33 protein-coding genes are annotated in these 42,925 nt (G+C 76.2%); 17 read left to right on the top strand and 16 right to left on the bottom strand.

The features are described from left to right. The first annotated feature begins 191 nt into the window (after positions 1-191). The 4 genes from ACFW6A_RS35670 to ACFW6A_RS35655 all read left to right on the top strand — a co-directional run bounded on the left by ACFW6A_RS35670 (position 192) and on the right by ACFW6A_RS35655 (position 7,286). A complete protein-coding gene (locus ACFW6A_RS35670) occupies positions 192-1,313 on the top strand; it encodes a glycosyltransferase family 4 protein (protein ID WP_386645784.1) in 1,122 nt (373 codons plus the stop codon). Positions 1,314-1,384: 71 nt separating this feature from the next. Then, positions 1,385-2,611 (top strand): glycosyltransferase, encoded by a 1,227-nt coding sequence (locus ACFW6A_RS35665; protein WP_386645790.1) that lies wholly within the window; start codon positions 1,385-1,387, stop codon positions 2,609-2,611. After that, positions 2,608-3,663, top strand: coding sequence for an SGNH/GDSL hydrolase family protein (locus ACFW6A_RS35660; protein ID WP_386645781.1), 1,056 nt, complete (start codon positions 2,608-2,610; stop codon positions 3,661-3,663). Before ACFW6A_RS35665 ends, ACFW6A_RS35660 begins: the two co-directional genes overlap by 4 nt. Next, entirely contained in the window at positions 3,660-7,286 is a 3,627-nt protein-coding gene (locus ACFW6A_RS35655; RefSeq protein WP_386645778.1) for a hydantoinase B/oxoprolinase family protein, read from the top strand. The genes ACFW6A_RS35660 and ACFW6A_RS35655 overlap by 4 nt, the downstream gene beginning before the upstream one ends. Here the strand turns inward: ACFW6A_RS35655 and ACFW6A_RS35650 are convergent. The 5 genes from ACFW6A_RS35650 to ACFW6A_RS35630 form a co-directional block, all read right to left on the bottom strand. Next, a complete protein-coding gene (locus tag ACFW6A_RS35650) occupies positions 7,273-8,136 on the bottom strand; it encodes a biotin-dependent carboxyltransferase family protein (RefSeq protein WP_351844363.1) in 864 nt (287 codons plus the stop codon). The two genes, ACFW6A_RS35655 and ACFW6A_RS35650, sit on opposite strands and share 14 nt — an antisense overlap. Next, positions 8,133-8,774: an allophanate hydrolase subunit 1 gene (locus ACFW6A_RS35645; RefSeq protein ID WP_386645774.1), complete on the bottom strand. Its 642-nt coding sequence runs from the start codon at positions 8,772-8,774 to the stop codon at positions 8,133-8,135. Before ACFW6A_RS35645 ends, ACFW6A_RS35650 begins: the two co-directional genes overlap by 4 nt. After that, entirely contained in the window at positions 8,771-9,535 is a 765-nt protein-coding gene (locus ACFW6A_RS35640; protein WP_351844367.1) for a 5-oxoprolinase subunit PxpA, read from the bottom strand. Before ACFW6A_RS35640 ends, ACFW6A_RS35645 begins: the two co-directional genes overlap by 4 nt. A gap of 116 nt (positions 9,536-9,651) precedes the next feature. Further along, positions 9,652-10,446, bottom strand: a complete 795-nt coding sequence (locus ACFW6A_RS35635) for a putative hydro-lyase (RefSeq protein WP_386645787.1) — start codon at positions 10,444-10,446, stop codon at positions 9,652-9,654. Positions 10,447-10,451: 5 nt separating this feature from the next. After that, a complete protein-coding gene (locus ACFW6A_RS35630; RefSeq protein WP_386645771.1) occupies positions 10,452-11,768 on the bottom strand; it encodes an MFS transporter in 1,317 nt (438 codons plus the stop codon). A gap of 238 nt (positions 11,769-12,006) precedes the next feature. Between ACFW6A_RS35630 and ACFW6A_RS35625 the strand changes: the two genes are divergently transcribed. The 5 genes from ACFW6A_RS35625 to ACFW6A_RS35605 all read left to right on the top strand — a co-directional run bounded on the left by ACFW6A_RS35625 (position 12,007) and on the right by ACFW6A_RS35605 (position 20,776). After that, the gene (locus ACFW6A_RS35625) at positions 12,007-12,720 is read left to right on the top strand and encodes a GntR family transcriptional regulator (protein WP_351844373.1); all 714 of its coding nucleotides are present in this window, start codon (positions 12,007-12,009) and stop codon (positions 12,718-12,720) included. Between the two features lie 138 nt (positions 12,721-12,858). After that, a complete protein-coding gene (locus ACFW6A_RS35620) occupies positions 12,859-14,388 on the top strand; it encodes a hypothetical protein (RefSeq protein ID WP_351844375.1) in 1,530 nt (509 codons plus the stop codon). Then, positions 14,385-15,137 (top strand): hypothetical protein, encoded by a 753-nt coding sequence (locus ACFW6A_RS35615; RefSeq protein WP_386645767.1) that lies wholly within the window; start codon positions 14,385-14,387, stop codon positions 15,135-15,137. Before ACFW6A_RS35620 ends, ACFW6A_RS35615 begins: the two co-directional genes overlap by 4 nt. Further along, on the top strand, positions 15,134-16,054 hold the full coding sequence (locus ACFW6A_RS35610) for a hypothetical protein (protein ID WP_351844379.1): 921 nt from the start codon (positions 15,134-15,136) through the stop codon (positions 16,052-16,054). The genes ACFW6A_RS35615 and ACFW6A_RS35610 overlap by 4 nt, the downstream gene beginning before the upstream one ends. A gap of 75 nt (positions 16,055-16,129) precedes the next feature. Then, positions 16,130-20,776: a hypothetical protein gene (locus ACFW6A_RS35605; protein WP_386645764.1), complete on the top strand. Its 4,647-nt coding sequence runs from the start codon at positions 16,130-16,132 to the stop codon at positions 20,774-20,776. A 206-nt stretch (positions 20,777-20,982) separates the two neighbouring features. On the opposite strand, the gene ACFW6A_RS35600 is transcribed toward ACFW6A_RS35605, so the two are convergent. Further along, the gene (locus ACFW6A_RS35600; RefSeq protein ID WP_351844383.1) at positions 20,983-21,327 is read right to left on the bottom strand and encodes a hypothetical protein; all 345 of its coding nucleotides are present in this window, start codon (positions 21,325-21,327) and stop codon (positions 20,983-20,985) included. A gap of 456 nt (positions 21,328-21,783) precedes the next feature. Here ACFW6A_RS35600 and ACFW6A_RS35595 point away from each other — a divergent pair, with 456 nt between their 5' ends. Genes ACFW6A_RS35595 through ACFW6A_RS35580 form a run of 4 tightly spaced genes read left to right on the top strand, consistent with a single transcriptional unit; the run spans position 21,784 to position 26,068 of the window. After that, the gene (locus ACFW6A_RS35595; protein ID WP_386645761.1) at positions 21,784-24,594 is read left to right on the top strand and encodes a nitrate- and nitrite sensing domain-containing protein; all 2,811 of its coding nucleotides are present in this window, start codon (positions 21,784-21,786) and stop codon (positions 24,592-24,594) included. Further along, the gene (locus tag ACFW6A_RS35590) at positions 24,591-25,034 is read left to right on the top strand and encodes a roadblock/LC7 domain-containing protein (protein WP_351844387.1); all 444 of its coding nucleotides are present in this window, start codon (positions 24,591-24,593) and stop codon (positions 25,032-25,034) included. Before ACFW6A_RS35595 ends, ACFW6A_RS35590 begins: the two co-directional genes overlap by 4 nt. Positions 25,035-25,044: 10 nt before the next feature. Further along, the gene (locus ACFW6A_RS35585) at positions 25,045-25,482 is read left to right on the top strand and encodes a DUF742 domain-containing protein (protein WP_386645758.1); all 438 of its coding nucleotides are present in this window, start codon (positions 25,045-25,047) and stop codon (positions 25,480-25,482) included. Continuing rightward, a complete protein-coding gene (locus ACFW6A_RS35580) occupies positions 25,463-26,068 on the top strand; it encodes an ATP/GTP-binding protein (protein WP_386645755.1) in 606 nt (201 codons plus the stop codon). The genes ACFW6A_RS35585 and ACFW6A_RS35580 overlap by 20 nt, the downstream gene beginning before the upstream one ends. Before the next feature lie 53 nt (positions 26,069-26,121). Here the strand turns inward: ACFW6A_RS35580 and ACFW6A_RS35575 are convergent, their stop codons facing one another. The 3 genes from ACFW6A_RS35575 to ACFW6A_RS35565 form a co-directional block, all read right to left on the bottom strand. Next, the gene (locus ACFW6A_RS35575) at positions 26,122-27,309 is read right to left on the bottom strand and encodes a lipid-transfer protein (protein WP_351844392.1); all 1,188 of its coding nucleotides are present in this window, start codon (positions 27,307-27,309) and stop codon (positions 26,122-26,124) included. Then, positions 27,306-27,770 (bottom strand): zinc ribbon domain-containing protein, encoded by a 465-nt coding sequence (locus ACFW6A_RS35570; protein ID WP_351844394.1) that lies wholly within the window; start codon positions 27,768-27,770, stop codon positions 27,306-27,308. Before ACFW6A_RS35570 ends, ACFW6A_RS35575 begins: the two co-directional genes overlap by 4 nt. An 82-nt stretch (positions 27,771-27,852) precedes the next feature. Further along, positions 27,853-28,665, bottom strand: a complete 813-nt coding sequence (locus ACFW6A_RS35565; protein ID WP_351844396.1) for a M15 family metallopeptidase — start codon at positions 28,663-28,665, stop codon at positions 27,853-27,855. A 60-nt stretch (positions 28,666-28,725) separates the two neighbouring features. Here ACFW6A_RS35565 and ACFW6A_RS35560 point away from each other — a divergent pair, with 60 nt between their 5' ends. Further along, positions 28,726-29,238, top strand: a complete 513-nt coding sequence (locus tag ACFW6A_RS35560; RefSeq protein WP_386481905.1) for an NUDIX domain-containing protein — start codon at positions 28,726-28,728, stop codon at positions 29,236-29,238. 3 nt (positions 29,239-29,241) lie between these two features. On the opposite strand, the gene ACFW6A_RS35555 is transcribed toward ACFW6A_RS35560, so the two are convergent. Together ACFW6A_RS35555 and ACFW6A_RS35550 are read right to left on the bottom strand one after the other, a co-directional pair. After that, entirely contained in the window at positions 29,242-30,048 is an 807-nt protein-coding gene (locus ACFW6A_RS35555) for a DUF4253 domain-containing protein (RefSeq protein WP_386481902.1), read from the bottom strand. A 10-nt stretch (positions 30,049-30,058) separates the two neighbouring features. Then, positions 30,059-32,467 carry a TIM-barrel domain-containing protein gene (locus ACFW6A_RS35550; RefSeq protein WP_386645751.1) on the bottom strand — a complete coding sequence of 803 codons (2,409 nt, stop codon included), beginning with the start codon at positions 32,465-32,467 and terminating at the stop codon, positions 30,059-30,061. Positions 32,468-32,680: 213 nt separating this feature from the next. Between ACFW6A_RS35550 and ACFW6A_RS35545 the strand changes: the two genes are divergently transcribed. Next, positions 32,681-34,669 (top strand): acetoacetate--CoA ligase, encoded by a 1,989-nt coding sequence (locus ACFW6A_RS35545; protein ID WP_386481899.1) that lies wholly within the window; start codon positions 32,681-32,683, stop codon positions 34,667-34,669. Between the two features lie 47 nt (positions 34,670-34,716). Here ACFW6A_RS35545 and ACFW6A_RS35540 read toward each other — a convergent pair whose 3' ends face one another. From ACFW6A_RS35540 to ACFW6A_RS35530, 3 genes are all read right to left on the bottom strand, one after another. Next, positions 34,717-35,745 carry a CU044_5270 family protein gene (locus tag ACFW6A_RS35540; protein ID WP_386645748.1) on the bottom strand — a complete coding sequence of 343 codons (1,029 nt, stop codon included), beginning with the start codon at positions 35,743-35,745 and terminating at the stop codon, positions 34,717-34,719. Next, complete coding sequence (locus tag ACFW6A_RS35535; protein ID WP_386645745.1) at positions 35,742-36,551, bottom strand: RNA polymerase sigma factor; 810 nt, start codon at positions 36,549-36,551, stop codon at positions 35,742-35,744. The genes ACFW6A_RS35540 and ACFW6A_RS35535 overlap by 4 nt, the downstream gene beginning before the upstream one ends. Before the next feature lie 82 nt (positions 36,552-36,633). Next, on the bottom strand, positions 36,634-37,953 hold the full coding sequence (locus ACFW6A_RS35530) for an aminotransferase class I/II-fold pyridoxal phosphate-dependent enzyme (protein WP_386645742.1): 1,320 nt from the start codon (positions 37,951-37,953) through the stop codon (positions 36,634-36,636). 47 nt (positions 37,954-38,000) lie between these two features. On the opposite strand from ACFW6A_RS35530, the gene ACFW6A_RS35525 reads away from it, so the two are divergent. Then, positions 38,001-39,284, top strand: a complete 1,284-nt coding sequence (locus ACFW6A_RS35525) for an MFS transporter (protein ID WP_386645739.1) — start codon at positions 38,001-38,003, stop codon at positions 39,282-39,284. Between the two features lie 36 nt (positions 39,285-39,320). Continuing rightward, positions 39,321-40,217, top strand: a complete 897-nt coding sequence (locus ACFW6A_RS35520; RefSeq protein ID WP_386485956.1) for a hypothetical protein — start codon at positions 39,321-39,323, stop codon at positions 40,215-40,217. Between the two features lie 76 nt (positions 40,218-40,293). On the opposite strand, the gene ptsP is transcribed toward ACFW6A_RS35520, so the two are convergent. Further along, complete coding sequence (gene ptsP / locus ACFW6A_RS35515; RefSeq protein WP_351844416.1) at positions 40,294-41,964, bottom strand: phosphoenolpyruvate--protein phosphotransferase; 1,671 nt, start codon at positions 41,962-41,964, stop codon at positions 40,294-40,296. 81 nt (positions 41,965-42,045) lie between these two features. Further along, on the bottom strand, positions 42,046-42,495 hold the full coding sequence (locus ACFW6A_RS35510) for a PTS glucose transporter subunit IIA (RefSeq protein WP_386485960.1): 450 nt from the start codon (positions 42,493-42,495) through the stop codon (positions 42,046-42,048). Between the last annotated feature and the right edge of the window lie 430 nt (positions 42,496-42,925).

Here is a 42,925-nt window from a genome sequence, read left to right as displayed (position 1 = left end):
GGGCCTGTTGGGTGGTCTGGGTGGGGGGCCGGCCCGCCTGGGGGGGGCGGGGGGGGGGCCCGGCCCCCCCCGCCCCGGCGCCCGGGGCCCCCCGGGCCGGGCGGGGCCGGGCGGGAAAAGCTCACGGGACGTTCCCCCGGCGTCCAGATCCCCGTCGGCGGGGACACGCCGGGCGCGACGAGAACACCCGTATGCGTGTCGTCATCGTCACCGAATCCTTCCCTCCCGACGTCAACGGTGTGGCGCACTGCGCCCTGCAGACCGCGCGCCACCTCGTCCGCCGGGGCCACCGGCCCCTCGTGATCGCCCCGGCCGTCCCCGACCCCGCCGCCGACGCCGACGCCCCCTGCCCCGTGGTCCGCGTCCCCTCCCTGCCGCTGCCCGGCTACGCCCAGGTGCGGGTCGCCCTCCCCAGCCGCCGCGTCGCCGCGGCCATCGCCGCCCACCGCGCCGACCTGGTCCACCTGGCCGGCCCCTTCGTCCTCGGCGTCCGGGCCATGGCCGCCGCCACCCGCCTCCGGGTGCCCGCCGTCGCCGTCTACCAGACCGACCTGGCCGGCTACGCCCGCACCTACGTCGGCACCGGCGAGAACACCGCCTGGCGCCGGCTCCGCGCCGTGCACGGCGCCGCCGACCGCACCCTCGCCCCCTCCAGGGCCGCCCGCCGCGACCTGGAGGCCCACGGCATCGAGCGGATACGCCTCTGGGGCCGGGGCGTCGACACCGCCCGCTTCCACCCCGCCCGCCGCGACCCCGGCCTGCGCCGGGAGCTGGCCCCCGACGGCGCGCTCCTCGTCGGGTACGTCGGCCGCCTCGCCCCCGAAAAGCGCGTGGACCTCCTCGCCGCCGTCGACGGGCTCCCCGGCGTCCGGCTCGTGGTCGTCGGCGACGGGCCCAGCGGCCCCGGCCTGCGCGCCCGCCTCCCGCACGCCCGCTTCCTCGGCCGCCGCACCGGCGACGACCTCGCCCGGATCTTCGCCTCGCTCGACGTCTTCGCCCACACCGGCCCCCACGAGACCTTCTGCCAGACCGTCCAGGAGGCCATGGCCAGCGGGCTCCCGGTGATCGCCCCGGCCGCCGGCGGCCCGCTCGACCTCGTCGCCCACCGGCGCACCGGCCTCCTGGTGCCCCCGGAGGACCCCGAGGCCCTCCGCGAGGCCGTCACCGCCCTCGCCGCCGCGCCCGCCCTGCGCGCCGCCTACGGCAGGGCGGGGCGGTCCGAGGTCGCGGGCCGCACCTGGGAGGCCCTCGGCGACGAACTCGTCGGCCACTACCTGGAGGTCCTGCGGGAGCGAACGGCGGTGGCGGCGTGAACGGAGGGAACCGCGCGACGGCCGGCGCCACGCGGGCGCGTGCGCAGGGCGAGCCCGCGCCCGGCGGAGTCCTGCGCGGCGGAGCCCCGTACCGCGCCTCCCACGGCCGCGACGGGCTGCGCATCGTGCGGCTCGCCAACTTCGTCACCCCCACCTCGGGCGGGCTGCGCACCGCCCTCGACCGGCTCGGCCGCGGCTACCGCGCGGCCGGGCACGACCCCGTCCTGGTCGTCCCCGGAGCCACGGCCTCCGACGAACCGGCCGGCCAGGGCCGGGTGATCACCCTCCGGGGGCCCGAACTACCCGGCACCGGCGGCTACCGCGTCCTCACCGACCGGCGCGGGCTCGCCGACCTCCTCGACCGGCTCGCCCCCGACCGGATCGAGGTCTCCGACCGCACCACCCTGCGCTGGACGGGGGAGTGGGCCCGGCGCGCCCGCGTCCCCTCCGTGATGGTCTCCCACGAGACCGCCGACGGCGTCCTGCGGACCTGGGGCGTCCCCGCCCCGCTCGCCGCCCGCGCGGCGGACCGGCTCAACCGCCGCACCGCCTGGGCCTACGGCCGGATCGTGTGCACCACGGCCTGGGCGGAGGACGAGTTCGTCCGCCTCGGCGCCCGCAACGTCGTACGCGCTCCGCTCGGCGTGGACCTGGAGCGCTGCCGGCCCGGCCGGCGCGACCCCGCCGTGCGGGCCCGGCACGCGCGGGGCGCCGCCGTCCTCCTGGTGCTCTGCTCCCGCCTCTCGGTGGAGAAACGTCCCGGCACGGCGCTGGAAGCGCTCGCCGCACTGCTCGACACGGGCGTGCCGGCCCGGCTGGTCGTCGCGGGCGACGGGCCGCTGCGGGCCGGCCTGGAGCGCCGGGCCCGGGAACGGGGCCTGCCGGTGACCTTCCTGGGCCACGTCGCCGACCGGGAGGAACTCGCCGACCTCCAGGCCGCCGCCGACCTCTGCCTGGCCCCCGGCCCCGCCGAGACCTTCGGGCTGTCCGCCCTGGAGGCGCTGGCCTGCGGCACGCCCGCCGTCGTCAGCGCCTCCTCCGCCCTCCCCGAGGTCGTCGGCGCGGCCGGCGCCGCGGCCGCCGACACCCCGGCCGCCTTCGCGGACGCCGCACGGGGGCTGCTCGCCCTGCCGGAGGCCGGGCGCAGGGCCGCCGCACGCGCGCGTGCGGAGCGCTTCTCCTGGGACCGCTCGGTGGCGGCCTTCCTCCGCGCCCACGGGGCGGCCGCGGCGCCGGCCGCCCCGCCGTCGCCCTCCGCCGCCGCCGACCCGCCCCGACGGCAGGAGGTCGGCGGATGAGACCCGTGGGGGAGAACCGCGTCACGGGGCTCGCTCCGGAAGTGCTCGTTCCCAAAGCGCTCGTCCCGGAAGCGCTCGCCCCGGAAGTGCTCGTCCCCGCCCGGGGCTCCGGCGGACCGGTCGAGGGCTCCCGTGAACCGGTCGGGGGCTCCGGCGGACCGCTCCAGGGCCCCGACGGTGCCCGCCCCGGTCACGGTCCCGGGCGCACGGAGGCCGCCCCGCTGCGGTTCGCCGTGCTCGGGGACTCCTTCAGCGAGGGGGTCGGGGACCGGGCCGCCGGGGAATGGCGCGGCTGGGCCGCGCTGCTCGCGGACGGGCTCGCCGGGCCCGGACAGCGCGTGGAGTACGTCAACCTCGCCGTCAGCGGCGCGCTCAGCGCGGACGTGGCCGCGCACCAGGCCCCGCGCGCGGTGGCCCTCCGGCCGCACCTCGCCTCCGTCGTCGTCGGCGTCAACGACACCCTGCGGCACGGCTTCGACATCGGGCGGTTCGCCCGCCGTCTGGACGGGGTCCTCGCCTCGCTCGACGCGGCCGGAGCCGTACTCCTGACGGCCTGCCTGCCCGACCCGGGGCGGATGCTCGGCCTCCCCGCCCCGCTGGCCCGGCCGCTCGCCCGCCGCCGGCGGTCCGTCAACGCCGTGGTGCACGCGCTGTCCGCCCGCCGCGGCGCCGTCCACCTCCACCTCGCGGACCCGGCCTGGACCGACGACCGGCGACTGTGGAGCGCCGACCGGCTGCACCCCGGCGAGCGGGGCCACCGCGCGGTGGCCGGGGCCTTCCACCGGCTCCTCGCCGAGCGGGGGCTCGCCCGGGGGCCCGCGCCCTCCCCCGAGGCGTCCGAACCACCGCCCACGCGCGCGGAGACCGCCCTCTGGCTCGCCACCGCGGGAACCGGCTGGGTGCTGCGCCGCAGCCGCGACCTGCTGCCGCAGCTGCTGCTGCTCGCCGGGGAGGAACTGCTCCACCGGGGCGACGGCACCGCACCGGGCCCGCTGGACGCGCGCGCGGAGACCGCCCTCGCCGCCGCCCTCGCGGCGACAATGGGGAAATGAGCGGGCGCTGGGAGTTCTGGATCGACCGGGGCGGCACCTTCACCGACGTCGTGGGGCGCCGCCCCGACGGGAGCCTCGTGACCCGCAAGGTCCTCTCCCACGACCCGGCCCGCCGGCAGGACGCCGCCGTGGCCGGGATCCGGCTCCTCATGGGCCTCGCCCCCGGCGAACCCGTCCCCGCCGACGAGATCGCCGTCGTCAAGATGGGCACCACGGTCGCCACCAACGCCCTCCTGGAGCGGCGCGGGGAGCCGACCCTGCTGCTCGTCACCGAGGGCTTCCGCGACGCCCTGCGGATCGCCTACCAGAACCGGCCCCGCCTCTTCGACCGGCACATCGTGCTGCCGGAGGCCGTGTACGCGCGCGTGGCCGAGGTCCCCGAGCGGGTGGACGCGCACGGCACGGTCGTCCGCCCCCTCGACGAGGCCGCCGTGGCCGCCGCCCTCGCCGCCGCCCACCGGGACGGCCTGCGCTCCGCCGCCGTGGTCCTCGTGCACGGCCACCTCCGGCCGGACCACGAACTGCGCGTCGCGGCCGCCGCCAGGGCCGCCGGATTCACCCAGGTCAGCTGCTCGCACGAGGTCAGCCCGCTGATCAGGCTGATCCCGCGCGGCGACACCACCGTCGTCGACGCCTACCTCTCGCCGGTGCTGCGCCGCTACGTCGACGAGGTCGCCACCGAACTCGCCGGGATCCGCCTGATGTTCATGCAGTCCAACGGCGGGCTGCGGGAGGCCGCCCACTTCCGGGGCAAGGACGCCGTCCTCTCCGGACCGGCGGGCGGCGTCGTCGGCATGGCCCGTACCTCCGCCCGGGCGGGACACGACCGCGTCATCGGCTTCGACATGGGCGGCACGTCCACGGACGTGTCGCACTACGCCGGCACTTTCGAGCGTGAACTCGGTTCACAGGTCGCCGGGGTGCGGATGCGGGCACCCATGATGAGCATCCACACCGTCGCCGCCGGCGGCGGCTCCGTCCTCCACTACGACGGGCGCCGCTACCGCGTCGGACCCGACTCGGCCGGCGCCGTCCCCGGCCCCGCCTGCTACCGGCGCGGCGGCCCGCTCACCGTCACCGACGCCCAGGTCATGCTCGGCCGGATCCAGCCCGGCCACTTCCCGGCCGTCTTCGGCCCGGACGGCGACCGGCCGCTCGACGCCGGGGTCGTGCGCGAGCGGTTCACGTCCCTCGCCGAGGAGGTCGGCGGCGGACGCACCCCCGAGGAGGTCGCGGCCGGCTTCCTGCGGATCGCCGTCCTCGACATGGCCAACGCCGTCAAGAAGATCTCCGTCCAGCGCGGCCACGACGTCACCCGCTACGCCCTCACCTGCTTCGGCGGCGCCGGCGGCCAGCACGCCTGCGCCGTCGCCGACGCCCTCGGCGTCGACACCGTCCTCGTCCCGCCGCTCGCCGGCGTCCTCTCCGCGTACGGCATCGGGCTCGCCGACGCGACCGCCCTGCGCGAACGGTCCGTCGAGGCCCCGCTCGACGAACCCGGCACCCCCGCGCGCGTGGAGGCCGTCGCCGCCGAACTCGCCGACCGCACCCGGGCCGAACTCCGCGCCGACGGCCTCCCCGACACGGCGATCACCACCCGCGCGCGCGTGCTGCTGCGCTACGCCGGCACCGACGCGAGCCTCCCCGTCGACCTCGGCCCCGCCGCCTCCATGGCCGCCGCCTTCACCGCCGAGCACCGCGCCCGCTACGCCTTCACCATGGACAAGCCGCTCGTCGCCGAGGCCGTGACCGTCGAGGCCGTCGGCGCCGCAGGACCCCACGGCCCCGTCCACGTCCCCGCCGGCGCCCGCACCGGCCCCCTCGTCCCCCGCGCCACCGTCCGCACCCACGACGGCGCCACCGCCACCGACACCCCGCTCCACCGCCGCGAGGACCTCCGCCCCGGCGACACCGTCGACGGGCCCGCGATCCTCGCCGAGGACGACGCCACCACCGTCGTCGACCCCGGCTGGCGCGCCACCGCCGCGCCCACCGGCCACCTGCTGCTCACCCGCGCCGTCCCGCGCCCCGCCCGCACCGCCGCCGGCACCGACGTCGACCCGGTCCTCCTGGAGGTCTTCCACAACCTCTTCATGGCCATCGCCGAGCAGATGGGCGTCCGCCTGGAGAACACCTCCCACTCCGTCAACATCAAGGAACGGCTCGACTTCTCCTGCGCCCTCTTCGACGCCGAGGGCAACCTCGTCGCCAACGCCCCCCACATCCCCGTCCACCTCGGCTCCATGGGCGAGACCGTCAAGGAGGTCCTGCGCCGCCGGGCCGGCGACCTGCGCCCCGGCGACGTCTACGCCGTCAACGACCCCTACCACGGCGGCACCCACCTGCCGGACGTCACCGTCGTCACTCCCGTCCTCGACGACGCGGGGGACGAACTCCTCTTCCTCGTCGCCTCCCGCGGCCACCACGCCGAGATCGGCGGCATCACCCCCGGCTCCATGCCCGCCTTCAGCCGCACGATCGACGAGGAGGGCGTCCGCTTCGACAACTGGCTCCTGGTCCGCGACGGCAGGCTCCGCGAGGCCGAGACCCGCGCCCTGCTCACCGGCGCCCCGTACCCCTCCCGCGACCCCGACACCAACCTCGCCGACCTGCGGGCCCAGATCGCCGCCAACGAGAAGGGCATCGAGGAACTCCGCAAGGCCGTCGCCGAGTTCGGACTCGACGCCGTCCAGGCGTACATGCGCCACGTGCGGGCCAACGCGGAGGAGTCCGTCCGCCGGATCGTCGCCCGCCTGCGGGACGGCACCCACCGGTACGAGACCGACTCGGGCGCCGTCATCCGGGTCGCCGTCCGCGTGGACCGCGAACGGCGCTCCGCCGTCCTCGACTTCACCGGCACCTCCCCCCAGCTCCCCGGCAACGCCAACGCCCCCACGGCGGTCGTCACGGCCGCCGTCCTGTACGTCTTCCGCACCCTCGTCGACGAGTCCATCCCGCTCAACAGCGGCTGCCTGGCTCCCCTGGAGATCCGCGTCCCGCCCGGCTCCATGCTCGCCCCCGCACCACCCGCCGCCACCGTCGCCGGGAACGTCGAGACCTCCCAGGCCGTCACCGGAGCCCTCTACGCGGCCCTCGGCGTCCAGGCCGAGGGCTCCGGCACCATGAACAACGTCACCTTCGGCGACGACCGCGTCCAGTACTACGAGACCGTCGCCAGCGGATCCGGCGCGGGCGACGGCTTCGACGGCGCCGACGCCGTCCAGACCCACATGACCAACTCCCGCCTCACCGACCCCGAGGTCCTGGAGTGGCGCCACCCCGTCCGCGTCGACGCCTTCGCCGTCCGCGAGGGCAGCGGCGGCCGGGGCCGCTGGCGCGGCGGCGACGGGGTGGAGCGGCGGCTGCGGTTCCTGGAGCCGATGACCGTCACCCTCCTCACCGGGCACCGCCGGGTGCCCCCGTACGGCATGGCGGGCGGCGCGCCCGGCGCGCTCGGCGAGAACCTCGTCGAACGCGCCGACGGCACCGTGGAGCGCCTCGACGGCACCGCGACCACCGAGGTCGGCCCCGGCGACGTCCTGGTGGTGCGCACCCCCGGCGGCGGGGGCTACGGCACCCCGCCGGAGGACGACGCCGGGCCCGGCGGTCCTACGGGGCCGTGACGAAGCGGACCGGCGTCCCCGGCACGGCCTGCGCCGCGGCCGCCAGGTCCGCCTCCCGCACCACCGCCACCACGGGGTAGCCGCCGGTCGTCGGATGGTCCGCCAGGAAGACCACGGGACGACCGTCCGGCGGCACCTGCACCGCGCCCAGGACCATGCCCTCGCTGGGCAGCTCCCCGGGCCTGGCCCGCTCCAGGGCGGGCCCGTCGAGCCGCAGCCCGATCCGGTTGCTCGCCGGCGACACCAGGTACGCGCGCGTGGTCAGGGTCCGGAGCGACCGGCCCGTGAACCAGTCGTCGCGCGGCCCGAGCCGGACCCGCAGGACGAGTTCGTCCGGCGGGCCCGGCCAGGGGGGAGCGTCGACCGGCCCCCGTACGGCCGCGGCCGCCCCCAGCGGCAGCACCGCCCCGTCCGCCAGCGGTGCCGGGCCGAGCCCGGACAGCAGGTCGGTGGAGCGGCTGCCGAGCACCGGATCGACGGCGATCCCGCCGCCGATCGCCACGTACGAGCGCAGCCCGCGCACCGCCGGGCCGACCTCCAGGAGCGCGCCCGCCGGGACCCGCACCGCGGTGCCCCAGGGCAACGGGCGCCCGTCGGCCCGCACCGCGCAGGGCGCGCCGCCCACCGCGACGGTGACCGCGCGCCGGGGGCGCAGGGCGCAGCCGGTGACGGTGGTCTCCAGGACCGCGGCCCCCTCGTCGTTGCCGACCAGCCGGTTCACCAGGCGGGCGGCGGCCGGGTCCAGGGCCCCGGAGCGGGGCACGCCCAGATGGGCGAACCCGGTCCGTCCCAGGTCCTGCACGGTGGTCAGGGCGCCGGCCCTGACCACGGCGACGGCACGCTCGTTCACCGGCCGGCCCCCGCCCCCGCCGGGACGTCCGCGGGGACGAACCGCACGCGGGTGCCGGGGGAGAGCAGCGCCGCCGGTTCGCGGCCGGTGTCCCACAGGACCGCGTCCGTCGTCCCGATCAGCTGCCAGCCGCCCGGCGAGGAGCGCGGGTACACCCCCGTGTACGGCCCCGCCAGCGCCACTGCCCCGGCCGGCACCGCGGTCCGGGGCGTCGCCCGGCGGGGCACCTCGTACCGCGCGCCCAGTCCCGTCAGATAGCCGAACCCGGGGGCGAAGCCGCAGAACGCGACCCGGAACTCGGCCGACGAGTGGATCCGCACCGCCTCGGCGGGCGACACCTCCCACCGGGCGGCCACCTCGGCCAGATCGGGCCCGTCGTACCGGACGGGCACCTCCACGACCTCGCCCACGCGCGCGTGCCCCGGCCGCGGCTCCCAGCCGGGCAGCTCGGCCGCGAGCGCCGCCGGCTCGGCCACCCCGTCGAGCAGCACCGTCCGCGCGGCCGGCACGACCTCCCGCACGGCGGGCAGCGCGCCCGCCGCCCGGCGCCGCAGCAGCTCCGCGTGGAACGCCTCGGCGCCGGGGCCGTCGGCCAGTTCGACCAGGAGGGCGTGCTCGCCCACGCGCAGCACCCTCACGCGAAGGCCCCCACCGTGACCCCGGCGGACTCCAGCCCCGCCCGGACGCGCCGGGCCAGCTCCACCGCGCCCGGGGTGTCCCCGTGCAGGCAGAGCGACCGTGCCCGCACGGCCACGGCCGTCCCGCAGTGCGCGGTCACCGCGCCCTCGCGGACCAGCGCCACCGACCGCTCGACCACCACGTCCGGGTCGTGCACGACGGCCCCCTCCCGCCCCCGTGGCAGCAGGGAGCCGTCGGCCCGGTACGCGCGGTCGCCGAAGGCCTCGGCGACCGCCGGGAGCCCCGCCCGCTCCGCCGCCTCGTGCAGCCGCGAACCGGGCAGTCCGAGCACCGGCAGCCCGCCGCCCGCGAGCAGCACCCCGTCGACGACCGCCGCCGCCTGCTCCGCGTCCCGCACCACCCGGTTGTAGAGCGCGCCGTGCGGCTTCACGTACGCCACCCGGGACCCCGCCGCGCGGGCGAAGACCTCCAGGGCGCCGATCTGGTACGCCACCTCCGCGGCCAGCTCCTCCGCCGGCACGTCCATCGCGCGCCGCCCGAAGCCGGCCAGGTCCCGGTAGGACACCTGGGCCCCGATCCGCACCCCCCGCTCGGCGGCGAGCGCGCACACCCGCCGCATGGTGACCGCGTCCCCCGCGTGGAAGCCGCAGGCCACGTTGGCGCTGGTGACGACGGAGAGCAGCCGCTCGTCGTCGGTCAGCGTCCAGCGGCCGAAGCCCTCGCCGAGATCGGCGTTCAGGTCGATCGAGACCCCGCTCATGATGGTGCTGTTCCCTTCACCGGTGCTGTGGTGCTGTGGTGCTGTGGTTCCCGTGGTGCCGTGTGTCGTCGTCCCGCGGTCGTGCCGGGGCGGCACGCGCGCGGGGGACGGCGGTCTCAGAGGGCGAGGCGGTACTCCTCGTCCCGGACGTCCGTGACGAGCATCCGCCCCGGCGCGTGGGTGATCGCGAACGGCGGGCGCGAGGCCATGACGGCCGCCTGCGGGGTGACCCCGCAGGCCCAGAAGACCGGTACGTCCCCCGGCTCCGCCACCACCGGGTCGCCGAAGTCCGGCCGGTCCAGGTCCCGGATCCCGAGCGCCGCCGGGTCGCCCGCGTGCACCGGCGCCCCGTGGACCGCCGGCAGCAGTCCGCTGATCCGCCGGGCCGTCGGCACGAGCCGCGCCGGGACCGGCCGCATCGACACCACCATCGGCCCGTGCAGCCGCCCGGCGGGCCGGCAGGCCCGGTCCGTGACGTACATCGACACGTTCCGGCCCTGCTCGACGTGGCGCAGCGGCACCCCCGCCGCGTCGAGCGCCCCCTCGAAGGTGAAGCTGCACCCGATCAGGAACGAGACCAGATCGGCCCGCCAGTACGGCGTGGCGTCCGCCGGCTCCGCCACCAGCCGCCCGTCCTCCCACACGCGGTAGCCCGGGATGTCGGTGCGCAGGTCCGCCCCCGGCGCGAGCGGGGTGGTCCAGGAACCCGCGTCGGTGACGTCAAGGACCGGACAGGGCTTGGGGTTGCGGGTGCAGAAGAGGAGGACGTCGTAGGCCCAGTCGGCGGGCACCGCGATCAGGTTGGCCTGGGCGTGGCCGGGTGCCCAGCCGGCCGTCGGTCCCGCGGTCCCGGCCCGCGCACGCGCGCGTGCCTCCCGCGGACCCGGTACGCCCGCCCCCGGCGGGTCGATGCCGTTCACCCCAGCTCCTTTCCGCGCGTCTCCGGAAGTCCCAGCAGCGCGAGGACCGCGATCCCGTACCCCACCGCGCCGAAGACCAGCGCGCCGCCGACGCCCCAGCTCTCGGAGAGGAAGCCGACCAGGGTGGGGAAGACCGCGCCGACCGCGCGGCCGGTGTTGTACGTGAGCCCCTGGCCGGTGCCGCGCACCGGCGTCGGGTACAGCTCGGCGAGGAAGGAGCCGAAGCCGCTGAAGATGGCCGACATGCAGAAGCCGAGAGGGAAGCCGAGCACCAGGAGGAGGGTGTTCGCGCCCGCCGGGATCTGGGTGTACGCGAGGACCGCCGCCGCCGACAGGACGGCGAAGAGCGCGATGTTCCGCTTGCGGCCGATCCGGTCCGTCAGGTGACCGCCCGTCAGGTAGCCGAGGAAGGCGCCCGAGATCAGCAGCGTCAGATAGCCGCCGGTGCCGACCACGGTCAGTCCGCGCTCGGTCTTCAGGAAGGTCGGCACCCAGGTGGCGAGCGTGTAGTAGCCGCCCTGCACGCCCGTGGAGAGCAGGATCGCGAAGAGCGTGGTGCGCAGCAGCCCGGGCCGGAACACCGCCCGCAGCGAGCCCCGCTCCGGGCTCGCCACGCGCGCGGCGGCGGCCTGCGGGGCGTCCTCCACGTGCCGCCGCACCCAGAACACGAGCAGCGCGGGCAGCGCGCCCGTCCAGAACAGGATCCGCCAGGCCAGGTCCGCGTCGAAGAACTGGAAGACCAGGGTGTAGACGATCACCGCGAGGGCCCAGCCGGCCGCCCACGCCGACTGCACGGCGCCGAGCGTACGGCCCCGGTGCCGGGCGGAGGCGTACTCGGCGACCAGGATCGCCCCGACCGCCCACTCGCCGCCGAAGCCGAGGCCCTGGAGCGCCCGGAAGACCAGCAGGGTCTCGTAGTTCGGCGCGAAGCCGCAGAGCACGGTGAAGAGCGCGTAGGTGATCACCGTGATCATCAGGGCCCTGACGCGGCCCACGCGGTCGGCGAGGACCCCCGCGAGCGCGCCGCCCACCGCCGAGACCACCAGGGTCACGGTGGTGAGCAGTCCGGTCTGGCCCTTGTCGAGGCCGAAGTAGGCGGCGATCGCCACCATGGACAGCGGCAGGGTGAAGAAGTCGTAGGAGTCCAGGGCGTATCCGCCGAAGGCGCCGCCGAAGGCGCGCCGTCCGCGCGGTCCCAGGGCGCGCAGCCAGCCGAAGGCGCCCGTCGCGCCCGAGCCGTCGGGGGCGACGGGACGGCCGGGGCCGTCGGGGTGGTCGTCCGGGGAGTGCTGCCGGGTCTGTGCCGTGCTCATCTGCACCTCGCAGGGGGGAGGCGTGCCGGAGACGTGCGGGAGGCCGTGCGGAAGCGTGCGGGTCGTCAGGAACGGTCCGGTACCGGCGCGTGCTCCGCCGGTGACCGTGTGCGGTGGCGCCAAGGTAGAGGATTGTTCAACGATTCGACAAGGGGGATGTTGTCCGCGATCCGTTTCTGCGGTTGACTCGGCGGCCGGACGACGCCGGGGCCGACCGCCCCGGGAGGAGAGGGGGACCGTGGACGCGAGCGGCACCGGGACGACCGGGGGACTGGCCGACGACCGCGCGCTGCTCGGGCGCACCAGCACGGCGGAACGGGTCGCGGACATCCTGCGCACCCGCATCGCCGAGGGCTTCTTCCCGCCCGGCACCCGGCTCTCCGAGGAGAGCATCGGCGGCGCCCTCGGGGTGTCCCGCAACACCCTGCGCGAGGCCTTCCGGCTCCTCACCCACGAGCGACTGCTCGTCCACGAGCTGAACCGCGGCGTCTTCGTCCGGGTCCTCGCCGTGGACGACGTCGAGGACATCTACCGCACCCGCCGGCTCGTCGAGTGCGCCGTCGTCCGGGGCCTCGGCGCCCCGCCCTTCCCGGTGGACGGCCTCGCCGCCGCCGTCGCCGAGGGCGAGGCCGCCGCGCGCGCCGGCGACTGGCGCACGGTCTCCACCGCCAACATCCACTTCCACCGCGAGCTCGTCGCCCTCGCCGGCAGCGCCCGCACCGACGAGCTCATGCGGAGCGTCCTCGCCGAACTCCGGCTCGCCTTCCACGTCGTGGACGACCCCCGGACCCTCCACGAGCCCTACCTCGCCCGCAACAAGGAGATCCTGGAAGCCCTGCGGGCCGGGGAGCGGGCCGCCGCCGAGGGCCTCCTCGCCCGCTACCTCGACGACTCCATCCGCCGCGTCGCGGCGGCCTACGCCCGGGCCGTGGACGAACCGGCCGAGGCGTAGCCGGACCACGCGCGGCCTTCGCCGGCCGCGCGGGAGACCGCCCCGGCGCGGGCGGAGGGTACCGCCCCGGGCGGGGGCGGGGCGGTGGTTTCTGCGCCGTTTCGACCCGTGTCAGTGCGAGGACCTACTCTGTGCACCGTGACTTCGCCTGCCTCGACGGACCTCGCTCCGCCCCAGCTCAGCGCGGGGCCGCGCCCCGCGCAGGGGCCGGCCGCCGACGAAGGGCTCGCGCGGCGCCTGCGCGCGCTCGCCTGCACCGCGCCGCTGCACGACCTCGACGCGCGCAAGGCCAACCTCGCCGGCGAGTACACGGTCTACGCGATGGCCGAGGTCGCCCTCGCCGCGATCGACCTCGTCACCCTCCACATGGACTTCGACACCGGCGCCGACCACGACCAGGTGGTCGCCCGGCTGCTGCCCCGCGTCGCCGCCCAGGCCCCGCAGCGCCCCGCCGCCGAGCACGAGCGCGTGGCCCGCTGGGTCCTGGAGAACCTGATCAACGTCGGCAGCGTCGACCGCGGCTTCCGCGCCGTCTACGGCACCTTCGGCACCGACGGCGTGTACGTCCGCCGGGACTACGACTTCAAGCTCGTCGAGGAGGTCCCCGGCTACGGCGGCACCGTCTGCCTGCGGACCACCGACGAGGCCGTCAACGTGCTGGTCGGCGCCCTCGACACCGACGTCACCAGCGCCCAGATCGCCGCCGAGGTGAAGCTGGAGGTCCTCATCAGCCGGGGCCGCCTCGCCGACGCCCAGCTCGCCGCCGAACAGGCCCGCTACCGCACCGTCCAGTACGCCGAGACCCTCCGCAGGACCCTGGAGGCCACCCGGCGCAACGTGCGCGCGGTGGACTGGCTCCACGGCGTCCCCGACATGATCGCCGAGGCGCTCGACCACGTCGCCGACCGCTACCGCCACGAGAACGCGATCCTCACCAACATCCGCAAGGCCCGCGACGAGGCCGAGGAGCCCGAGCACAAGCGCCGCGCGGCCGAACTGGTCGACATCGTCAAGGACTGCATCCGCCGCCACACCCAGCTCCAGTCCCGGCTCCTGGAGGCGGGCCCGCTCTTCCGCGCCGAGCAGGACCGCCAGGCCTTCGCCGCCCCCACCCGGTACACCGGACTCGACCTGTACGGACAGCTGGTCGCCCCGGTGCTGCCGCTCCCCGTCGAGCGGGCCACCCGGGTCACCGACGCCTTCTTCGCGCGCGGCACCGGCCTGCGCACCCCCGCCTCGGTCCGCCTCGGCGACCTCGTGGACCTGCTGCTCACCCCGCCGGTCGAGCGCGAGCACCTCGGCGCGGAGATGCCCGAGCCGGAGCTGATCGCCACCCCCGACGACTCCCGCTTCAGCGAGCAGCAGCTGGCGGACGCGCTCGGTCTGCTCGACCTGGAGCACGACGCCCCGCGCCGGCTCTCCGGACTGCTCGCCGAGGCCCGTGCCACCGGCGGCGAGGACCTCGCCTACCTGGTGGCCCTCCTCGCCGTCCACGCGGCCAGCCCCCCGGTCGGCACCGCCTACCGACAGGGCGAGGAGCGGCTGCTCTTCGCCGTCGACGACGGCACCCCGCTCGACGACCCCGGCTTCGGAGGCGCCGACCTCATCGTCGGCACGGCGCTCCTCGACGCCGCCGGCATGGCCGCCGACCGTACGGAGGCGACGTGACGTACGCCTCCGGGACCACCCCGGCCGCCCCCGGCTCCGGCCAGGATCCCCGCCCGGCCCACCCCCCGCGCGCGTGGCTCCCCCGGCCCGTGCCCCCGACCGAGGCCGCGGGGCCGTTCCGGCCCGTCGCGCCCGAGCCGCCGGAGGCCGCGGAGCCGGCCCCCGCCGCGCCCGCGCCCGAGCCGTTCCGGCCCACCGCCGAACCGTTCCGGCCCACCGCCGAACCGTTCCGGCCCGCGCCCCCCGTGGCACCCGGCGGCGCGCCCGCCGCGCCCGCCACAGACGCCGCATCCGCCGCCGACGCCGCGGCCGTCGCGGGCACCGCACCTGTCGCGCCCGCCGCCGATGCCGCGCCCGCCACACCCGCCGCCGACGCTCCGGCCGTTGTGGACGCCGCGCCCGTAGTGGACGCCGCACCCGTCGCCGAGGTCTCGCCCGCCGCCGGCGCCGCGCCCGTCACCCGCGCCCCCGCGGACCTGCCCGCCGAGGCCCCCCGGCCCCCCGCGTCCCCCGGCCCCCGCCTCGGGGCCGTCCCGCTGCCGCAGGTGCCGAGGGCGGCCGCGCGCCGCCGGGAGCTGCCGGCGGTCCGCGCCGTCCGCCTCGGCGCCCCGGGCGGGCCCGCGCCCACCCCGGGCGAGGCCCCCGCGCCGCCGTCCGCCGCCGTCACCCCCGTGCCGCTGCCCCTGCCGAGGACCGCCGGCGCCCCCGCCGTACCGCACGAAAGCCGCACCGAGGAGCCCCAGCAGTGAGCGACGACGCCGTCCAGTACCCCGAGTACCCCGAGTACGCGGACGCGCGGAGCGAGCAGGAGCCGCCCCGGCCCGCGCCCCCCGGCGGATCCGCCGGCGTCACCCCGGCCGACGCCGCCGACGCCGCGCGGCTCGTTTCCTTCGGCCTCCAGCCCAAGCTGCTCCCGGCCCGGGACGCCGAGTACGCCGAACTGCTCCGCCGCTACCAGGAGGACCCGGCCTTCGCCCGGCTCGCCGACGCCGTCGCGACCGGCCTCGGCCTGATCGTCCTGGAGGTCTCCCCGCGCGCCGGCATGGCCGTCACCGCGGGCGAGGACTCCGTCTTCGCCGTCCGCATGGGCGACTACGCCCGCCGCGCCCACACCGACTCCGCCGACCGCTTCCTCCACGGCCTCGCCCACCTCGCCGTCGCCGCCATGGCCTTCCCGCGCCCCGAGGACCTCGCCGACGACGGCTACATCGGCCGCCTCACCGTCAACGGCGTCGACTCCTTCGTCCGTCAGGCGTGCCTGCGCCTGGAGCAGCGCGCCGAGGAGGAGGGGGAGAACACCGACCCCGCCTCCGACGCCCCCGGCCTGGAGGCCGCCTGGCGCGTCTGGTCCCGCCGCTCCACCACCGGTGCCACCAAGGACGCCCGCCGCCTGGCCGGCTCCACCACCGGCATCGTCGCCAAGGCCGTCGCCTTCCTCACCGACTCCGGCTTCCTCCAGCGCACCGGCGACGAGAACGGCGGCTCCTTCCGCACCACCGCCCGCTACCAGCTCCAGGTCCGCGACATGGCGGGTTCGGCCGCCCTGACCGAACTGCTCGACCTCGGCATCGTCCCCGTCAGCGACGGCACCGCCACCCTCGTCCCGCCGCCCGAGGGCGACGACCTGGAGCTCGCCGCCGACGCCGGCCTGCCCTTCCACGCGTAACCCCACCGCGCCGCACCCGCACTCCGTCCCGCACCACCGAACTTCCCGAGCACGAGAGCACGAGAGTCCCTCGCCATGTACGAGCTGTCCCGGGTCCGCCTCTACTCCATCGGTCCCGCCGGCGCCCGCTACGCCGACACCGTCCTGGACCTGCGGGGCGTCGGCGCGCCCGTGCCGAACCCCGCCCCCACCCAGGCGGAGTTCTTCGAGGAGGAGCCCGTCGGCCCGCCGCGCCGCCCCGCCCCCGCGGGCGTGCTCTTCCTGGAGAACGGCGGCGGCAAGTCCGTCCTCCTCAAGCTGATCTTCTCGGTGATGCTCCCCGGCCACCGCAACACCCTCGGCGGCGCCAGCTCCGGCGTGCTCCGCAAGTTCCTGCTCGCCGACGACTGCGGCCACGTCGCCCTGGAGTGGCAGCACACCCTCACCGGCGAACTCGTCGTCGTCGGCAAGGTCAGCGAGTGGCGCGGCCGCCAGGTCTCCAACGACCCGCGGAAGTTCGCCGAGGCCTGGTACTCCTTCCGCCCCGGCCCCGGCCTCAGCCTGGACAACCTCCCGGTCGCCGAGGCGAACTCCGTCCGCCCCGCCGCCGAGGGCGCCTCCGGGGCCACCGGCCGCCGCCGCACCATGAAGGGCTTCCGCGACGCCCTCACCGAGGCAGGCAAGGCCTACCCGCACCTGGACGTGGTGTGGGAGGAGATCCACGACCGCTGGAACGAGCACCTCGGCGAACTCGGCCTCGACCCCGAACTCTTCCGCTACCAGCGCGAGATGAACGCCGACGAGGGCGAGGCCGCCGGCCTCTTCGCGGTCAAGAAGGACTCCGACTTCACCGACCTCCTCCTGCGCGCGGTCACCGACACCCGCGACACCGACGGCCTCGCCGACCTCGTCGGCGGCTTCGGCAACAAGCTCGGCCGCCGCGCCGAACTCACCGCCGAACGCGACTTCACCGCCGGCTCCGTCGACCTCCTGAACCGCATCGTCGACGCGGCCGGAACCCGGTCCCGCGCGCGCGAGGTGCACGCCGCCGCCGAACGCCGCACCCGGACCCTCGCCCGCCGGCTCTCCGGCCGCGGCGCGGCGGAGCGCGCCCGCGCCGCCGAACTGGCCCAGCAGGTCACCTCCGCGGGCCACGCCGTCTCCGAGGCCGAGACGGCCCGCGAGCGCAGCGCCCTCATCGCCGCCGAACTCGCCTACCGGCACGCCTCCCTGGCGCTCGCCGCCGCCGAGAAGGGCGCCGCCTCCCAGCGCCGCGAACTCATCGAGGCCCGCACCCTCCACTCCGCCTGGCAGGCCGCCGAATCGGTGCTCCGCCACCGCGCGGCCGGCGACCGCTCCGCGCGCGTGGCCGCCGCCATCCGCGAGGCCGAGCGCGACGCCGCCCCGGCCCTCGCAGCCCGCGCCGAGGCCGCCGCCGACCTCGTACGGGCCCTGGCCGCCGCAGCCGAGGAGGGCGAGCGCCACGCCGCCGAGGAGGAGGAGCGCTCCACCGCCCTCCAGGAGGCCGGCGAGGCCGCCCACCGGGACGCCACCGCCGCCGCCACCGAGGCCCAGCGCGCCCGCAGCGAGGCCGGGCACCTGCGCCAGCGCCTCGCCGAGGTCGAGCAGGAGACCGCCGAGGCCGTCCGGGCCGGCTGGCTCGACGACTCCGCCCCCGACGCCGACCCCGCCCGCGCCGCGCTCGCCGCCGCCGACGCCGAGAAGACCACCGTCGCCGCCTGGGACGCCGCCCGCGAAGCGGCCCGCACCGCGAGCGAGCGGGCCCGCGAGACGGCCGCCGCCGAGGCCCGCGCCGAACTCGCCGCCGCCCGCGCCGCCGACGCCGCCGCGGCCGCCGGCGGCGCCTACGACGCCGAGCGCCGCGCCGCCGAGGCCCTGGCCGCCGAGGAGCGCCTCGCCGAACTCCTCGGCCTGCCCGGCTCCGGCAGCCCGCTCACCGGCCCGCGCGCCGCCGGCCAGGACGACGAGACGGCCGCCGGGGCCGGCCCCGGCGCCCCGCTTTCCGTCACCGACTTCGACCGCTACGCCGAGGAGCTGCGCCGGCTGCTCGACGGCGCCGTCTCCTCCGCCGAGCGCCAGCTCTTCGACCTGCGCACGGCAGCCGCCGACGACTCCCGCATCCTCGGCGCCCTCGGCGACGGCGGCCTGCTGCCGCCCGGCCCCGACGTCCTGGCCACCGTCGAGTTCCTCGGCGAGCACGGCATCCCCGCCCTCCCCGGCTGGCGCTACCTCGCCCAGTCCGTCGACCCCGCCGACCACGCGCGCGTGCTCGCCGCCCGCCCCGAACTCGTCGACGGCGTCGTCATCACCGACCCCGTCTCGTACGGCCGCGCCCGCGAGGCCCTCGGCTCGGCCGCGCTGCTGCCCCGCTCCGCCGTCGCCGTCGGCACCGCCGCCGCCCTCCTCGCTCCCGTACCGGCGCGGGACGTGGGCGAGGACACCGGGGTGTTCCTGGTGCCGCCGAACCCGGCCATGCACGACGAGCACGCCGCCGACGAGGAGCGGCAGGCGCTGCGCGCCCGGGCCGCCGCCCGCGACGAGGAGATCCGCGCCCTCGCCGCCCGGCTCGCCGGCGACCGCGCCCTCGCCGCACGGATCGGCGCCTGGCGCGCCGACTGCCCGCCCGGCATGCTCGCCGAGCTCGCGGCCGGCGCCGCCGCCGCCCGGGAGGCCGCCGAGGCCGCCGCCCGGGCCCTCGACGAGGCCCGCGCCGCGCGCGCGGAGGCCGAGGAGACCGCCGCCGAGGCCCTCGCCGTCCGCGACGAGCGCCAGGAGGCCGCCCAGCGCGCCCGCCGGGCCGCCGACGCCCTCGCCGGCCTCGCCTTCCGGCTGCGCGAGCGCTCCGCCTGGCAGGCCAAGCTCCGCGAACTCGCCGACGACGCCGCCGAGTCCGAGGCCCGCGCCCAGACCTGCCTGGAGCGCGCGCGGGCCGCCGACGAGGACCGCCGGGCCGCCCAGCGCGCCGCCGACGACGCCCACCGCACCGCCCGCGCGCTGCGCGCCGAGCGCGCCGAGATCGCCGGCGCCCCCGAGCAGCTGCCGGAGGAGGCCCCGGGCGCGCCCCGCGCCGCGCTCCCCACCCTCCGCGAGGCCTACCGGGCCGCCTCCCAGGTGTACGAGAAGGTCGGCGTCGGCGCCGACCTGCGCGCCGAGCAGGCCCGCGCCGAGAGCGACGAGTCCGCCGCCCTCGCCGAGCTGGACCGGCTCACCAACAAGGTCCGCACCCGCGCCGAGCAGCTCCTGGAGTCCACCGACGGCGCCGACGGCCCGTCCCGGCAGGCGGCCGCGGCCCGCGCCGAGTCCCTGGTGCAGATGCTGGAGTCCCGCGCCTCCGAGGCGAGCGAGAAGCTCGGCCGGCTGCGCGGCGAGGCCGAGCGACTGGCCCCCGAGGACGGCGAGGCCCACACCGAGCTGCCGGAGGAGCTGGTCCCGGCCGACGCCGACCGGGCCCAGGCCCTGCTGCGCACCGCGAGCGCCGAACTCGCCGCCCGCAGCGACGCCCTGGAGGCGGCCCGGGCCGCCCACGCCGGCCTGCTGCGCGACCACCGGGCCGCCGAGGACGCCGCGGGCGGCTTCGACGAGACCGCCGCGCTCCTGCGCGACCTGCTGCGCGACCACGCGGAGGAGGAGCCGGAGGAGCAGGAGCCGTACCCCGGTTCCCTGGAGGAGGCCCGGACCACGGCGGGCGAGGCGCGGCGGGCGCTGCGCGCCTGCACCGCCGAGCTGTCCGCCGCGGACTCGGCCGTCCGCGAGGCGAGCGACATCCTCGTCCGGCACGCCAACTCCACCCGCTACGAGCAGGTCCGCACCCCGGCCCGCCAGCAGATCCGCGAACTGCCCGCCTCCGCGCTGCCCGAGCACGCCGCCAAGTGGGCCGAGGCCTTCGCGCCCCGGCTGCGCGTCCTCACCGACGAGCTGGCCCAGCTGGAGCGCAACCGCGAGTCGATCGTGGACCGGCTGCGCGGCCTCGTGGAGTCCTCGCTGGCCACCCTCCGCTCCGCCCAGCGGCTCTCCCGGCTTCCCGAGGGCCTCGGCGAGTGGTCCGGTCAGGAGTTCCTGCGGATCCGCTTCGAGGAGCCCGACCAGGCCACGCTCGCCGAGCGGCTCGGCGAGGTCGTCGACGAGGCGACCCGCGCCGCCGTGAAGAAGAACTCGGACCTGCGCCGCGACGGCATGTCGCTGCTGCTGCGCGGGGTGCAGGCGGCGCTCGAACCCAAGGGCGTCGCCGTCGAGATCCTCAAGCCTGACGCGGTGCTGCGCGCCGAGCGGGTGCCGGTCGGGCAGATGGGCGACGTCTTCTCCGGCGGCCAGCTGCTCACCGCGGCCATCGCCCTGTACTGCACGATGGCGGCGCTGCGCTCCAACGACCGGGGCCGGGACAAGCACCGGCACGCGGGCACGCTGTTCCTCGACAACCCGATCGGCCGGGCCAACGCCACGTACCTGCTGGAGCTCCAGAGGGCCGTGTCGGACGCGCTCGGCGTCCAGCTGCTCTACACCACGGGCCTGTTCGACACCACGGCGCTGGCGGAGTTCCCGCTGGTGATCCGGCTGCGCAACGACGCGGACCTGCGGGCCGGCCTGAAGTACATCAGCGTCGAGGAGCACCTGCGCCCCGGCCTGCCGCAGCCGGCCGGCGAGGGCGAGACGATCCACGGCGAGATCAAGGCGACCCGGATGTTCCGCCGCCACCAGGACGAGCAGCCCTCCACCGCGCCGTAGGCACGGCCGTGCCCCACGGCCGTGCCCCGCGGCCGGGTCCTCTCCGTGACCCCCGCCGCGGGGCACGGAGAGGACCCGGTCCCTCGAAGTCCTCTCGAGGGGCCGGGCCCGTCCCGTTGCGCCGGGGCCCCCGTTGCGCCGGGGCCCCCGTTGTGCCAGGTGCCCCGTGATGCCAGGTACCCCGCGGGGCCAGGCGCCCCGTGGCGTCAGGCGACCCGCTCCTCCGCCATCCGCTCCCGCCGCCCGGCGTAGGCGGTGCTGCTCGGCTCGGAGACCACGCCGTCGCGCTGCCGCCAGACCTGGCGGGTGATCCAGATGTCCAGCACGCTCCAGGTGGCCACCACCGTCGCGACCACGGCCGCGATCGTCATCGGGTAGGCCAGCCACGAGCTGGTGACCGAGGTGAGGAAGGCGACGACGGCCAGGATGATCGTCACCGACGTGATCATCACCGCCCGCACCGCCGCGTTCCGCACCGGGTCCGGCATCCTCCGCAGTCCGCGCTCGTCCTCCACCCACAGCTGGCCCGCGGTCCGCGTCCCGTCTTCCATGTCCTGTCACTCCCCACCGCACGACGCTCTCAGGGGTGGCTGCCCGGATCCGGCGGTCCTACACGGCGCGCGCGGCCGGCGCGCGACCGGCCTCTCCAAGGGCAGGGCGTTCCCCCGTACTTCATGACGCTCCGGACAGGGAAAAGGTTTCCCCACATCACCCGGCATCGCGAGCGGAACGAATGATTCCAGCCATTGCGTCCAGGGCGGAAAATGGCGCTCCGTCAAGTGTCCTGCGCCACAGTGGCCGATCCGAACTCCTGGAATACCAGGACATCTCATGATCAACGCTCACTCGACAGGCTGAAAATCGCCCAGACACACCTTCGAGATGGTCGTGATGCAGTAGTAGGCTCACGCCGCCGTTTGTTGAAACCGAAGGTTGACGCGCCGTGTTGACGCGGCGACGCCGTTCGAGTGACCTCCGTGGCCGCGGAGGCCGTACTGGGGGAGGCCATGCGCTTTCGCGGGAAGTCCATCCGCAGGAAGATCGTGGCGCTGCTCCTCGTACCGCTCGTCTCCCTCACCGGACTCTGGGGTTTCTCCACCGTCCTCACCGGCCGCGAGGCCGACCAGCTCCTGGACGTCGGCTACATCGTCGACAAGGTCGGCTACCCCATCGAGGACACGGCCCGGGTCATCCAGCTCGAACGCCGCCAGTCCCTCGTCTACCTCGCCGACCCGCGCGGCTCCGACGCGCTCACCCAGCTCCGCGAGGCCCGCCTCGCCACCGACCGCCAGATCGCCCGCATCCGCTCCAACGCCGAGGACCCCGGCGTCCGCGAGGAGATGCGCCCGGTCACCACCCAGAAGCTCAACTCGCTCCTCACCGCCTTCGAGGAGATCTCCTCCCTGCGCCGCTCGGTCGAGAAGCGCGCCATCGGCCGCCTCCAGGCCCTGGAGTTCTACAACCGGCTGGTCGACCCCTGCTACAGCTTCCTCGTCACCCTCCACGCGCTGGAGAACGTCGAGATGGACAAGCAGGGCCGCGCCCTCGTCGGCATCACCCGGGCCCGCGAACTCCTCTCCCGCGAGGACGCCCTGGTCCTCTCCGCGCTCGTCGCCGACCGGGTCACCGCGCAGGAGGTCCGCGCCGTCTCCGACCTCGTCGCCGTCCGCAAGCAGACCTACGAGGTCAACCTCGAACTCCTCCCCGCCGCCGAGCGGCAGCGCTTCGAGCAGTACTGGCGCAGCCCCGAGACGACGGCCCTGCGCACGGCCGAGGAGGCCTTCATCGAGGAGGGCCCGACCGAGCGGCCCCGGAGTGCCACCGCCGCCTACTGGCAGGACGAGGCCAGCCCCGTCCTCGACGAGCTCGCCCGCGCCAACACCGCCGCCGGCGACCACTACCAGGACCGCGTCCAGCCCGCCGCCTACAGCGTGCTGCTCAAGGCGGGCGTCGCGGGCGTCCTCGGCTTCCTCGCGCTCCTCGCCTCCGTCGGCATCTCGGTCCGCGTCGGCCGCTCCCTCGTCCGCGACCTGCGCCGCCTCCAGAAGGAGTCGCAGGAGGTCTCCGGCGTCCGCCTGCCGAGCGTCATGCGCCGCCTCGCCGCCGGCGAGCACGTCGACGTCGAGACCGAGGTGCCCCACCTGCGGTACGGCGAGGACGAGGTCGGCCAGGTCGGCCAGGCCCTCAACACCCTCCAGCGCGCCGCCGTCGAGGCCGCCGTGAAACAGGCCGAGCTGCGCCGCGGCGTCTCCGAGGTCTTCGTCAACCTCGCCCGCCGCAACCAGGTCCTGCTCCACCGCCAGCTCACCCTGCTCGACACCATGGAGCGGCGCACCGAGGACACCGAGGAACTGGCGGACCTCTTCCGCCTCGACCACCTCACCACCCGCATGCGCCGCCACGCCGAGGGCCTGGTGATCCTCTCCGGCGCCGCCCCCTCCCGCCAGTGGCGCAAGCCCGTGCAGCTGATGGACGTGGTCCGGGCCGCCGTCGCCGAGGTCGAGGACTACGAGCGCGTCGAGGTCCGCCGGCTGCCCCGGCTGGGCGTCGGCGGTCCCGCCGTCGCCGACCTCACCCACCTCATCGCCGAGCTGCTGGAGAACGCCACCGTGTTCTCCCCGCCGCACACCGCCGTCCAGGTCCTCGGCGAGCGCGTCGCCAACGGCTTCACGCTGGAGATCCACGACCGGGGCCTCGGCATGAGCCCCGACGTCCTCCTCGACGCCAACCTGCGGCTCGCCGAGACCCCCGAGTTCGAGCTCTCCGACACCGACCGGCTCGGCCTCTTCGTGGTCAGCCGCCTCGCCCAGCGCCAGAACGTCCGGGTCTCGCTCCAGACCTCCCCGTACGGCGGCACCACCGCGGTCGTCTTCATCCCGGCCGCGCTGCTCACCGACGCCCCCGAGACGCAGGGCGCGGGCTTCCGCCTGGACCGCAAGAGCCTCGACCCGCGCCCCGCCGAGAGCGACGCGCGGCCCTCCGCCGGCGGATCCCGTACGACCTCCGGGGCGCACGCCGGCGTGCTCGACGAGGCCCCGCTCCCGCAGCGCCGGCCCGCCCTCGCGCGCGTGCCCGACCTGACGGACGGGACGACCGCGGAAGGCGGCGACGCCGCCCGCCCCCTGGACGGCCCCGTCGAGCTGGAACCCCCGCTCGGCCCCGAGGAGCTCGACGCGCTCCTGGACCGCTCCGCCGACCTCCTGGACACCGACAGCGAGCGCGGGGGCCTCTTCCGCCCCCAGCGCCGCCGGGGCGGGCTCGTCCCCGCCGCCGAACAGCACCAGCAGGTCCCCGACCAGCCCTCCGGCCCCGGCGAGGAGGACCCGGCGGCCCGGGACGGCGCCCACACCGCGCTGCCGCGCCGCCGCCCGCCGACGCTCGTCGTCGACCGCGGACGCCGGCTCGACGGGCCCGGCCGCGCCCACCCGGCCCCCGGCCGGGACGGCGCCGAGGACCACGGGGCGCCGCCCCGCCAGGCCGGCCCCACCCTCGTCCCCGTACGCCCGGAGGGCACCGGGGCCCGTACGGCTCCGGCGCCGGCCGGCGGGGCCCCGGAGCCGCTCGACGGGCTCCCGCGCCGGGTCCGGCAGGCCAGCCTCGTACCGCAGCTGCGGGAGCCCGGGCAGCCGGCCGCCGCCGACGACCGGCCCGCCGAGGGCGGCCGCGACGGGGCCGGGGACGACTTCGAGCGCGACGCCGAGGAGGTGCGGGCCCGCATGGCCGCCATGCAGCGCGGCTGGCAGCGCGGCCGCCGGCACGGCGCGGACCCGGACGACAGCACAGCACGAGGAACGACACCCGAGGGGGACGGTCGATGACCGCACCGAACGCCGCAGCAAGCACCAGCAGCTCCGTCCACGGCAACGGCGAGCTCAACTGGCTCCTCGACGAGCTGGTCGAGCGCGTCGCCGCCATCCGCAAGGCCCTGGTGCTCTCCAGCGACGGCCTGGCCACCGGCGCGTCGAAGGACCTGAGCCGCGAGGACGGCGAGCACCTCGCCGCCGTCGCCTCCGGCTTCCACAGCCTCGCCAAGGGCGTCGGCCGCCACTTCGAGGCGGGCAGGGTCCGGCAGACCGTGGTCGAGCTGGAGGACGCCTTCCTCTTCGTCACCGCCGCGGGCGACGGCAGCTGCCTCGCCGTCCTCGCCGACGCCGACTCCGACGTCGGCCAGGTCGCCTACGAGATGACGCTCATGGTCAAGCGGGTCGGCACCCACCTCGGCACCGCCCCCCGGACCGGTCTGCCCACGGGAGGGTGAGCCGCCCCGCATGAGCGACGCAGCCGAGCGCGACCAGCCCGACCGGGAGGCCCCCGGCCGGCGGACGGCCGTCCCCCACCACTGGTACGACGACGACGCGGGCCCGGTCGTCCGTCCGTACGCGATGACCCGCGGCCGGACGAGCGCCGCCGGCCGCCACCGGCTCGACCTCATCGCCGTGGTGGTCCCCGAACCGGCCGCCGACGACCCCGGCCGTGACCAGTCGCTCTCCCCGGAACACGTGGAGATCGTCGAACGCTGCTCCGAGCAGCCCCAGTCGATCGCCGAGCTCGCCGCCGGACTCGACCTCCCCGTCGGGGTGGTCCGGGTCCTGGTCGGTGACCTCGTCGACGAGGAACTCGTGCACGTGACCCGCCCCGTTCCGCCGGCCCAGCTGCCGGACGTGAGCATCCTCCGCGAGGTGATCAATGGCCTTCGGGCGCTCTAGCCGCAAGAAGACCCCCGTCGAGCCGGTGACCCTGAAGATCCTGGTCGCCGGCGGGTTCGGGGTCGGCAAGACGACGCTGGTCGGCACGGTCAGCGAGATCCGGCCGCTGCGGACCGAGGAGGTCCTCACCGAGGCCGGCCGTCCCGTGGACGACCTGCACGGCGTCGAGGCCAAGACGACCACCACGGTCGCCATGGACTTCGGCCGGATCACGCTCCGCGAGGACCTCGTCCTGTACCTGTTCGGCACCCCCGGCCAGGACCGCTTCTGGTTCCTGTGGGACGAGCTGGCGCAGGGCGCGCTCGGCGCGGTCGTGCTCGCCGACACCCGCCGCCTGGAGGACAGCTTCGCCGCCATCGACTACTTCGAGCGGCGCGGCATCCCCTTCACGGTGGCCGTCAACTGCTTCGAGGGCGCCCGCCGCTATCCGGCGGAGACCGTGCGGGCGGCGCTCGACCTCGACCCCGAGGTCGAGCTGCTGATGTGCGACGCCCGCGACCGCGAGTCGGTCAAGGGCGTCCTCGTCGCCGTCGTCGAGCACGCCCTCGTCCTCGCCGACCGGGGGCACGAGCCCGTCGCGACCTGAGCGGTACGGCTCCGGCCGCCACGCGCGCGTGGACCCGTCGCGGGCGGCGGTCCTCAGCGGACCGCCACCACCGCCGACCCGTGCCCGAACAGGCCCTGGTTGGCGGTGATCCCGGCCCGGGCGCCCGGCACCTGCCGGTCGCCGGCCTCGCCCCGCAGCTGCCGGGTCAGCTCGCAGACCTGGGCGATCGCCTGCGCGGGCACGGCCTCCCCGAAGGAGGCGAGCCCACCGCTGGTGTTCACCGGCAGCGCGCCGCCGAGCCGGGTCACCCCGTCCCGGAGCAGCTTGGCGCCCTCCCCGGGCCCGCACAGCCCGATGTCCTCGTACCACTCCAGCTCCAGCGCCGTGGACAGGTCGTACACCTCGGCCAGCGACAGGTCCTCGGGCCCGAGCCCGGCCTCCTCGTACGCCGCCCGTGCGATCGAGGCCCGGAAGGCGTGCGGCGGGGGCGCGAGCGCGGCGGTCGAGTCGGTGGCGATGTCGGGCAGGTCGAGGACCGCCTTGGGATAGGTGGGGGAGACCGTCGACACCGCCCGGATCCGCACCGGGTCCGGGTGCCCGTGCCGCCGCGCGAAGTCCATGCTGGACAGCACCAGCGCCGCCCCGCCGTCCGAGGTGGCGCAGATGTCGAGCAGCCGCAGCGGATCGGCGACCACGGCCGAGGCGGCGACCTCCCGCTCCGTCACCGGCTTCCGGTAGCGGGCCATCGGGTTGAGCGCCCCTGCCGCCGCGTTCTTCACCTTGACCTGCGCGAAGTCCTCGGCGGTGTCCCCGTACAGGGCCATCCGGCGCCGGGCGTAGAGCGCGAAGTAGGCGGGGTTGGTCGCGCCGAGGATCCGGAAGCGCAGCCAGTCCGGATCGTCGGGCCGCTCCCCGCCGGCCGGCGCGAAGAAGCCCTTGGGGGTGGAGTCGGCGCCGACGACGAGGACCGCGTCGGCGAGCCCGGCGAGGATCTGCGCCCGGGCCGCGCCGATGGCCTGGGCGCCCGAGGCGCAGGCCGCGTACACGCTGGTCACCCGCGCGCCCTGCCAGCCGAGGGCCTGCGCGAAGGTCGCCCCGGCCACGTATCCCGGATATCCGCACCGCACGGTGTCGGCCCCGACGACGGAGCCGATGTCCGACCACCGCACGCCGGCGTCGGCGAGCGCGGCGCGGGCGGCGGCGGTCCCGTACGAGACGAAGCTCCGCCCCCACTTGCCCCAGGGGTGCATCCCGGCCCCGATGACGGCGATGTCGTTCACGCGCGCTCCTCCGTCCCCGCGGGCCGCCACCGCCAGGTGGTCCAGACGTGCTCGGCGTCCTCGTTCAGCACCCCGGGCACCACCTCGACCTCCATGCCCACCGCCAGGTCCGCCGTCCGCACGCCGGGCGCGGCCTGCCCGAGCACCACCATCCCCTCGGCGGCGAGCTCGACCGCCACGAGGACGTACGGCTCCCAGGGCTCCTCCGGGTCGGAGACGTACGGGGCCGGGGGCCGGTAGCGCCCGTCGGTGTACGACCACACCCGCCCGCGCGGCGAGAGCGGCGTCTCGTCGAGCGTGCCCCCGCCCGCGCAGCCCGGGTTGCGGCAGGCGTCGTCCTCGCGCGGGAAGAACACCGCCGCGCAGGCCGAGCACCGCGTGCCGAGCAGCCGGAACTCCCCGTCCGGAACGGTCCCGTCGGTGAACCAGCCGTCCACGACCGGCCTGCGCGTCCGTGCCATCCCCGGCCCTCCCGCCCGTATCTGACGCTACGTCAGAAGTCTGCGGCCGAGTCTGGCACGGCCGCGCGGACGGCGGAAGACGTCAGTGCCCGGCCACCGACCGCCGGGCCACCGGGAAGTCGAAGTACGTCGACGGGAACGGCTCCGGCTTGAACGTGAAGTGCCACCACTCCTCCGGCAGGTTCACGAACCCCTCCGCCTCCAGGAGCCCCTTCAGCAGCTGCCGGTTGGCCCGCTGGACGCCCGTGATCCGCGGATCCTCGGTGTGCGAGAGCGTGTCGAAGCAGTCGTACCCGGTCCCCATGTCCACCGAGCTGTCCGGAAACCGCTCCTCCACCGGCCCGGAGCACGAGGTCAGCTCCTCGCCCGGCACGTACGCGCGCGTGCGCTCCGCCGGCAGCCGCACGACCGTCAGGTCCACGGTCGACCCCCGGCTGTGCCCGGACTTCTCCGCGATGTACCCGTCCGCGAACAGCCGGTCCTTCGCCACCAGCGGATAGAACTCCGCCTTCATCCGCTCGTCCGCCAGGTCCTCCGCCCACCGCACGAAGTGGTCCACCGCCCGCTGCGGCCGGTAGCAGTCGTACACCTTCAGCGTGTACCCGCGCGCCAGCAGCCGCGTCTGCGCCCGGTGCAGCGCCTCCGCCGCCGGCCGCGTCAGCACGCACACCGGCTGCCGGTACCCGTCGATCGGCTCCCCCACGAAGTTGTGCGCCGTCGTGTACCGCATCTCCTGGAGGATCGTCCGGTCCACCGAGTCCAGCGCCACGAACTCCGGCGGAGCCTTCGGCTCGGGAACGGCGACGGCGGGGGAGGCGGCGGACCCGGCGAGCGCGAGCAGGGCGGCCGCGCCCGTGACGGCGAGGGTACGGAAGGCAGAGGCAAGTCCAGTCATGCGCACCGGGTCTACCAGTTCCGCCCCCACCGGGAAACCCCCTCGCGTACGGTCGACGCCGTGACCACCCCCGCGCCCCACTCCCACTGCTCCGCCTGCGGAGCCCCCTACCCGCCCGGCACCACCACCTGGCCCCGCACCTGCCCCGCCTGCGCCACCACCGCCTACCGCAACCCCCTCCCGGTGGCCGTGGCCCTCCTCCCGGTCACCTCCCCCACGGGCACCGGCCTCCTCGCCGTCACCCGCGCCATCCACCCCGGCCACGGCGGCACCGCCCTCCCCGGCGGCTTCATCGACCACGGCGAGGACTGGCGCACCGCCGTGGCCCGCGAACTCCGCGAGGAGACCGGCATCGTGGCCCCCGCCGAGGACGTCCGCCTCGCCGACGTCCTCTCCTCCGCCGACCACCTCCTCGTCTTCGGCCTCCTCCCGCCCGTCGAGGCCGCCACGCTCCCCGCCTTCACCCCCACCCCGGAGACCTCCGCCCGCCTCGTCCTGCCGGAACCCCGCGAACTGGTCTTCCCCCTCCACACCGAGGCGGCGGAGAAGTGGTTCGCGGGCGCCTACGGCTGACCCTCAGTCCCACCAGAAGGCCCACACGTCGGCGCCCACCAGCCGCTCCGCGTACTCCGCGAGGTCCTTCACCGACCCCTGCCAGACGTTGTCCGGACAGAAGGCGAAGTGCTCCGCGGCGATCGGCAGCGCCTCCTCCAGGGTGGCCGGGGGAGCGGCGACGGAGAGCCGCAGGGTGTCGAACCCGACCGCGAACACCCGCGCCCCGAAGCGCCGTTCCCAGTCGGCGACGACGGCGGCGATCTCGCCGGTGCCGGCGTGGTTGGCGGGCCCCGACCAGCCCGTGACGACGAGCGCCTCCGCCCCGGACGCGGCCTCGACCAGCCCCAGGCGGGCCCCGGCGCCGAAGGACAGGAGCGCGTCGGCGTTCTCCGCCGCGAGCTCGTCGGGGTCCTCCGCCACGGCCCGTCCGGCCGCGAGCCCCGGCCAGGCGGCGCCGTAGGGGGCGGTGACGGCGAGCCGCTCCTCGGCGGAGAGGGGGTCGTCCTCCTCGTCGATCGCGGTGCACCCCTCCCACCACGCCGCGAGGACCGCCGCCGGGTCGTGGTCGGAGGGCCGGGACATGCCCTCCGGATACAGCTCCCCCGACGCCCACGGCCGGAATTCCCCGACCTCGCCGTCCAGCGGTTCGAGCAGCAGCGGCCACAGCCCGGTCCGCGCGTGCGCGGCCCGTATCCGCCCCCACAGCCCGAAGGGCGCGGGCCCGTCGCTCAGCCACAACGGCCGCGCCCCGCCGTCCCCTTCATCGGTCGCCACCCCGCACCCGGCGGGCAGCGGGACGCCCTCGCCCCGCAGAGATTCCGGATCCATGTCCCGGATGCTAGGCGGAGGGTCCGACAACGCCCCCGCCCTCACGCCCCTTCACACCCCCCCGCACCCGCACCGGCAGTTCCGGCTCCACCGGCCCCGCCTCCGTCACCCGCTCCACCACGACCCGCCCCTCCACCAGCCGCGACTGGTAGCGCTCGATCTCCGCCGGCTCCCAGCCGTCCCCCGTGTCGCGCACGACGAGGCCGCCGCCCGTCCGGCCGGGCGCGGGCGCCCACACCTCCAGCACCGGCTCCCCGTCCTCGCCCCGCACCGGAAGGACCGCCCCCGCGCGGGCCAGCACCGGCACGCGCGCGAGGGGCGCGCCGAGCAGCACCTGCCCGGGGCCCTCGTACGCCCGGCCGGTCGCCGTGTCGTACCAGCGGCCGCGCGGCAGCCGCACCGCCCGCCGGTCCTGGCCCCGGTGCAGGACCGGCGCGACCAGCAGCGCGTCGCCCAGCAGGAAGGCGTCCTCGCACTCCCGCAGGACCCGGTCCTCCGGCGTCCCCCACCACACCGGCCGCACGTAGGGCGCGCCGGTCATCCGCGCCAGCCGGGCCAGGGTCACGAAGTACGGGTGCAGCCGCTCGCGCTCGGCCAGTGCCACGCGCGCGTGCTCCAGCACCTCGGGACCGAACTCCCACGGCTCCCGCCGCCCCGCGTCCAGCGCCGCGTGCGTCCGGAACAGCGGAAGCCAGGCACCCAGCTGGAACCAGCGCAGGAACAGCTCCGGCGACGGACTCCCGTCGAAGCCGCCGACGTCGGGACCCGAGTACGGCACCCCGCACAGCCCGAGCCCCAGGACCAGCGCGAGCGAAGCGCGCAGCCCCGGCCACCCGGTGGCCACGTCGCCGGACCAGGTGCCCCCGTACCGCTGCATCCCCGCCCACCCCGAGCGCGTGAACAGGAACGGCCGCTCCCCGGGCCGCAGCCGCCGCAGCCCCTCGTAGCCGGCCCGGGCCATCAGGAGCCCGTACACGTTGTGCGCCTCCCGGTGGTCGCCGCCCCGCCCGTCCAGGTGGTGCCGGGCCGACCGGGGGAGCGTCGGATCGCCGAAGGCCGCGAACGACACCGGCTCGTTCATGTCGTGCCACACGCCCGAGAAGCCCTGCCGGAGCCGCTCCTCGTACAACCCGCCCCACCACTCCCGTACCGCCGGATCGGTGAAGTCCGGAAAGGCGCACTCCCCGGGCCACACCACCCCCCGCACCTCCTCGCCCCGCGCGTCCCGCACGAACGCCCCGGCCGCCCGCCCCGCCTCGTACAGCACGTTCCCCGGCTCCGCCGCGACCGCCGGGTCGACGATCGACACCAGCCGCACCCCCTGCCCCCGCAGCTCCTCCGCGAGCCCCGGCAGATCGGGGAACCGCTCCCGGTCCACCGTGAACACCCGGTGCCCGTCGTAGTGGTCGATGTCCAGGTGGACCGCCGACAGCGGCAGCCCCCGCTCCCGGTAACCGGCCACCACCCGCCGCACCTCGGCCGCGCTGCCGAAACCCCAGCGCGCGTGCTGCGGCCCCAGCGCCCACGCCGGAGGCAGCGCCGGCGCACCCGTCAGCGCCGCCCAGTGGTGCAGCACGCGCGCGGGGGTCCCGACCACCACCCAGCACCGCAGCGGCCCGCCCTCCATCCGCACCTCGACGGTGCCGGGCCGGTCGTGCCCCGACCCCGCGCCCTCCTCGCCCTCCGCGAGGGTCACCCGCCCGTCCCAGCTGCTGTCGTGGAAGGCCAGGTGCGTCCCCGCGTCCGCGACCACGAACTGCACCGGCATCGTGATGTACAGCGGATCGTCACCCGGCCCGAACCGCCCCTGGGGATCCGTGTTCCACAGCCGGTACGAGCCGTCCCGCAGCCGCGGCCCCGCCGACCGCCCGCCCAGCCCGAAGAACCGCGCGTCCGCCGCCACCTCCGCCCGCTGCGCCCACCGCGACGGACCGCCGTCCACCGGGTCCCACCAGCGCGGCGGCAGGTCACGCCGGAGCGTCACCCCGCCGGGCGTGCGGATCTCCACCGCCCCGTGCCGCGAGACCGCCACCGTCACCCGCTCCGACACCACCCGCCAGCCGCCGTCCGTGTCCGGCTCCAGGACCGCCCGCGGATCCGGCTCGGGCGCCGCCCCCGCCAGCGCGTACGAGGGCTCGGGCTCCGCCCCGTCCCACCCCCAGAACACCGTGCCGCCCGCCGACACGCACACCCGCAGCGAGGACCGGGCGAACCGCACGGTCCCCCCGCCCGGCAACGGCTCCGCGCCCTCCGCCGGCCCCGGCACCCGGGCCCGCTCCGCCCCCTGCCGCGGCAGCCCCGCCGCGTCCGTCCGGCGCCGCCGCCACGCCGCCCGCACCGTCGTCAGCCCCCGCACCGAACCGAACACCCCCACCGCGCCGAACACCCTCGCCGAACGCACCAGTCCACGACCGTCCATGCGGGTCACCCTGCCACCCACCAGCGGCGATACGAGCCTCGTTCAGCTGCCGTTCACCCGTGGTGGGAGCACATGTTCAACTCGCCGCCCCCGGGCGGGCGGCCCTGGTGCGAACGCCGCTCCCATGGCATCGTCCTGTCAGCCGCGTCACGCGCACACCCCCGCACGTGCGCGCGACACACGCCGACCCGCGTACAGCCAGGGAGCCACCCGATGACAACTGCGCCGACCGAGCCGAGCGAGCCGACCGAGCCGCTCTGGCAGCCGGACGAGGAGCGCATCGCCCACGCCGCCGTCACCCGTTTCCAGACGTGGGCCGCCGCACACCACGGCGCCCCCGCCGACGGCGGGTACCCGGCCCTGCACCGCTGGTCCGTCGAGGAGCCGGAGACCTTCTGGGGGGCCGTCGCCGCATGGTTCGACGTCCGCTTCTCCACCCCCTACGCGCGCGTGCTCGGCGACCGCTCCATGCCGGGCGCCGACTGGTTCCCCGGAGCCACCCTCAACTACGCCGAGCACGCCCTGCGCGCCGCCGCCGACCGCCCCCACGACACGGCGCTCCTGCACGTGGACGAGACGCACGAGCCCGTCCCGACCACCTGGGCCGAACTCCGCCGCCAGGTCGGCTCGCTCGCCGCCGAGCTGCGCACCCTGGGCGTCCGCCCCGGCGACCGCGTCAGCGGCTACCTGCCGAACGTCCCCCAGGCCGTCGTCGCCCTGCTCGCCACCGCCGCCGTCGGCGGCGTCTGGACCTCCTGCGCCCCCGACTTCGGCGCCCGCTCCGTCCTCGACCGCTTCCAGCAGGTCGAGCCGGTCGTCCTCTTCACCGTCGACGGCTACCGCTACGGCGGCAAGGAGCACGACCGCCGCGACACCGTCGCCGAGCTGCGCGCCGAGCTGCCCACCCTCCGCGCCGTCGTCCACATCCCGCTCCTCGGCACCCCGACCCCCGAGGGCGCCCTCGACTGGGCCGACCTGGTCGCCGCCGACGTCGAGCCGGTCTTCGAGCAGGTGCCGTTCGCGCACCCCCTGTGGGTCCTGTACTCCTCCGGCACCACCGGCCTGCCGAAGGCGATCGTCCAGTCCCAGGGCGGCATCCTCGTCGAGCACCTCAAGCAGCTCGGCCTCCACTGCGACCTGGGCCCCGAGGACGTCTTCTTCTGGTACACCTCCACCGGCTGGATGATGTGGAACTTCCTCGTCTCCGGCCTCCTCACCGGCACCACCGTCGTCCTGTACGACGGCAGCCCCGGCTACCCGGACACCGGCGCCCAGTGGCGCGTCGCCGAGCGCACCGGCGCCACCCTGTACGGCACCTCCGCCGCCTACGTCATGGCCTGCGCCAAGGCCGACGTCCACCCGGGCCGCGACTTCGACCTCTCCGCCGTGAAGTGCGTCGCCACCACCGGCTCCCCGCTGCCCCCGGACGGCTTCCGCTGGCTCCACGACGAGGTCCGCGAGGACCTGTGGATCGCCAGCGTCAGCGGCGGCACCGACGTCTGCTCCTGCTTCGCCGGAGCCGTCCCCACGCTGCCCGTGCACATCGGCGAGCTCCAGGCCGCCGGCCTCGGCACCGACCTCCAGGCCTGGGACCCGTCCGGCAAGCCCGTCATCGGCGAGGTCGGCGAACTCGTCGTCACCAACCCCATGCCGTCCATGCCGATCCACTTCTGGAACGACCCCGACGGCAGCCGCTACCGCGACAGCTACTTCGAGATGTTCCCCGGCGTGTGGCGCCACGGCGACTGGATCACGATCACCGACCGCGGCTCGGTCGTCATCCACGGCCGCTCCGACTCCACCCTCAACCGCCAGGGCGTCCGGATGGGCAGCGCCGACATCTACGAGGCGGTGGAACGGCTCCCCGAGATCCGGGAGTCCCTCGTCATCGGCCTGGAGGAACCGGACGGCGGCTACTGGATGCCCCTCTTCGTCCACCTCGCCGAGGGCGCCACCCTCGACGACGACCTGATCGCCCGGATCAAGGCCACGATCCGCACCGAACTGTCGCCGCGCCACGTCCCCGACGAGATCATCGAGGTCCCCGGCGTCCCGCACACCCTCACCGGCAAGCGCATCGAGGTCCCCGTCAAGCGCCTCCTCCAGGGCACCCCCCTGGAGAAGGCCGTCAACGCGGGCTCCGTCGACGACCTCGACCTGCTCCGCTTCTACGAGTCCCTCGCGGCAGCCCGCCGCGGCTGACACGGAAAGGGGCGCCCCCGCGGGGGCGCCCCTCACCACGGACCGGCTCAGCCGGGCAGCTGACCGGCCTTCGCCACCGCCGCCTTGGCCAGCACCGCCGTCTCGCTCAGTACCGTCCCGGCCGGCCCCGTCTCCGAGGCGGCGACGAGCACGGTCCGCTCCCCGAGGAAGGCCGAGGTCGACCGGTCGAAGACCCACTGGGTCCGTTCACCGCCGGCGGTACGGGCCACGGCCACGCCCTCCCGGCCCGCCGCGTCCCGCGCCGACGGCACCACCGCGACCCCGGGGATCCGCGCCGCCGCCTCGAACAGCGCGGCCGTCACCTCCGGCGGCGCCCAGGTCTCGGCCAGCAGCGTCCCGATCGCCGAGAACGCCCGCTGGTCCGCGTCCCCGCCACCGGTACGGGTCTGCTCCCGCACCAGCCGCAGCAGCGCCTCCGGATCCGTCGGCAGCCCCGCCACGAACGCGTGCGTCGGATCGGTCACCGACGGCTCGCCCGGCTCCAGGAAGGTCCGCCGGGGCGCGGCACCGGGCCGGTCCAGCTCGTACACGGGCAGCCGCGGCGACAGTGCGGAGTCCGCGGCCCCCTCCTCCCGCAGCAGCCCGGGCCGGCTCCCGTCCGCCGACAGCCACACCTGCCGCCGGTGCACGGGTTCCACGACGGCGGCCCCGCCGCCCGCCGGAAGACCCGCCCGGGACACCAGGCTCTCCACGTACACGAACTCCTCCGGCCGCGCGTTCGGCCCCGGCGCCGAGGCGGCGGCGAGCGCGGCCCGCGACAGCACTGCCGAAGCGCCGCCCTCCGCGCGCACCGCCGGACGCTGCTCGCGCGGGTCCGGGGGAGCGGCGACCAGCACCGCGCCGGCCGCGATGCCGCACACCACGGCCGGCACGGCGAACCGCACGGCCTTCCGGGTCCACCACGCCGCGGGCCGCGCCGGCCGGGCCGACGCCAGCAGGGCGCGCCGCAGCTCCCGCTGCCGCTCCGGCGCGAACTCCGGTACGGGGGGCGGGGGCAGCAGCTCCGTCAGCTCGGCGCGCAGCGCGTCCTGAGGGCGGGGATCGATGTCGTTCATGCCGGCTTCTCCGGGGAGGTTCGGGGGACGAGGACGGTTCGGCCCGCGCTCACGGGCAGGGAGGGCGCGCCGGCACCGGGCCACGCGCGCGTGCGGGCCCCCTCGGCGGCACCGGGAGCCCCGGGGCGGGGCGAGGGGGAAGGCGCGTCGGATCCGGGGGCGGGAGGGGACGCGGCGCGGGAGGCCGCGGCCCCGCTGCCGGAGTCGGAGTCGGTGCCGGAGCCGGGCCCCGGACCGGTGCCGGCACCGCCCCGTTCCCGCCCGCGCCGCCCGGCGCGCAGCTCCGCCTCGGCGAGCGACCGCAGCCGCTCCCTGGCCCGCGAGAGCCGCGACCGCACCGTGCCGACGGGGACGCCCAGCGCCTCGCCCGCCGTCGCGTAGTCGAGCCCGGCCCACACGACGAGCCCGAAGACCTCGCGCTCACGGCGCCGGAGCCGGCCGAGGGCCACCCGCGCGGCCCGCAGCCGCTCCTCGTCGGCGAGCCGGGAGGCCACCGCGTCGCTGAAGTCCGGGAGCACCCCCCGGTCGGGCATCCGCGCCAGCGCGGCGTCCCGCCGCCGTGCCTCCCGCGCCGTCCCGCGCAGGACGTTGGTGGCGATGCCCAGCAGCCACGGCCGCAGGCTCCCGCCCTCGGCGTGGACCTTGCCGCGGCAGCGCCAGGCCTCCAGGAAGGTCGCGGACACGACGTCCTCGGCCGCGGCCCGGTCACCGCACATCCGGTACGCGTACTGGAACAGCACGCGCGCGTGCTCGTCGTACGCCTCACCGAGCGCCGAGGGGTCCCCGGCCCGGAAACGTTCTCTCATCTCTGGTTCCACACCGGGTACTGGCCGCCGGCCCGCCCGGGTTCCCGTGACCCGCGCCACACCGCCCCCGGAGATCCCCGCCTCACCCCCCGTACGTGGCCTGCGCGTCCCCGAGCACCTGCGCGAAGTCCGCCGCCAGCCGCTGCGCCGCCTCCGGCGCGAGGGCGGCCACGGTGATCCGCACGGCGGGCGGCGCGGCGATCCGGAAGCGGGCACCGGCCGCCACCCACCACCCGTGCGTCCGCAGCCCGTTGACCACCGCCGACTCGTCCCGCACCGGCACCCACACGTTCAGCCCCTCCGCCCCGACGGCGCGGATGCCGCGCGCGCCGAGCGCGTCGATCAGCGCCCGCCGCCGCTCGGTGTAGGCGGCCTCCCCGCGCGCCACGAGCCGCGCCACCTCCGGATCGGAGAAGAGGCCGACGACGGTCTCCTGGAGCACGTGGCTGACCCAGCCGGAGGTCATCAGCATCCGGCCGTCGTGCCGGGCGAGCGTCACCGCGTCACCCGTGAGCCCCGCCCACCGCAGGTCCACGCCGAGCCGCTTCGAGACCGTGCGCACCTGGGCCCAGCGGGCCGGCCCGAGCGCGCCCACCGTCGGCGCCGGGGGCCCGTCGAGTTCGGCGAGGTAGTCGTCCTCGATGACGAGGACCTCGGGGAACTCCCGGAACAGCGCGCCCAGTTCGTCCCGCCGGGCGACCGAGAGCGAGGCGCCGGTGGGGCACTGCGCGCGGGGGCTGAAGACGACCGCCCGCACCCCGGCCCGCAGCGCCGCCCGCAGCGCGTCCGGCGTGATCCCCTCGCCATCCACGGCCACCGGCACCATCCGCAGTCCCAGCGCGGGCACCAGGTCGAGCAGGTGGTGGAAGCCGGGGTCCTCGACGGCGACCGCGTCCCCGGGCCGGAGTTCGACCGAGAGCAGCCGCGCGACGCAGTCCAGCGCCCCGTGCGCGAAGGTCACCCGCGCCGCGGGCACCCCGTCCCGCCGGAACCACGCCCGGGTCAGCTCCTCCAGCACCGCGAGCCGCGGCGCGGCGCGGTGCGAGCCGTAGACGGGCCGCACCTCGCGCGGCGGACGGAGGACGGGGAGGAAGGCGGGGTCGGGCAGTCCGCTGGCGAGGTCCGTGAGGCCCTCGGGCATCCGGGGCGGTCGCCGGGACGCCACGGACGGCGCCTCGGCCACGACCGTGCCGCCCCGGCCGCGGGTCACCACGAGCCCCCGGGCGCGCAGTTCCTTGTAGGCGGTCGCCACCGTGCCCGGACTGACGCCCAGGTCGTCCGCGAGCTTCCGTACGGGAGGCAGCGCGTCGCCCGGGGCGAGTTCGCCCTCGGTCACGCCGCGCTCGACGGACGCGGCAATCCCCTTGGCCGTCTTCCCCTGGATCGAATATTGTGTTGCCACGTTCCAAACTATGTATCAATACATAACTCGCGTCAAGGGGGAACCGCGTGAACAGCCCGTCCTCGTGGCACCGCACCGCACTCGACCGCATCCCGGGAGGCCGGGACGGCCGCCGGATGCTCGTCGTCAGCATCATCGACAAGATCGGCACCGGCCTCTGGGCCGGCTGCACCGCCCTCTACTTCACCTACGTCTCCGGAATGAGCCTCGGCCAGGTCGGCCTGCTCATGACCGTCTCCGGCGGCGTCGGCGTGGCCGGAGCACCGCTCGCCGGCCTCCTCGCCGACCGCTTCCCCCTCGTCCGCGTCATCGCCGCCACCCAGCTCATGCGCGGACTCGGCCTCCTCGCCCTCCTCACCACCGACCACGTCCTCCTCCTCACCCTCTACTCCGCCCTCGGCGCCCTCCCCGACCGCGCCGGCAGCGTCCTCATCAAGCTGTACGCCGCCCGCCAGGCCGGCGCCGAACGCGTCCGCTACCAGGCCATCCAGCGCACCACCGTCAACATCGGCTGGTCCCTCGGCGGCCTCGGCGCCGCCGCCGCCCTCGCCACCGGCTCCACCCGGGCGTACACCTGGCTCCTGGTCGGCAACGTCCTCTCCTACCTCGTCATCGCCGTCCTCACCCTGCGCTGCGCCGAACCGCCCGCCCCCTCCCGCGTCGCCGCCACCGGGGAGGACGGACCCCGGGACAAGCCCGCGGGCCCCTGGCGCGACCGCACCTTCCTCGGCTACACCGCCACCGACGCCGCCCTCTTCCTCGACGACACCATCCTCCAGGTGGCCGTCCCCCTCTGGATCGTCCACGCCACCGACGCCCCCGTCGGCCTCGCCCCGCTCCTCCTCGTCCTCAACACCGTCCTCGTCGTCCTCTTCCAGGTCCCCCTCGCCCGCTTCGGCGCCACCACCCCGGCCGCCCGCCGCCTCCTCGTCCCCCTCAGCGGGCTCTTCGCCCTCGGCACCCTCGCCCTCGCCGCCTCCGCCGCGGGCGGCCCCGCCCTCGCCGTCACCGCCCTCGTCGTCGCGGTCGTCGCCCTCACCTTCGCCGAGATCATCCACGCCACCTCCGCGTGGGAACTCTCCGTCGCGCTCGCTCCCGCCGAGGCGCAGGGCGCCTACCTCGGCGTCCACGGCCTCGCCCAGTCCACCCAGCGCTTCGCCGGACCCCTCCTCGTCACCGGGGTCATGACCGCGGGCCCCCTCGCCTGGCCCCTCCTCGGCCTCGCCCTCGTCGGCGCCGGCGCGGCCCAGCACCGCCTCATCCGCGACCGCGTCGCACCCCCGGCCGAGCCGTCACTGTCAGTGGCGAAGGTTACGGTGAGTGAGCACTGATCGCCGTGATCAGACCGCCGCATCCGAGGGGGAGCCATGACGACCACCACCACGACCCGCCTCCGCCGCGCCCTGCGCCGCGAGATCCCCAGCACCGTCGGCCTCCTCGCCGACGAGCAGGACTTCGCGGCCATGCGCCGCTACCGCACCTTCGCCTTCGACGACCACCCCACCTACCTCAAGGAGGTCGAGGCCCTCCTCACATCCCTCGCCCGCCAAGGGGCCCACACCACCGTGGCCCTCTTCGACCCCGACGAGTACGCCTCCTACTGCGCCGAGACCGGCCTCGACCCCGACCATCCCACCAGCCGCAGCCGCTTCACCGACCACCTGGCCACCACCGGCGCCCGCGTCACCTACCGGGGCCAGCCCCTCACCGCCCTCCTCCCCGAACTCGTCGACACCGCGGTCCGCCGCGCCACCTGGGAGTACGCCACCACCGTCCTCGCCACCGCCGGCGACTGCCCGGACTGCGGCCTGGACCTCGGCAGGGACGCCTTCGACCGCGCCACCCGTCTGCTCCTCGCCCTCCTCGACGGCGCGGGGACCGGCACCCACCACCTCGTCTGCAGCGTCCCCGCCGCCGACGACCACCTCCTCGCCGTCCTCCACACCGCCCGGGACGACCACGGCACCCACCACCACGACCCCACCGCCGCCACCGAGTTCACCGCCGTCCTCGCCGCCGGGATCACCCTGGCCGCCCCGGGCGGACTCGTCCTGCGCGTCACCCGCCCCGGCGCACCCGACCGGCTCCACGGCTGGCGCCTCGCCGACGGCACCCTCGCCCCGCTCACCGAGGCCGAGGTCTTCGCCGCCTACTGCACCGACGCCCGCACCGGCGAACCCCTGCCCCCGGAGCACGGCGTCGACCACCGCGCCGGCTTCCCCCTCGCCCCCGGCCCGGACGCCCACCGTCACGACCACCCCTGACCCCGGACACGACGGAGGGGCTCCCCGCCACCAGGTGACGGGAAGCCCCTCCGGACCACGCGCTACGCCTCCGGGATCACTCCCCGGACAGCACCGCCTGCGCGGCGAGCCGCGCCTCGTGCGCCGTGTCCGCGGCACGCGCCGCGGCCGCCGCACGCTCGCACTGCGCGAGCGTGTACTTCGCCAGCGTCGCCCGCACGTACGGAATCGACGCCGCGCCCATCGACAGGGAGGTGACCCCCAGACCCGTCAGCACGCACGCGAGCAGCGGATCCGAGGCGGCCTCGCCGCAGACGCCACAGCTCTTGCCCTCGGCCTTGGCCGCCTCGGCGGACAGCGCCACCAGGTCGAGCAGCGCCGGCTGCCACGGGTCCTGGAGCCGGGACACCGCACCGACCTGACGGTCGGCGGCGAAGGTGTACTGCGCCAGGTCGTTCGTGCCCAGCGACAGGAACTCGACCTCCTGCAGGATCGAGCGGGCCCGGAGCGCGGCGGACGGGATCTCCACCATCGCGCCGAACTTCGCCTGGAGCCCCGCCTCGCGGCACGCGTCGGCGAACGCCTTGGCGTCCGTCCGGTCGGCCACCATCGGCGCCATGACCTCCAGGTACACGGGCAGGCCCTCGGCGGCCTTGGCCAGCGCGGTCAGCTGCGTCCGCAGCACCTCCGGGTGGTCGAGCAGCGACCGCAGCCCCCGCACGCCGAGCGCCGGGTTCGGCTCGTCCGCCGGCGTCAGGAAGTCGAGCGGCTTGTCGGCACCGGCGTCGAGCACCCGCACGACCACACGGCCCTCCGGGAAGGCTTCGAGCACCTTCCGGTAGGCCTCGACCTGCTTCTCCTCGGACGGGGCCTTCTGGCTGTCGTCCAGGAAGAGGAACTCGGTGCGGAACAGACCGACGCCCTCGGCGCCCGCCTCCACCGCGGCCGGCACGTCCGCCGGGCCGCCGACGTTGGCGAGCAGCGGCACCTTGTGCCCGTCGGAAGTGGCCCCGGGGCCACTGGAAGCGGACAGTGCCGCCTTCCGCGCCTCGGCGGCCTCGGTCAGCGCCGCCTTCTTCTCCTCGCTCGGGTCCACGAAGATCTCGCCGGTGGAACCGTCCACCGCGATCTCCGTGCCCTCGGCCAGCTCGCCGGCGCCGGGCAGCGCCACCACGGCCGGCACGCCCAGGGCACGCGCCAGGATGGCGCTGTGGCTGGTCGGCCCGCCCTCCTCGGTCACGAACCCGAGCACCAGCGCCGGGTCGAGCAGCGCCGTGTCTGCCGGCGCGAGGTCCCGGGCGATGAGCACGTACGGCTCGTCGCTGTCCGGGACGCCGGGCATCGGCACGCCGAGCAGCCGCGCGACGATCCGGTTGCGCACGTCGTCCAGGTCGGCGACCCGGCCCGCCATGTACTCGCCGGCGCCCGCCAGCAGCTCGCGGTAGTGCGAGAAGGCGTCGTAGATACCGCGCTCGGCCGTGCTGCCGACCGCGATCCTGCGGTCGACGTCGGCGATGAGCTCCGGGTCCTGGGCGATCATCGCCTGGGCCTCCAGCACCGCCTGGGCCTCACCGCCGGCCAGGTTGCCGCGCGCGATCAGGTCCGCGGCCACGGCCTCCACCGCCTGGCGGGCGCGCCCCTGTTCGCGCTCCGCGTCCTCGGCGGGGATCTGCTTGGCGGGCGGCTCGAGAACCGCCGTACCCATGTGCCGCACCTGGCCGATCGCCACTCCGTGGCTGACGCCCACGCCTCGCAGCGTTGTCTCCATCTCACCCGTCTCCGATAGAGCGGTGGCCCTCGCCACCGCGTTGAATGTCGTTCGCGCGGCCGTCCTGACGACGGACCGGACTCAGCTCCAGTCGAAGAGCTGGTCGCCGGCCTTCACGTCGCCGTCCTCCCGGACGTCGGAGAGCGAGTCGGCGGTGGCCTCGAGAGCGACGACGGGACAGATGGGGGACTTGCCGGCGGCCTCGACGTCGGCGGGGTTCCACCGGACGACCGCCTGTCCGCGGGTCACGGTGTCGCCCTTGTTGACGAGGAGCTCGAAGCCCTGCCCGTTGAGCTGGACGGTGTCGATGCCGAGGTGCGTCAGCACCCCGTGTCCCTCGCCGTCCACGACGACGAAGGCGTGCGGGTGCATGGAGACGACGACCCCGTCGATGGGGGAGACCGCCTCCGAGGGCTCACGTACGGGATCGATGGCGGTGCCGGGCCCGACCATGGCACCGGAGAAGACCGGGTCGGGAACGTTGGCGAGACCGATGGCGCGTCCAGCAAGCGGCGACGTCACGGTTGACATGGGAAGCCTCCCAGGGGCGGAGATCGTGTGGCGCCGCCACACCTGTCCTGGGCGGCGCGTACTGTTCAGAAGCGTAAGTCATAAGAAGTCCCGGTTCCGCACGAGACGTACCAGTTGGCGGACCTAGGGACTACCGGAAACGATTTGCCTCCACTGACGGTGGGATGTACTGTCGTACTCCTGCCTGACCCCAACGCGGCTTTGAGTCGCGGTCGGCAGCACCGATCAAGCCAGATCCTAACCCCAGTGGTCTACACCTCTTCCTGCCTCGGTTCGTCCGGAGCGAGGGGCGTGGTCAGGGGGCCGGAGAAAGCCTGGTAATGTTTGACCCCGCCGAAGGCCCCAAGGAATTGAAACTCGGGACCGGAAAGCACCGAGGAAATCGGATCGGAAAGATCTGATAGAGTCGGAAACGAAGGAAGCGCCCGGA

The organism is Streptomyces sp. NPDC058758 (assembly GCF_042746075.1).
Lineage (GTDB): Bacteria > Actinomycetota > Actinomycetes > Streptomycetales > Streptomycetaceae > Streptomyces.
The sequence above is the reverse complement of the archived record's forward strand: the minus strand, read 5'-3'. Positions and strand labels throughout refer to the sequence as shown.

Coding starts and splice junctions, on each gene's coding strand:
- ACFW6A_RS35605 (WP_386645764.1), top strand. CDS start 16,130: ATGTACGAGCTGTCCCGGGTCCGCCTCTACTCCATCGGTCCCGCCGGC.
- ACFW6A_RS35580 (WP_386645755.1), top strand. CDS start 25,463: ATGGCCTTCGGGCGCTCTAGCCGCAAGAAGACCCCCGTCGAGCCGGTG.
- ACFW6A_RS35555 (WP_386481902.1), bottom strand. CDS start 30,048: ATGGATCCGGAATCTCTGCGGGGCGAGGGCGTCCCGCTGCCCGCCGGG.
- ptsP (WP_351844416.1), bottom strand. CDS start 41,964: ATGGAGACAACGCTGCGAGGCGTGGGCGTCAGCCACGGAGTGGCGATC.
- ACFW6A_RS35640 (WP_351844367.1), bottom strand. CDS start 9,535: ATGAGCGGGGTCTCGATCGACCTGAACGCCGATCTCGGCGAGGGCTTC.
- ACFW6A_RS35565 (WP_351844396.1), bottom strand. CDS start 28,665: ATGACTGGACTTGCCTCTGCCTTCCGTACCCTCGCCGTCACGGGCGCG.
- ACFW6A_RS35535 (WP_386645745.1), bottom strand. CDS start 36,551: ATGAGAGAACGTTTCCGGGCCGGGGACCCCTCGGCGCTCGGTGAGGCG.
- ACFW6A_RS35570 (WP_351844394.1), bottom strand. CDS start 27,770: ATGGCACGGACGCGCAGGCCGGTCGTGGACGGCTGGTTCACCGACGGG.
- ACFW6A_RS35630 (WP_386645771.1), bottom strand. CDS start 11,768: ATGAGCACGGCACAGACCCGGCAGCACTCCCCGGACGACCACCCCGAC.
- ACFW6A_RS35590 (WP_351844387.1), top strand. CDS start 24,591: ATGACCGCACCGAACGCCGCAGCAAGCACCAGCAGCTCCGTCCACGGC.
- ACFW6A_RS35550 (WP_386645751.1), bottom strand. CDS start 32,467: ATGGACGGTCGTGGACTGGTGCGTTCGGCGAGGGTGTTCGGCGCGGTG.
- ACFW6A_RS35600 (WP_351844383.1), bottom strand. CDS start 21,327: ATGGAAGACGGGACGCGGACCGCGGGCCAGCTGTGGGTGGAGGACGAG.
- ACFW6A_RS35545 (WP_386481899.1), top strand. CDS start 32,681: ATGACAACTGCGCCGACCGAGCCGAGCGAGCCGACCGAGCCGCTCTGG.
- ACFW6A_RS35585 (WP_386645758.1), top strand. CDS start 25,045: ATGAGCGACGCAGCCGAGCGCGACCAGCCCGACCGGGAGGCCCCCGGC.
- ACFW6A_RS35540 (WP_386645748.1), bottom strand. CDS start 35,745: ATGAACGACATCGATCCCCGCCCTCAGGACGCGCTGCGCGCCGAGCTG.
- ACFW6A_RS35655 (WP_386645778.1), top strand. CDS start 3,660: ATGAGCGGGCGCTGGGAGTTCTGGATCGACCGGGGCGGCACCTTCACC.
- ACFW6A_RS35520 (WP_386485956.1), top strand. CDS start 39,321: ATGACGACCACCACCACGACCCGCCTCCGCCGCGCCCTGCGCCGCGAG.
- ACFW6A_RS35670 (WP_386645784.1), top strand. CDS start 192: ATGCGTGTCGTCATCGTCACCGAATCCTTCCCTCCCGACGTCAACGGT.
- ACFW6A_RS35660 (WP_386645781.1), top strand. CDS start 2,608: ATGAGACCCGTGGGGGAGAACCGCGTCACGGGGCTCGCTCCGGAAGTG.
- ACFW6A_RS35595 (WP_386645761.1), top strand. CDS start 21,784: ATGCGCTTTCGCGGGAAGTCCATCCGCAGGAAGATCGTGGCGCTGCTC.
- ACFW6A_RS35510 (WP_386485960.1), bottom strand. CDS start 42,495: ATGTCAACCGTGACGTCGCCGCTTGCTGGACGCGCCATCGGTCTCGCC.